Here is a 57,671-nt window from a genome sequence, read left to right as displayed (position 1 = left end):
GGCTTTGGAACAAAAAGAAGGCCGAACATTCGCTCAGCAAGGCAATGCTTCTTTTGATTGGTTGACCTTCCTTTCGGCGTCCTCGCTGATGTTTGCCAGTTTTATCGGGTTTGAAAGCATCGCCCAGGCTGGGGGCGAGGCGAAAAACCCGGATCGAAACCTACCGCTGGCCATTGCCCTGACCATTCTCATTGTTGGGCTTTATTACTTACTCTTCACGGGGGCTGTATATCATGCTATTCCCTGGTCCTTTGTAGCTGCCGAGGCGCAAACCAAAGACATTAGTGCCCCAGGGATGTTGAGTTACCTGCTGCCGTCCGGCTTATCGGTGGCGATTGTAGCCGGAGCAGCCGTCGCATTGACCAATGATTTGCCAGCAATGTTGCTTTCCGTGTCCCGTTTGCTCTTTGCCTGGTCAGAAGACGGCATTTTTCCCAAATCAATCACCACTTTGCACTCCCGGCATCAAACGCCCTACGTGGCCATCATCATCAGTGGAGCAGTAGCAACGATTGGTATTCTGGGCAGCCATTTTGCTGGCGATTTCTTTTTGGGCATCGACATTATGGTCACCTCCATGATGGTGAATTTTTTGCTGATTTGTATTGCTCTGATCAGCATTGACCGGGTAAATCCAACCCTGGCGGCCCAAATCAAAATGGTTAAAAATCCGATCCAGCGCAAAATCATCGGCTGGACCGGCACCCTGGTGATTGCCTTTTTTCTTGCGATTCATACCTATAAAGATTTGAACGCCAAGGTGGACGCCTGGTATTTTCATTCTACCCTAGTTTGGGGGATTGTCATGACGCTTGCCTCATTATTTTGGGCCTACATCACCTTTTTTTCCGGGCGAACCCCGGATAGCCTTATCAATGACCAACCATGATTCCTAAGATTCAACTCGCTCCTGACCTTAATATCTCCCGTGTACTTACCGGTCTATGGCAGATCGCAGACATGGAAAAAGAAGGTACTACCTTAGACCCGCTGACTACCTCTGAAGCCATGGCCCCTTATGTGGAAGCCGGATTGACCACCTTTGACATGGCTGATCATTACGGGTCCGCTGAAGTGATTGCCGGAACATTCCAGCTCCAACATCCCCTGGGAAAACAGGCACAGTTGTGTACCAAATGGGTGCCAAAACCCGGAAAATCAAGCAAAGCGGAAACCCGCGCAGCCATCCAACTTTCCCTGGATCGTTTGCAGGTAGCATCAATAGATCTGCTGCAGTACCACTGTTGGCACTACCCTGACCCGGTTTGGCTGGATCAGTTGTTCTGGCTGCAAGAATTGAAAGAAGAAGGTTTGATCAAACACCTGGGCTTGACCAATTTTGATGCCGCTCATGTACGCATGGCCTGTGCTACCGGGATTCCGATTGTCTCCAATCAGGTTTGTTTTTCCTTGCTGGATGGCCGTGCATCCCGTGAAATGACCGAGGTTTGCCGGGAATATGGCGTGAAAATCCTCGCCTTTGGGGTACTGGCAGGCGGGTTCTTCTCGGAAAAATGGCTCAATCAACCTGAGCCATCCCTGGAAACTGGCGCAACTTGGTCGCAAATGAAGTACAAACGTTTCATCGATACCACCGGGGGTTGGGCCAGGTTTCAACAATTGTTGGCCGTCGTACATCAGGTCGCCCAAAAGCATGGAGTATCCATTGCCACCGTTGCAGGTAAGTATATTCTTGAACAACCCGAGGTAGGTGGCATCATCATCGGTGCCCGCTTGGGGCAAAGTGCCCACCTGGAAGAAACGGCAAAATTGTTTTCATTTGATCTTGATGAAACCGACCAGCGCTTGATTCGCGAGGCGCAATCGAAGCTCGACCCGGTGCCGGGCGATTGTGGGGATGAATACCGTAAGCCACCTTTCCTGACCGCATCCGGTGATTTGAGCCACCACTTACAGGATCTCCCGAGCCCCTATACGCCGCAAGCTGGCGCCAATGGAAGTACGCAGGTATTCAGTGGCACGCCCTGGGAAAGCATCGCTGGGTATAGTCGGGCCATCCGCCGGGGAAACCGCATCTCGGTTTCGGGTACAACTTCGGCACACCGGGATAAACTGATTGGTGGAACCGACCCCGCCGCACAAACCCATTTTGTATTGGATAAAATCGAAGCGGCCATCAACGCCTTGGGCGGAACCATGGAGGATGTGATCCGCACGCGTATTTTTGTCCACAACCTCAGTGATTGGGAACCCGTTGCCCGCGCGCATGGACAACGTTTTGCCGGAATCCATCCGGCGAATACACTGGTTGAAGCGAAGTTGGTCGCGACAGGTTGTTTGGTGGAGATTGAGGCGGAGGTGGAAACCCTAGGGTAGGTTTTGGAAAAAAATGGTGCGTATTTTCCGCCAAAACAAGGTAAAAAAGTCGATTTTGGAAAGAAATGACACTCATTTTCTTCCAAAACTTACATTTTTTACTTAGTTTTGGAAGAAAATAAGCGCATGGACATCATTGGACGGCAACGTGAGAAGGCGCGTTTAACGGAAATTGTGGAATCGGATCAGCCTGCATTTGTTGCCATTTACGGGCGGAGAAGAGTGGGTAAAACCTTCTTAGTCAAGGAGTTTTTTAATCATCAGTTCACGTTTTACACCACTGGGCTGGCCAATAGCACAACCAAGACGCTGCTGCTTAATTTTACCCTTGCGCTTAACAATACCTTTGAGAAAGAATTCAAAACGCCAAAGAACTGGCTCAGTGCCTTTTCTCTGCTACAAACGGAGCTCTCCAAAGTAAAAGGACCACGGGTTATTTTTATTGATGAACTGCCCTGGTTCGATACCAAAAAATCTGATTTTTTAACGGGTCTGGAATACTTTTGGAACAGTTGGGCCAGCACCCAAGCAGGGCTGAAACTATTCGTATGCGGCTCGGCAGCGGCCTGGATGATCAATGAACTGATTAGAAACAAAGGTGGTTTGTACAACCGGGTTACCCATCGCATCAAAATTGAGCCATTTACGCTTCAAGAGACAGAACAGTTCTTTCAAGCCAGGGATATTCGCTTTGATCGCTACCAAATTGTGAATTTGTACATGGTCATGGGAGGTATTCCTTATTACCTTGAACAAGTAAAAAAGGGTTTGAGTGCGGTTCAAAACATCGAAAAAATCTGCTTCGAAGAGACTGGCTTGTTGAACTCCGAATTCAAATTTACTTTCGCTTCCCTCTTCAAAAACGCCACCCAGCACGAACAGATTTTGAGGAAAATTTATGAACTGGGGAGCCGGGCCACCCGGGAAAATCTGGTCAAAAAAGCCAATGTGGCTTCCAGCGGTGACTTGACGAGCAAACTTAACGAATTGGAGGAAAGTGGTTTCCTAAAATCATACATACCTTTTGGCGTCAATAAAAATAGGAAAGTTTATGTCATCTCGGACTATTACACTTTGTTCTATTTGCGCTTTATTGAAAACGCAGGAACCTACGAGGCTGGAAATTGGGTCAATCGGATCAACGACCCTGCGGTAAATGTATGGGCGGGACTGGCTTTTGAGCAAATCTGCTGGGATCATGTCCGCAACATCAAAAAAGCCCTTGGCATTGAGGGCATTTATAGTGAAACCAGTTCCTGGTACAAACCTGCAGACCCTGAATCAGGTGGCGCCCAAATTGACCTGATCATCGACCGCAAAGACCGGGTGATCAACCTTTTTGAAATCAAATTTTCAATCAATCCTTACGAGATCACCAAGGCTTATGACCTCGTTTTGCGAAATAAAATCGCAGCGTTTATTCAAAGTACCAAAACGAAAAAGGCAGTGTTTCTCGTGATGCTGACTACGTTTGGGCTGCTGAAAAATGAGTACGCGCGGTCGGTGGTGCAGAATGACTTGAAGATGGATGATTTGTTTGGGGGCTAGGCTATGGAAATAGCGGCGGTGGGGATAGTCAATAATTCTGCTGCCAATAAATTTTCTGACTCTTCCAGGTCGTAATCATTTTGTAGTTCGCTTCACATTGACCCAGTACTCCCTCTAATCAAATTTTTATCCTGATCATAAACAAATAATTCAGTAAATCCGAACAATCTATTATAGGCTACTTCAATACTGTCTAAATCTTTTGATTCAATATTTGTTTTTAAATCAGCCCTCAAATACCCTGGATAACAAGGTACTTGACTGAGTACCAATCGATCCTTATAAACTGTATTCACCGAATCAAAAAACACTTTTTGCCGCCCTTGCACCTGGCCGCAAAAGGTTTTAGTAAAAGCATCACAGCTGTTAAGTGAAACCACTAAGATCAGCCCGAGTAAAAAGAGGAAGCTTTTGAATGCCATCAAGTTCTCACCTTATTTTGTTTCTCCCTCAAGATAAGCCTAAAAAACACCCCCGCCAACACCAAAAACGGCAAATTCGACCCAATCATCCTTACATTCCCGGACAAGGCACCCGCCAAAAAAAAGATAAACACCACCACGGATAACAAGACCACGCCCAGCACATTCACCCATCGATTTGGCTTGTTCACCACCACCGAATACAAGAGTGCCAACATCCCGAGAATACAAGACAAAATGACCGGATGTAGGGCAGTATTCCAGGCGAGCCCCTGGACAAAGACCAATTCGTAAGCAGCCTGAGCGATGAAAATGGACTGACCGCCGCCCCATTCCAGATAGCAGAGGAAAAAACTTAAAAAGAGCCCCAAATTGATGAGCTTTTTCATGGCTGAACAATTTGGGGCAAAAAGTAACCTTGTTTTACCACTTGGTCACTGCAAAAAATGCCTTCTTCGGCTGATAATTCGCATCAAAAAGTAGCGGATAATCCTTACGGCCACGCACCGGGAAGTTGTCCAACCAGGTAGACTTGTCGGACAAATTCCAAAAAGTTACTCCAGTGATCGACTTGCGGTGTTTACGCAATACCTCGAAGAGCATTTTGTATTGGGCAACCTGTTTGGCTTCCATCTCCGCGGTATATTCTACTTTGCCGGTGAAAGCTTCCGTTCTGCGCTCGTGCTCTTTAGGGTGGACCGACACATCCAACTCCGTGACCTGTACCTTTAACTTCAGGCTGGCGAACTTGGTGATCGAAGTTTCCAATTCCTCTGCAGTTGGTTCTGTAAGTGCCCAGTGCCCTTGCAACCCTACCCCGTGAATGGGCACTCCTTTGTCTTTCAGGCCTTTCACCAATTGGTAAATGCGGTCGCGTTTGGAGGCATTTTCGGTATTGTAGTCGTTGTAAAACAGTACCGCCTTGGGGTCAGCCTCGTGAGCCCATTGAAAGGCTTTTTCGATGTATTCCGGGCCAATGATTTCGTAAAAAGGCGACTTGCGGTAAACGTCCGGTCCGGCATCTGGCACTGCTTCATTGACTACGTCCCAGGCATAAATTTTACCCTTGTAGCGGCCCACTACGTCGAAGATATGCTGCTTCAAACGCGCCAGTAACACTTCTTTGCTGACGGTGGCACCCGAGGCGTCTTTAAAAAACCAGTTTGGCGTCTGACTGTGCCAGCACAGGGTATGACCACGCAGTTTGATGCCGTTTTTTACCGCAAAATCGGCGATTTTATCAGCAGGTGCCCAATTGTAGCGATTTTCCTCGGGATGGATGGGGCCCATTTTCATGGCGTTTTCAGGCGTCATGCTGTTGAATTGCGCCAGAATAAGGCCAGATTCAGCGGCGTCGTCCATCATACGGGGGGCAACAGCTACTCCGATGGGAAAGTACTTTTTGTAATAATCTTTGAGGCCTTTGGTGGTTTGCGCAAAGGAGGTATGACCACTTAGGATCAAAAGGAGCATATAAAAAATTATGTTTTTCATTGTGATCTTGATTTAAAGAGATTAAGCCAAAACAAGAAACGTCTCGGGTTTTTCAAGAAGACCAAAGCGACATTTTTTTACCGCAGAGTTTCGCGGAGTGCACGCAGAGTTTCACAGAGGTTTCAAAAACAAAAGGAGTTCAAAAAAGTGAACGCCACCTGCGGCGGCTGAGGCAGGTAGTCATGGAGCAGCTTATACTTATACTCTAATGTTAAAGTGCTGTCGGCTCCAATAACGCTTTCCACCGTAGGTGGCCTTTACTCTGTGAAACTCTGCGTGTACTCCGCGAAACTCTGCGGTTAAAAAATGTCGCTTTAGCTAAATAGAATAACTCATTGAATGCTTCCATTCGTGGCAAAAAAATAATTTACTCATCCGTACGGAAAGGCGACGCCGGTAACCCCTCCCGATTGTACAAGTTCGCATCAGCGGGGTTATCCGCCCAAGCGTATCTGACATACATGGGCTGAGGCACCTGCGTATTGGACACCAGGATCGTTTGATCGGCCTGGATTTCTGCCTTGGCCCACACGAAACGTTTGTCCGCACCAGCGATGGCAAAACAAGCCAATGGCTCGCCATCTTTGCTGATCATACCTGTTCCGGTGTGTTTGAAATACAAGCGGATTTTATCCCCCTCGACCTGGAAACGTTCGTATTGTGGTCCGGAGTGGACAACATTTTGATCCCCATAGGCAAGGCGTTGCGCGGCCAGAGCCAGCCTTATGCCTACATCCTTTTTGTTCAGAGGGTGGATGTCGTTCCATTCGCCCAGGTCGATTGCCACCGCCAAGCCCGTATTGGGCAGCGTCAGTGACTTGAACTGTGCGTCGCGCAAAACCGCCCAATTGCTTTCTGAAGGCAGGTAATCGACCTCCATAAAATTGGCCAATTGCACCGTGATGAAGGGCAAATCCCCTTGTTTCCACTGCTTGCGCCAATCCTGGATCAGGGCGGGCAACAGTTGGTAGTACGGCTTCGGATTGCCTGCATTGGTTTCCCCTTGGTACCACAAAAAGCCCTTGGCAGCATGGTTGATCAACGGCGCCGTCATGGCATTGAACAAGGCGCTGGGTTGGTTTTGCAAGGTGATACCGCCTGGAGCAGCTCCGGCAAGGGGCGGAAACACGTCCCCCACCTTGTACGACCAATCCCCCTTGAGGTCAATGTTCTGGCCATTGGCACTGAGGAAGTAAGGTTTGTCGGGTACAAAGCCACCTTTACCTGCCTGATTGATCACGCGTACGACCAGCAGATTTTTGCCCGGTTTGAGCAGCCCAGCGGGTACGTTGTAGCGCCGCGGCGGGTACTGGTAGGTGATGTTGCCCACCGCTTGCCCATTGACGTAGGCAAAATCAGCGTCGACAATTCGGCCAAGAAACAACTTGGCGGGCACCCCACACATGGAGGCGGGCACGTCAATTTCCTTGCGGTACCAGACCACGCCATTCAGGTCTTTGATGCCCTGATCCTCCCAATAACCTGGCACATTGATGTTGCGCCAGTTTTTGGGAGTGTAGGCGGGATCAAACCATTTGACGGGTTCCAACATGCCTTTGTCCGCACTCGGGCGAGGGACGATCCCCTGCCGCGCCTTGCGGTTGAGGCCATTGACGTAGCTGGTATCCTTATTTTGCTGGATGGTCGCCAACAAATTGGGGAAGGCTTGCAAACCGGACTCGCTGATCCAGGCTTCGATGGGCGTTCCGCCCACACTCGCGTTGATCAGGCCGATGGGCACCTTGTACTTGTCGTAGATGGTTCTGGCAAAAAAGTAGGACGCTGCCCCAAAACTCATTACGTTTTGCGGGGTAGCCACTTCCCATTTTCCACTCGGCAAATCCGCTTGTGGCCCTTGTACGTTGGTCAAGGTCGGGATGAAAAAATTGCGGATGGCTGGATAATTGGCTTGTTCAATATCCGCCATGTAACGCTCTTTCACCCGCTCCATGGGCAACACCATATTGGATTGCCCGGCACAAATCCACACATCGCCAAAGTAAACATCCCGAACGATCAATTCATTGCTGCCCTTCAGACTGAGCTCAAAAGGCCCACCAGCTTCCTGTGGCGGCAGGGTGATGCTCCAGTTGCCTTGTTGATCGGCTTTGCTGCGGTAGTTTTTGTCTTTGAAGCGGAGGCTGATGTTCTCCTGGGGGGCGGCCCAACCCCAGATTTTTAGGTTTTGTTCCCTTTGCAACACCATGCCATCGCTGATGAGGCGAGGCAGGCGGATTTGGGCAAAACCAACCAAACTCCAACCTAGCAAAAACACCAGCAGCGTCCACCTACTTGTAGGCATCGATCGTCTGGATGGTTCCATCGGGATTGTATTTCAGCTCCGTTACCTTGACGTTGCGCAAGTGGGTTTTGCCCGAAATTTGTACGTCATGATAGAACAGGTACCATTTACCCTGGTGTTCAATGATTGAATGGTGGTTGGTCCAGCCTTGTACAGGTTTGAGCACAATACCCTGGTAAGTGAAGGGGCCGTAGGGGTTGTCGCCGATGGCGTAGCACAAATTGTGGGTATCTCCGGTGGAGTAGGAGAAGTAGTATTTACCATTGTACTTGTGCATCCAGGCCGCTTCGAAGAAACGTTTGTCGTTGTTGCTCTCCAGGAAAAGTTTGCCGTCTTTGTCCACAATTTTTACCTCTTTCACTTCTTCGGAAAAGCTCTTCAGGTCGGCGCTGAGTTTGGCTACCCGGGGCAGAATTGCCGTTTCGTTGCCTTTACGCAGGGCTCCTTTGGGGTCGTACTGGTTGTTGTTCCAGCGTTGCAGTTGGCCACCCCAAATGCCGCCAAAGTAGAGGTAATAGCTGCCGTCATCGTCCTTGAATACGGTTGGGTCGATGCTGTAAGCGCCTTTGATGGGCTCCGGTTCGGCTTTGAAGGGGCCTTCCGGTTTTTTGCTGGTGGCTACTCCAATGCGGAACACATCCTGTTTGTCCTTGACCGGAAAGTAGAGGTAATACATTCCATCCTTGAAGGTGGCATCAGGTGCCCAAAGTTGGCGGCCCGCCCAAGGAATGTCTTTGATGTCGAGTGCAACCCCGTGATCAGTCACTTTACCCCCCATTTTTTTCATGGATAAAATGTGGTAGTCGCGCATGGCAAAATGCCCACCGTCATCGTCTTCTTTTACTGCCGCATCAATGTCGTGCGAAGGGTAAATGAAAATGCGCCCTTTGAACACATGCGCAGATGGATCCGCCGTGAAAATGTGGGACACCAAGGGCTGAGAGATGGGTTGTTTGCCATTGCCAGATTGGCCATGAACGCTCACTGCGAAGCACATGGCCGCCAGGAGCGTGAATGTTCTTTGTTTGTTTGTCATTGTAACTAAAATTAAAAGCAAAAAAATACGGCTTGAAATTAAGGCCTTTTTTGGGTTCTTGGGCAAATAATCTGCGTTTGGAAAAAAACTATTCGTTATTTTTAGCCACAAAGACACCAAGGTGCTAAACTGTGAAATGCTAAAAATTAGGCCATGGTTCATACTGCTAGACATTTTGCTCGGAGGGCATGAATAATAGCCCCAGGCTTCAGCCTGGGGTCACAGGAACACCCTCATATTTGGGCTTTAGCCCTAGCTTCAAAATTAAGGCTAGGGCTAAAGCCCATTAAGAAAGGAAATCCCGATCCACGAGCTAATGAAATTTTTAAAATATAGCGTTCCTAAATGAGCCGGAAATTGAGAAAAGCTGGTAGCTACAAGAGATCGTTTATTTCCAAAAATTTCATAAGCACGTGGCAATTCCTGTCCTTCGATTCTAGAATACAAAAATGTCCAGTTGTATAACCTTGGTGTCTTTGAGCCTTGGTGGCTAAAAGAAAAAGTACGCTATGTTTTTAAACTTCTTTTATGCACTGCGCAAACACGGCATTCCGGTCAGCTTACACGAGTACCTGGCCCTGCTGGAGGCATTGCAAAAAGAAATTGGCACCTATTCCATTGAGGATTTTTACGCCCTAAGCAAAGCCATTTTGGTCAAACAGGAGGCCCACCTTGACCGTTTCGACCTGCTGTTTAGTCAGTTTTTTCGGGGCATCGACAACCTGGCCCAAGCCTTACTTGCTACTGAAATTCCAGCTGATTGGCTCGAAAAACAATGGCTGCGCAACCTGAGCGATGAAGAAAAAGCCGCCATCGAAAAATTGGGCGGCCTGGATGCCCTGATGGATCGCCTCAAAGAACTGCTCGAGCAACAAAAAGAACGCCATCAAAATGGCAATCGCTGGATTGGCACTGGAGGCACGTCTCCCTTTGGCAATCAAGGCTACAACCCTGAGGGTGTTCGCATCGGCAAAGAATCAGCTGGCAATCGCACGGCCATCAAGGTATGGGATGAACGGGCTTTTAAAAACCTCGACGATCGGGTAGAACTCAACACCCGCAACATCAAACTCATCCTCAAACGCCTGCGTATCCTCACCCGGGAGGGCATTCCGACCGAACTGGACCTGGATGGCACCATCCGCAAAACTTCTGAAAACGCAGGTTTGTTGGACATCGCCATGCATCCTTCCAAACAAAATCGGGTCAAGGTACTCCTCCTCATGGACGTAGGCGGCTCCATGGACGACCACATTGAATTGTGTGAGCAGTTGTTTTCAGCCGCCAAATGGGAGTTCAAACACCTGGAGTTTTATTATTTCCACAACTGTGTTTATGAATCGGTGTGGAAGGACAACAAGCGACGTTTTCGGGAAAAAATTCCTACGCTGGAATTGATCCACAAATTCAACAGCGATTACAAATTGGTGTTGGTCGGCGACGCGGCCATGTCGACTTACGAGATTTTTTACCGAGGTGGCAGTGTGGAACATTCCAACGACGAACCCGGCATCAACTGGCTCAAACGCCTGAGTGATCATTTCAAACACCTGGTCTGGATCAACCCGATCCCGGATTACGAGTGGGATTTTTACGAGTCAGTCAATGTGATTCGGGAATGGTCGGGCAAACGGATGTTTCCGATGACGGTGCAGGGCCTAACGCAGGCGATGAAGTGTTTGAAGAATCGGAAGTATGTGCATGAGAATAAGGCTTGGGAGGAGTGAAATTATGTCGCCGAAATCCCTCCGTCCCCAACATACCTCGGCTCCATCGCCTCCTCAAACGTATACAACTCCACCAACTGCTTTTTCCCCTTCAATTCAAACACTCCCACCCGTTTAGGATGGTATTGCAGCGGTGGCAAAACCAGTTTGTCCAGCAAATTTTTACTCAGCAGCATCCGCACCCGAAACTTGTTGCACACCGCCTGAATGCGCGCCGTAGTGTTCATCGTATCGCCCGAAAAAACAATGTCCTTTTTGATGACTCCAATTTCGCCCGTGGTGACCACGCCGCAGTGCAGCCCCGCTTTGAATTCCGGGGCTACCCCGTATTTATCCCGATAAAAACCGGAACGCCGCAGCATCAGCTCCTGCATGCGAAAAAAACAACGGATACATTGGGCGTTTTTCAGTCCGTCCTGCATGTTCCAGGAAACGACGATCTCATCCCCCACGTACTGGTATATTTCCCCAGCAGTATCCACAATAGGATTGGTGACGTCGCGAAAAAAGTCGTTCAAAAAATTAAAAAACTGCACGTGCCCCAACTGCTCGGCAATGGCCGTAGAGCCTTTGATGTCCACAAACATAAAAATCCGTTCCTCCTCCCGGGGGCGGTGGTAATGCCCCAGCAACATCTTAATGAGCACACCCTGTCCGTATTTTTCATTGACATGTAGTGCAATCGTGGTGATGAAGGCCACGATCGACCAAAAAATGAGGATTTTGAGGTAAAAAGGGCGGTCGAACAAACTAGTACTGCGCGCCAAAACCTCGGGATCGAGTCCATTTTGGCCATAACGAATGCTCAATAAAACCCCATGCGTCAATAAAAAGACGCCAAAATTGAGCACCGAAATCACAAAGCTGGAAATCAGGAGAGCAAAACCAAAGGACTTCATCGTAAAGCGATCGCGCAGGAAAAACACCAAAAAACCACCTGAAACAATGCTGGAAAAAAATGCAGAAAGGGTATTAAACAACACAAAGCGAACTTCACCCGCATCACGTACAGACCAGCCCGCCGAGAGTGAGTAGGCTCCCAGCGCGTCTAAGGCTCCCAACAGGGTCCACCAGATGATGATCCAGAATAACTGGTTAAGTTTAAGGCGAAACCTTCTGGTGTATTGCTCTCTCATAAGACTTTTGCGGCGTGGGTACAAAAATACATAATTTGCGATGCAAGAAATCTTTATTTTTACACCCGCGTATCTACCTACTTACTCTTTTGTACACCCAAACAGGTTGTTAAACATAGACCTATGCTTCAGCATCTACTTACGGTTGAAACGGCATTGATTACTCATCGTACTGTGGTTCGGCGTTTTCGTGAAAACGATGGGCAGAATTACTTCAAACTCTTTCAGGACAATATAGACCAACTCGAAAGTCGTTATCCGCCAGTGGTGGATCAAATCCCTAATCAGGACAACATTGAATTTTTTGTGCGCCAAAAATTGGCAGATTGGCTCAATCAAAGCGAATATTGCCTGGGGATTTGGGACAAAGACTCAGCCGTACCGATAGGATTGGTACGTATTGCGGACATTGATTGGACTTTATCCAAGGCGGAGTTGTACCTTTTTTTGGATAAATCACGCCACCAGAAAGGCATTATGACCGAAGTAATGCAAAAGGTGATCCATTTTGTATTTTATCAATTGCAACTTAATAAATTGACCTTGCGTACCGAAAGCGACAACTTTGCCATGCAACGCCTGGCCCGTAAAGTTGGTTTCCTGCGCGAAGGGGATTTGCGGGCAGAATACCGCCGCGTAAGTGGTGAATGGGTCGATCTAATGATTTTCGGCCTGCTTAAATAATTGAGATTTCTGGGTTTCAAAGTTTTGGGTTTTCTTCATCCGGTCACTGAGCGAAGTCGAAGTGCCGGGTGAAGAAAACCCAAAACTTTGAAACACTGGAACCCTACAAACTCCAAACCATGAATCTGCCATCCGAAGCCATCGTTTTTACCATAAATTCTGCCATTCGCCTGGGGCGAAACATCCAGAAGGCTTATGCCAATAGCATTCGTGCCAAAAGTCTGGTTTTACCCTTGCCCAAATTTGACGGGGCTCTGAATATCCTTTCTGCCGATCGATTTTTTCAGGCCGAAGGTGAGGACAACGGTGCCCAATTTTTAAAGCAACTGGATTACCTCAATCTCCTGCACCAAAAAAGCCTCTCGCAAGGCTTATTGGACACCGAAAAGGAAGAATACCTTGACTATTACAAGACCTTTTTCCGCATGGTGCGCAACGGCAACGATGAATCCAAAATCCTGGATGGAGGCATCAATACGGCCGATGTAGTGGCTTTGCTCAAAATCCGCCAATGGGAAAAAGGCAAGTCTCCACAGCCAAGTGCCTTACAATTGGTGGCAGGAAGTTTGGTTGAAATCGGCATTGATTACTTCAACAACGTTCCCGGTGCACTCAATCTGGAGTCGGCCTACGGGCGGGCATTGAAGCAATTTTTAGACGGTTTTGACGACATCAACTTCGCTGAAAGTGATGACCTGAAAAAAACTCTGGCCAAGGATATTCTGCCCAAACTCTTTATCGGTGCAGCCGAGAGCCTGAGCGAATTGAGCAGCACCGTAGCCAACGACGAACAATTTCAACTCTTCATCAAAGCCACGGCCAACGGTATGGCCAAAGACTTGATCGCCCGTACCGCGAACAGCGATGCCGCGGATTATCAGGCCACCGTTCGTTGGGGACAATTGTTGTTGAGCAGTTTGATCAAAAACGCCGGGCATTATGTGTTTTCGGCACCCTCCACGGTGTTGGGCACGCCTGAGGCCAGCTCCGCGCTGATTCAACAAACGGGCTTGACCTTGTTGAACATCATTTTGGACAAAGATTCCGACAACATCAATCTGCGCCGGGTACTGACGGTAGAGGCGCTGGACCAAATTGTGCGCGCCTCCCTCAGCGTACTGGCCGAATATCCCGAACTCTTGAGCCACCAACGTGGGGTGCAAGAGATTGTAAGTGGCGTAAGTTCTGCCGTAGCCCGTTCGGGCATTCAGCGCCCGGATCTCTTGCCCGAAATCCTGCGCCTCGTGCTGGAACACACTGCCGGGAACTTGTACCTGGTTTGGGAAATTGAAGAAGACGAAGCCCAACACTTGTTGGTCAACGCCGTTCAACATATCCTCGGCGTACTGGCTCAACCCTCGAACAATGGCGCCTGGCGGCCCCGTTTGTCCAAAACGCAGATGATCAATCTGGTAGCTGATTTGTTGGACGATGTGGTGCAACATCCTACCCTGGTCACCGAAAAAGTTCGGAAAAACTCCTTGCTTGCTGAAGTCTTGGCCATCACCTTCCAGGCCCTGGACAAAGTGCCAAAGGAACAACGCCTGCGTTGGGAGGTCGTCGAAATGTTGCTGCAACTCAACATCCGCGCAGTGCTGAAGAGCAAGTCGGTGATGGAAACCATCAATTGGGGCTCGGACGAACAGACGACTACCATTCTGAATAAAATCCTCGACCTCATTTTTGCCTCCGTCTTTGATGGCAAAACCACCCTGGGGGTTGAACGCGTCAAGTTGTTGCAAGAGATTTTTGAATACGTCATGGACGTGGTGGTGTCAGAATACCCCAATCGTCTGGGCCTGGTGGTGGTCAAAATTCTGGTTTCCCCCGAAACGGGCATTGATTTCAGCGAAGGTTTCAACCGACCATTGGCCGACGACATCGTTGAGGCAGCGCTGATTCTGTTTACCCAACATCCTGATTTGATCGTAGATGATGTGGCCCTTGAACGCATCATTGGTGGGGTAGCAGAGGCGGTGAGCAAGGCGGGCATTCACCAACCGGGGTTGCTCTCTGAAATTGTACGTTTGGTTTTGATCAAAACCGCTGACAACATCGAGCTTCTGGTGGAAACCAATCCCGACAATCTGGAATACCTCCTGGTGATCGCCCTGCGCGAAATCCTGCAATCTTTTGGCGCAGAACCTCCACACGGACGTTGGAAACCACGCTTTACCCCGGAACAACTGATCGACCTGACCGAATTCCTGTTGGATGAAGTCGTACAAAATCCTGCCTGGATTACCGATAAAGTACACCAAAACAGCCTTTTGCGCGAAGTGCTGGACCTCTCCATGCGCGCCATGCAAAAAGTGCCACCGGGGCAGCGCCTCAATGCACAAACTTTTGAGTATGTGCTCGATATTGTGCTGCGTGGGGTGTCGCGTAGCCGTAAGTTGCTGGAAAAAATCCGCATCAGTGATGACCAAACTGAAGGTGCCATTTTGGAAAAGGTACTCGACCTAGTGTTGAACTGCGTTTTCCCACCCTCCGAAGGCGCCGCGGTGGACAAACCTCAGTTGCTCATCGACCTGCTGGAATTTGTGTTTGATGTCATTTTGGCCGAAAATCCCGACGCGAAGGGGCTCGCGCTTCTTGAATTGATCTTGTCCAATGCCGCCGGGATTGATTTCACCAAAGGATTTGATCGGGACCAGGTGGAAGAACTCCTGGAAGCCGCTCAATATGCCATTGGCCAACACCCGGAATTGGTGACGGGCAAACCCAGTTTGGCCGATATCATCGCTGATTGCTCCGCTGCCATTCATTTGCTGAGCATGGATCACCCCAATATTGGTGCAAAGATCCTAAGTATGCTCCTGGAAAACAGTGCCGATAACCTGGAAGCGGTGCTCGATACCCGCAGCTCCAGCCCCAAACACTTACTGGTAGAGGGCTTGCAGCAAATAGTGCTGAGCATTTCTGCCGAACGCGGCAATGGGCGTTGGTCCAGATTGATTTCAGAGGAGCAAATGTTGGAGCTGATCGAGTTTGTGCAAGAACAGTCGATAGCCATTCCGGATTTTTTAAAGGACGATTTTGTGTTTCGGGTACTCGATTCCATCTTGGGGGCCATGGATCACAAATCGCCACAATGGCGTCCACCTTTTGCGGTTTTGCAAATTTTGATGGAAAACCTGCTCATCGTGGCCAATGAGCACCGTGAGTTATTGCGCAAAACCAATATACCGGAGCGCAGTGAACAGACCTTGGTGTTGACTTATCTGGTTGAAAAAATACTGGAATTGCTTTTCCGACAGGATAAAAACACCCACCGCATCATTACACAACTACCTACTTTGGATGTGGTGATCGACTTTTTCCTAACCACCCTCGAAGAATGGGACATCAACGAGCAAGCGGTGGATAAAGCAGCCAGCAAGTTGCAATTCCATCTCGATCGTTATACCGTTGGCGACATTTCACTGGAAGATTTATTGGACGAATTGAGTCCTGATGAAGACTTCTAATCAACTGCAGTATCAGGAGTTTTTGCCTTCACCAGCAATGGCTCAATATTTGGCGGGGCACTGGAAATTTGTGGTGCCCGCCAATTGGGATGGCCCTTTGGAACACATTGCTCCACCAGATGGCTGTGTGTCCTTGTTTATGTGTAAAAATGCCAGCCATCGGTTTCAGTTCATTGGTTTGTTAGGCCCACAGCTGAGCATGCTGGAAACCACTTTTATGCCTGACTCCGTGTTCTGGGGCATCCGATTTTTTCCAGGTGCTTTTCCCTGTTTTTTTGATCAAAATATTGAAATGCTGCCTAAGCAAGGCGAACTTCTGCCTCAAGATGAATGGTTTGGACCTTGTCTTGAAAACCTGGCTCCGGATTTTGAAGACGCTACCCTTTTTGAACGCACTTTATTAAAAGTCAAACGCAAAGAACCTGACCAGGAAGTATCAAAAGTGGTCCGTGAAATCATCAAAACGGAAGGTCAGTGCAAGGTGGCGGATTTGGTGCAGCAGGCCTTTGTCAGTGAACGGCAATTGCAAAAGCGTTTTCGGAAAGCGGTAGGACTCAGCATGAAAGAACTGGCGCGGGTATTTCGCCTGCGGGCTGCTTTGGTCCAACTGGTTTTACAAGAGCAGGGTGTTTTGGACATCAGCTTTGACAAAGGGTTTTATGATCAATCCCATTTTTTACACGAATTCCAAATTTTTGCCCGCCAAAAACCAGAACAGGTCAAAAGATATCTGCGCAGCATTCAGCACCACAACGTTCATTGGTGAACGCTGAAAATGACGGATTTTTACAAGCCTAACCTTTGAATTACTGCTAAAATTGCAAGAAAATTCAAACTTGTTTAAATCCAAATGACTATGCGTAAAGTATTTCTGATTTTGTTGGCCTGTATAGGGTTCATGCACACAGGTTATACCCAAATGCCGCCTAGCAAAACCCAAGAGGTTGCTGCAAAACTCGCTCTTTTGCCACTCAAGGAAGGCGAATGGACGGGTATAGGCGTTCAACAATTTGGGCCTAATCGTTTCGAAGTTGACCAGTATGAAAAAATCACCTCCATGTTAGATGGCTCCTTATTCTTGATTGAAGGAATAGGGAAACACCAAGGAATTGTTCGCCACCATGCTGTGGCTACTTTGAGTTACAATCCAATTACGCAAAAATACCTAATGCGGAGTTTTAAAGATGGGTATGTGGTAGATGCTGAAACAGAGCTAAAGGAAGATGGTAGTTTTGTCTGGTCGATGCAAAATGGGCCAGTTACTAGCCGTTTTACGGTTAGCATGAAGAATGGGAATTGGCTGGAGACCGGGGAATACTCCACTGATGGGGGCAAGAACTGGACGTCGATGTTGGAGATGAAATTGCAGAAGAAGCAGTGAATCACAGCTAGTATTTCAACTGATAAGTAAGGATTTGCAAACCCTGATCGTAAGAATTTTGCTCGATGAGTTTGGGTTGTACAGCTTTGCTTGAATTGCCAAAAAGCCGCACCCCTTGGCCCAAAATCAATGGATTCAATTTGATCTTTAAAATATCGATCAGCTCCTGATCCAACATCCAACCAGCAAATAAACCGCCTCCACAAAGGTAAATATCACCACCGGGGCCTTGTTTGAGCTTTTGGATAAAAGCTACCTCTAAAGGCTGGATGTGTACATTGGGTGCGGGGTCATGCAGTACGAGGCTATTGGAAAAAATATAGTGCTGCATGTGAGGGTAAGGCGCCTGACCCGGCTGCATACCGAATTTGTAGCCGAACTCATAGGTGTTTCGCCCCATGATGGCCACTTCAAAAGCCTGAAGATCCTGCAGGTATTGCTCAACTCCTGATCCATCCGCCACAAAACCATCAATGGATTCATTGGGCCCGCAAATGTAGCCATCAAGGGAGCTTGCAACGTAATAAACGATTTTTCGCATAGACTAGCTTAAGGTTTGTAGCCTTAACCACAGCAATGTGCAAAGAGTTCCGATGTCCAAACAAACCAGCTCCTTGGGTGTTACTCCCAACGCTGTATTTACTCCCCGAAAGTTCAAAACTTTCGGGGAGCTCCAGGCAAAGGCCACAAGGTATATTTACTTCAGCTATCTCTTCCAGTCTGCGGCTACCTGCTTCTGTACACCCAAGCCGTCAATGCCCAGCTCGACTACATCGCCCGCTTTGAGGTACCGCGGTGGCTTAAAGCCTAAACCTACCCCAAATGGCGTCCCGGTAGAAATCACATCGCCAGGCAACAAGGTCATGAACTGACTCAGGTAGTGAATCAAAAAGGGTATTTTGAAAACCAGATCGTCGGTATTCGAATCTTGTAACATCTCCCCATTCACCGATAGCCAGAGCCGCAAGTTATGGGGATCGCCCAATTCATCTGGAGTGACCAGATACGGCCCCAATGGTGCAAAAGTATCCGCGCTTTTTCCCTTGACCCATTGGCCTGAGCGCTCCAATTGGAATTCCCGCTCTGAGTAGTCATTGTGCAACACATACCCTGCTACATGATCCATCGCATCGGCCTCTTCTACATAGCTGGCTTTTTTGCCTATTACCACCGCCAATTCTACTTCCCAATCGGTTTTTTGGGAGTTTTTGGGGATGATCACATTGTCATACGGCCCACAAATGGCAGAGCTAGCTTTGAAAAACACCACTGGTTCAGTGGGCACAGCCATGCCGGATTCAGCGGCGTGTTTGGCGTAGTTCAAGCCAATGCAAATGAGTTTGGAGGGGCGGCCTACACAGGGCCCGAGGCGTTCGCTGTCTGGAACACTGGGACAATTGGCTGCATTTGCAGCTACCCAGGCAGCTAGTTCAGCGATTTTGCCGCTGGCAAAAAAGCGCTCGTCAAAGTCTGCGGTGAACGCGGATACGTCGATGCGACGACCATCAGGGAGTTGGACACCCGGTTTTTCGGATTCAGGGGCGCCGAAGCGGATTAACTTCATGTTTTTTTGTTCTATCCCACGGCTAAAGCCATGGGTTGGTGCAGTTTATCATAGCCTCCCACGAATGAATTCGTGGGGTGGCTTACCACGGCTAAAGCCATGGGTTGTAAAGTTTATCATAGCCTCCCACGAATGAATTCGTGGGGTGGCTGCTTTGGTTTGACGGTAAAAACTGGGGGCGACCCTTAGTTGTTCAGGCGGGTGAAACCACCATCGAGAGGGTAATCACAACCGGTGATGAAACCAGCCTCTTCCGAACATAGGTATAGCGCCAGATAGGCCACTTCGCTTGGCTTCGCCATGCGCCCGATGGGTTGGGTTTTGGCCAATTTATCGAACATTTCAGCTTCCTGACCGGGGTAATTTTTGCTCAAAAAACCATCCACAAAGGGCGTATGCACCCGGGCTGGAGAGATGCAGTTGCAGCGAATGTTTTGCTTGAGGTAATCTCTGGCAGTAGCCAGGGTCATGCTGAGTACGGCACCTTTGGCCGTGGAGTAGGCCAATCGGTCGGGGATGCCGATGGTGGCAGCAATGGACGCCATGTTGAGAATCACCCCGCCGCCTTTGGCTTTCATCAGGGGAATGGCCGCATGCAGGCAATTGTACACCCCTTTTACGTTGATGTTCATCACGCGGTCAAAATCGGCTTCACTGGTGTTTTCAGCGTTGCCAATGTGGGCAATTCCAGCGTTGTTGACCAGAATATCGAGGGTTCCAATTTCTTGAAAAACGGCTTTGACTTGCGGCTGATTGCTGACGTCGCAGGCATAAGCGCTGGCCTTTCCACCTTGATCAAGAATGCTTTGTACTGCTGCTTGTGCGCTTGCTTCATTCAAGTCCAAGATGTACACTTCTGCGCCCTGTTGGGCAAACACCTGGGCAATCGCTAGCCCGATCCCGCTGCCAGCTCCGGTGATGGCAGCCTTTTTGTTGTGTAGGGAAAAAAGCATTTTTGGTAGTTGAAGGGTTAAGGAAGGTTGAGGTGGTTGAGAAGGTTGAGGCTACCGCAAGCGACTTAGACAAGGACTTTGTCAAAATTGCTTGCGGTAGCCTCAACCTTCTCAACCATCTCAACTTTCTCAACTAATTTAAAATCCTTCCTCCTCCATCCTTCCCGTCAATTGTCGCACAATCTTGAACTGGTTTAAAAACTCCTTCGCGATCACCCGAATGATGGTGTAGGCGGGAATGGCCAGAACGATGCCCCAAATGCCACCCACCTGGGCGCCAATCAAGATCATGATGAAAATTTCCAGAGGGTGTGCCAGCACACTTTTGGAGAAGATATAGGGTTGAATAAAATTACTGTCGAGAATTTGTACGACCTGGAAGACTACGAATACTTTGATGAGCATTGGTCCAAGTACATGGTAAAAATCTACCCCCAAATTGGAAGAGATCGTGATGAAAATCCCAAACGCCGCACCAATGATGGGGCCAATGTAAGGGATGACGTTCATCAAAGCCCCAAACAAGGCAATGAGCAGGGCGTTTTTAATGCCGAACATAAACAATCCCAGCCACAGCAAAAACCAAAAAATAAGCAGCTGGATGATCAAACCACTAAAATAGCGGGTGAGCAGGGCAATGGTATCCTTGATGGTTTCGCGGGCGGGCGCTTCATGTTTTTCAGGCACCAGGGCCAGGATGAAATTGATGAACAATTTTCGCTCTTGTAAAAAGAAAAAGGTGATGAACACCACCGAGGCCACATTGACAATGATGCTGCCGATTGCTCCAATCACCGATGCGACGATGGTACCTAGTTTGCTAGGGTCAAACCAGCCGGCCAAACCTTTTTTTACGAGTTCTTCCAGGGTGTTTTCGGGCAATTGAATGCCGTACTCTCCCAGCCAAAGCCCCACATTGTGATAGGGTTCCTCCAGTGCGGTGGCAATCGACTTGTAATCTACGCTGGCCAGATTGCTGGCTTGTTTGAGAATGGAGGGGATAAAAATGGCTACTAAAGCCCCAAAGAACAGAAAGAAGGTGAGCAGGGTCAGTACCGACGCTGCACTTGGCCCGGGTCTTAATCGGCCAATCCTGCGGGTAATGAACCACTTGTAAATCGGTTGCCCCACCAATGAAAGCACCCAGGCCGAGACAACGTAAGAAATGATGGTGCTGAAATAATAAACAATCACCCCAACGACTATCGTGGTCAGAGCGATGATGATGTAACGACTCCAGGTTTGGGCGGTCATGTGCGCAAGGTTGAGTACAGGAAACAGGTGTTGGGGTAAATTTAGGAGATTTTTGGGAAATGGAGGGTGGGGAATTTTGGGGGAGAAAAAGCCTTAACTTTGTTCAGTTGCATCTTTTTTTAATTTTCCCTAATTTACCCCACGAAATCAATTACATGAGTACCGCCACTACCTTTCCAGTCACCCAACTAGAACTAGCTGCCATCAGCGGAGGGGAACTGCTGCGCTTCCCCATTTCATTTGCGGAATATTGGGATTTATTGGAAAAGGCCGAGTATCGGATTGATTATTACGAACACGAAGCGATTGCGATGAGCTATGAAAATGAGGCCCACAGTGAAATGGTCACTGAATTTTCCCACTTGTTGAAAGGCATTTTCCCTCGGACTGATTTGCAGTACAAAGTACACAATTCAAACCGACCCATCTACATTCAGGAGTGTGACCAGGTGGTATTCAGCCCTGATGGATCGGTGGTTACGCAGCCTCCAGTGTATTTCGAATACCGTCCAGGCATGACGGCAGAGACTACACCTTTCCTGGTGTTTGAGGTGCTTTCTAAATCTACTCGCAAGTACGACTTGGGCGAAAAACTCCCTTGCTACAAAAAAATTCCAGGTTTACAGTACATCCTCTACATCGACCTTGAACGCCCGTCTGTAACGGTGTACGAGCGCCAAGGTGCCCATAGTTGGATGGATGTAGAGTACACAAATTTAGAAGCTGCCTTTGACATTCAAGGGCATACCTTGCGGCTACAAGACATCTATTTGAATGTGTTTTGAGCCTTACTTCCGCAAAAGTCTTACCTCCCGCTTCAGCTCCTGAATTTCCTGCTCTTGCTCGCTCAGCCGCTCTCTCAGTTCCTCATTTTCCGCTCTGAGCTCTTCAATTTGTCTGCTCAGGTTGCTACTTCCTCCGAATAAGCCGCCACCGCCGCGCGTATCGTCATTGGTTCCTTCGGCGCTTTCAGTGGTTTCACCCCGCTTGAACAAACTTTTGATTTTTTCGATGCCATCCTCGCCATTGTAATAAGAGGCTCCGATATAGGCCAAAGGGGCCACAATGATCATTATCAGAAAAAACCTTGCAAATCCAGTTGTTTTCACTTTTCCAGCCATGATGATTCAATTTTCCACAAAAATAACGCTTCCCAAGTCCATTGCACATTCCAATCTACTGACGTAGGAAAATTCTGGATGAAAGCTGAATTGGTTGAGAAGTTGAGAGGTTGAGAAGTTGAGGCTGCCGCGAGCGATACTTAACTTCTCAACCCCTCAACTCCTCAACTTTTATTTAATATCTTTGCAAAAGCCAAACCACAAAGCACCAATGGAGCCATTATCCCACCGTACCCGCGCCCAGGAGTCCCGCGCCGCCGTTCAACGTTTGTACATAGCCATGCGCCACTTGTTTATTCGCGGTAGTTACAAGCCGCTCGGATTGTCAGGCGACGCCATGATCGAGGCCCTTAAAACCCTGGAACCGGAGATTTATGGTGCCATCAATGACAATGAACGGGTGGAACTCAATGGCTTGCTTTATGTATTCCAACGCCTGCCCCGGGGCATTGAAGAATGCCGTTATGTGCGCCTGATCACCCGCGAAGGTTACGAAGATTCCGGCTTCCCGCCCCTGATCCCGCCCCGCCGCAAGCGCAATTGTTACCGCATCGACGCCGAACAGATGTTTGTGGAAATGACCCGTGGACGCAGCGACATCTACGACATCATGACGCACCTGACCTTCATGTACATCGAAGCGGAAAAAATTCGGCGCAACAGCGAGGACCACAAAGACCGCAAACGCCGGGAATGGGCCATGCTCGAAGCGCTGGTGGAAAAAGAAATCAACGGCGAAGCCCTCGATGAGGAAGTGGCTTATACCTACCTGAGTGTGCTCCTGGGGCGCACCTACCAGGAAACCCATGAAGCAGCCCGCAAGTTTGCTGCCGACTCGAACGCCAACAGCCTTTTTCACATCACTTATTGGTTGGGGCGTCTGGCCACCGAAGAACACTGGAACAACCTCGATCGCGAGATCAGCTTCTCAGCAGCATTGCGGGAAAAAATTGGCCACCACGTACTCGGCGAAATCTGGGCAGCCAACATCAAGAATTTCCTTCATGACAACGACCTCGAAAACCGCCCTCTCCACATCATCAGCGCCAATACCCATAGCCTGATGAATTGCCTATACGCTCCTGCTGCGCTGAAAGGCATCAGCAATGCTACCAAGCTTGAAGACATGGCTCGGGAACTCAGCGTGGAAAGCAATTCCGATTTGCGGAAAAAAGTGCGCAAACTGGCTCTCCAAAATGGCATGTACGAACTGGACGACCACAGTGGAACCAATATTCCTGCGCAAATTTTTGACCTCTGCAAAATCGACCCCAGTACCCTTTCTCCGGAAATCACCTGGGACAATGACTACGTACAGCAGGAAAAACCCATCCTTTTTGTGATGGATTACGCCTTTGGGGAGCAAGCTTTTGAAACCTTTGATGAGTTGTTCAAACCCTACGAAAATGAACTGGGCCGACTCGTGTTGCCCGTAAAGTCCATTGGCATCATGGGCAAGGCGGGCATTCTGGAGGGTGGTAAAGGTGATTTGATGGTGCCTACCGCCCACGTATTTGAAGGAACTGCGGACAATTACCCCATCGAAAACGACTTGACCATCGAAGATTTTGCTGGCCAGGGCTTGCAAGTATTTGCCGGGCCGATGATCACTGTATTGGGTACCAGCCTGCAGAACAAAGACATCCTGCATTATTTCCTGGAATCGTCCTGGAAGGCCATTGGCCTGGAAATGGAAGGTGCCCATTACCAAAAAGCCATTCAGGCGCATGCCCGGATCCGCAACAACATTCCAACCGATGTGGTGCTGCGGTATGCCTATTACGCTTCGGACAATCCATTGGAGACGGGCAGTACACTGGCTTCGGGCAGCCTGGGCCTGGATGGCGTGAAACCTACTTATTTGATTTCAATAAAGTTATTGAATAAAATTGTGGGCAGAGTGTAGCCCTCCCTAGAAATTCTTTGTCATCTTTTGTCTCCGGTACTCGCTCGGCGTCAGGCCCTCCTGTTTTTTAAACTGCAAGCTAAAATGGGTCAGGTTGTTGAAGCCGGATTGGTAGGCGGCTGCGGATACACTCAGCAGTGGGTCTTGCAACAAGGCTTTGGCCTGCGCAATCCTTTCCTGCAAAATAAAATCCAGGGGTGAAACGCCCAATTCCTGCTTAAAACTGCGAAAAAAATGCGGCTTGCTCATACAGGCCACATTCGCCAATTGTTGCACGGTGATGGCCTCGTTGAGGTGCTGGCGAATGTAAACGAGCACTGCCGCAAAACGATGCCGATTCTGGAGTGTTTCACTTTGATCCAAAAGCCAGGTTCTGGCCTGGGTTTGCAGCAGACGCACCAGCAACTCCTGAAGCGTAATATCAGCCAGAACGTCCTTATACAAGTGGGTTTCAAAAGGTAAACGTAGAAGGCGCTGTACCGTATCCGCCAATTCCTGGGTATTTCTGATGTGGTAATGCGCCCAATCTTCCTGCCAGGGGCCAGTTTCTTCCAGGCGTGGGTACCGTTCATTGAGCAAGCAGAGGGTATCCTTGATTTTTTGTTTGTCGATCTCCAAAGCGATGCACTGGGTGGGGTTTTCCTGGCTTGCCTCTGGGAAGTCGATCAGCATGGGTGCACTTTCGGGCAATACAAAGGATTCACCCGGCAAGTATTCCACCATCCGGCTGGGTTGACTGTCGTGTACCATTTTTTTACCCCGCAACATGGCGGTAAAAACCACTCCCCGGAAATTGAGCAGCACCCGCTCGCTGCGCTGGTGGGTTTCAAAAATATTCAGCTCACAATTGTTGAAATTGAATGCCGTGCGGTTTTCCACCAATGTTTTGAGTTGCCGCTCAGGGGTGAGGGGCAGAGGTGAAATGGTCTTGCCAGGTTGAAGGACTTTGGTCATGTTCCGCATGCATTTAAGTACCCGATCGCAATTAATGATGTTTATTTGAAAGGTAAATTTCAACCCATACTTCGTTAAAAAGCCTCGCCGTAGCCCTGCTATGGCTACGTTTTTTGCCTCGTCTGGATTAAAATTTCCGCTTTCAAATAAACATCATTAATTGCGATCGGGTACTTTTTCAAAAATACAACAAAAATTTATAAATCAATGCTTTGTCCAGCGCTTAGGCACAGAATGCTACGATCCTGATAACAAATGCTACGATCCATAAAATGAAGCAAATATCCCGAATATAATTTTGCCATCAGAATACATCACCTAACATTTTTTTAAGAAAAATCAGATCGAAGATGGAAACGATGGAAGCACCACGGACAATTTTGAAACGTCCCACTTTTAAAGCCCGGTACGATAACTTTATCGGTGGGCAATGGATGGCACCTACCCAAGGCAAATATTTTGACAACCTGTCGCCGATCGATGGCAAAGCCTTTACCCAAGCGGCTCGCTCTACCGCCGAAGACGTTGAGCTGGCCCTTGATGCTGCCCATGCTGCCTTCAAAACCTGGTCCAAAACCTCGGTAACCCAGCGCAGCAACCTCTTGTTGAAGATTGCTGACGTCATGGAGCAAAACCTGGATTACCTGGCCCGGGTAGAAACCATCGACAATGGCAAACCCGTTCGCGAAACCCTGAACGCCGACATCCCACTCTGCATCGACCATTTCCGCTACTTTGCCGGAGTGATCCGCGCCGATGAAGGGGGCGTGGCCGAATTGGATGAAAACACCGTATCGATCAACTTACACGAACCACTCGGAGTAGTCGGGCAAATTATACCCTGGAACTTCCCCTTGCTGATGGCTTCCTGGAAACTGGCTCCTGCCCTGGCCGCAGGTTGTACCGTAGTGCTCAAACCCGCCGAACAAACGCCGACCAGCATCATGTGCCTGATGGAGTTGTTGCAAGAAGTTTTGCCTGCCGGGGTGATCAATGTGGTAACTGGCTTTGGGCTGGAAGCGGGCAAACCCCTGGCCTCTTCACCGAGAGTAGCCAAAGTTGCTTTCACGGGTGAAACGTCTACCGGAAAATTGATCCTGCAATACGCTGCCGAAAACATCATTCCGGTGACCATGGAGCTGGGCGGCAAGTCACCCAACATCTTTTTCCCCAGCGTGATGGACGCCGATGATGAGTTTTTGGACAAAGCCATTGAAGGGGCTGTGTTGTTTGCCTTCAACCAGGGCGAGGTTTGTACCTGCCCCTCGCGTATTCTGGTCCACGAATCCATTTTTGATGCTTTCATCGAGAGGGTTACCGAACGGGTCGACCAGATCAAAATTGGCCACCCACTTGACCCCGAAACCATGCTGGGTGCTCAGGCTTCCAACGATCAGTACGAAAAAATCCTCAGCTACATCAACATCGGCGTAGAAGAAGGTGCAGAAGTGTTGATTGGCGGCGAGGCGCATTGCCAAAACAGCGGCCTGGAAAATGGCTACTACATCAAACCAACTGTACTGAAAGGCAACAACAAAATGCGGGTTTTCCAGGAGGAGATTTTTGGCCCGGTGGTCTGTGTCACCACCTTCAAAACCACCGAAGAAGCCATCGCCATTGCCAATGATACGCTGTACGGCCTCGGAGCCGGAGTCTGGACGCGCGATGCGCACGAGTTGTACGCAGTGCCTCGCGCCATCGAAGCTGGCCGGGTGTGGGTCAATTGCTACCACGCTTATCCCGCGCATGCGCCATTTGGCGGCTACAAAAAATCTGGCTTTGGCCGCGAAACGCACAAGATGATGCTCGGCCATTACCGCCAGACTAAAAACATGCTGATTTCTTACAACAAGAATAAGCTGGGATTTTTCTAAGGAGAATTACCTTAAATCTAGCATTTCGTTGGCTGGCTCAGTACATGGAATTGTACTGAGCCAGTTTGTTTTTAAAGTACTTTTCGCCTATTTTTGTATAAATATTCCTTTGGATAAAGCAGTAGGGAAAGCTGCGAAAAAGAAAAAATGACCCAACCTGAAAATCAACCCAAACACATAGCCCTCATCGGTGCAGGCATCATGAGTGCCACCCTGGGTGTATTGCTGAAAGAACTCAATCCCCACTACAGCATCAGCATTTACGAACGTCTGGATCAAATTGCCGCCGAAAGCTCCGACGCCTGGAACAACGCAGGTACGGGCCACTCCGCTTTTTGTGAACTCAACTACACCCCGGAGACCGAATCCGGAGGCATTGACATCAAAAAGGCCGTTAAAATTGCCAGCTCTTTTGAAATTTCCAAAGCCTTTTGGGCCTATCTCGTCAAAGCCGGTTACTTTGCCAACCCCGAAGCCTTCATCAACAACATCCCCCACATCAGTTTTGTCTGGGGAGAAGAAAATGTGGCTTTTTTGAAAGCCCGCTTTGAGGCACTGGCTGCTCACCCGCTATTTAAAGGAATGGAGTTCAGCGAAGAACGAGCGACCTTGAATACCTGGATGCCCCTCGTCATGGATGGCCGTGAGCCGGAGGAAAAAGTGGCCGCCACCAAAGTGGACATCGGTACCGATATCAATTTTGGCAACCTCGCCCGGGTCTTGTTCCAACACCTATGCAGTTTGCCCAATGTCGAAATGCACCTGATGCACGAAGTGCGCAACTTGAAGAAACAAGAAGATGGCCAATGGAAACTGAAAGTCAAAAATTTACTTACCAGGGAAAAGATCAAAGTCACTGCCGATTTTGTATTCATCGGTGCTGGTGGTGGCGCTTTGCCCCTCCTGGAAAAATCGGACATTGAAGAAGGACGTGGTTACGGAGGTTTCCCCGTCAGCGGCCAATGGCTAGTTTGCAACAATGAGGAGGTGATTCAGCAGCACAACGTAAAAGTATACGGCAAAGCCTCGGTGGGTGCGCCCCCCATGTCCGTGCCCCACTTGGATACCCGTTTGATTGATGGGAAAAAAGCGCTCTTGTTTGGCCCTTTTGCGGGCTTTTCCACCAAATTCCTTAAAAACGGCTCTTATTTTGATTTGCCCTTGTCCATCGAGTTGGACAACATCATTCCGATGTTGAGCGCAGGTTGGAACAATTTATCGCTGACGCGTTACCTGATTCAACAAGCTACACTTTCGCACGAAGATAGGATAGATGCGCTACGGGAGTATTTCCCTGGAGTTCGTTCAGAAGATTGGGAACTAGCCATTGCGGGCCAACGGGTGCAAGTCATCAAAAAAGACGAAGAGGAAGGGGGCGTGCTGGAATTTGGCACCGAAATCATCCATGCTGCGGATGGCAGCATCGCGGCCTTGTTGGGCGCTTCACCCGGCGCTTCTACCTCGGTTGGCATCATGTTGGAGTTGTTGGAAAAATGCTTCCCCAACGAAATGCAATCGAAAGGCTGGCAGAAAAAGCTGAAGCAAATGATTCCACTCTACAACAAAGTTTTTAAAGGCAAGGAAAAAGAGTGGCTGGATTGGCGGCGGTACAACAATGGCGTACTGCACTTGAGCGATTAATTAACTCACATTACGCATTTTTTACCGCAGAGTTTCGCGGAGTTTTTAAGTTTTAAGGAGTTTGCCACCTGCGGTGGCTGGAGTTTGTGCTCCAGGAAAATCTTGCTTAAGATCAAGCCAATGAAAATGTGACTTGATAAAGGGTACGTACCCAAGCTTCAGCAGAGGCGACCTCTGTGACCTCTCCGCACCGCAGGTGCCCTAAAAAACTCCGCGAAACTCTGCGTGTACTCTGTGAAACTCCGCGGTAAAAAAAATTAGGGTCATATTGAAATCGCTGTATGCATCAGTGATGCTCACCTTAGATGGAGCCTAAGAATAAAACTGCATAATGTGTGTAATTAAGGCAGAATTTCCTGCTTTTTGACCTCCACCGCTGCTTTGGGATAAAACCACTGGCTCATTTTTTTACCCCAAAAAAACGTCAAGGCCCCTACCGCTAAATTGGCTACGCCCAACAAACTTTCAAGGGGTTTATCGATCAGCAAAAACACCAGCATCCAGATGCTGATGGCCAAAAAAATCAACTGCAACCAGGGAAAAACTGGACTGCGGTAGCCCTGCAAATGGGGGTATTTGTAGCGCAAAATAAACACCCCGGCAATGGTCAGCGTATTGAACAACTGGAGAATAAAGCCACTGTACAAGAGCAATTGCTCAAAAGTACCCGTCATGATCAAACCCAGGCTGATGATGGCCTGAAACCAGATGGCCCGTACCGGAATGCCATTTTTATTTTGAGCCCGAAAAAACTTCCAGTTGTCGTGATCCTGTGCCATTGAGCTGGTGATTCTTGGCCCCACCCACACCATGGCACTCAAGCTGGAAGCCAGGAGCAGCGCGATGATCACACTGAACCAATTGCCAATGCGCGGTCCAAACATCGACTCAGCTGCTAAGTGCCCAACCTCTACTTTTTGCATCAAAATCTCCAGTGGAACTTGCCGTAAAAACGACAGTTGCAACAACACATACAACACACTCACAACTGCTGCTCCGCCAATCAAAGCGCGCGGTAAATTTTTAACCGGGTTGCGGATTTCCTCCACAATATAGGCTGCGGCATTCCAGCCCGAATAAGAATAATTGACAAAAACCAGGGCTACGGCAAACGCGGTAGAGCTCCATTTCCAGGGCTCTGCCGATACCGATTGCCAGGAATCCTTTGCTGCAGGTGGCAAATACCAACCTGCCACAATCAATAAAATGATCAGGAGTACCTTTAGGATGGTCAAGCCATTTTGAATCAAACTGCTTTGCCGAATGTTGAAAGAATGCACCAGGGACAAAACCAAAATGGAAGCAAAAGCAATCATGGTGGGATTTTGATGGATAAATGGGGTCATGTAAAAGCCCATCGCCATTGCGGTAAGGGCAATGGAGGCTCCAAAACCAACCGTCACCGATATCCAACCGGAGAGATAACCTAAAAAGGGATGATAAAGGGTGCTGAGGTAATGGTATTCACCGCCGGAGCGCCGCAGATGGGTGCCCAATTCGGCGTAAGCAAAAGCGCCCAACAAGGCATTTAAACCACCCACTGCCCAAAGGGCCAGAATCGCGTAGCGATTTTGCAGGATCTCCACCTGAAAACCCAAACTAGTGAACACACCCGTTCCCACCATATTGGCTACAACTACGGCAGCCGCACTGCCCCAGCCAATTTTTTGCGGTTTCGTCATTGTATTGATGCTCACGTTCATGGGTTTTCCAATAGTATGCGTTACCCACCCCAAATGGGGATAGGTATAAAATAACAAAACTAGTGCTTTTGGTGAGGATCAAAAGAAGAATAACATTTTCTTAAGATATGGAGGTCGTGAAGCTTACTATCCCAGATTGGCAATTTTGATCAAAAACAGGATATAAATTAAAATAAACAAGATGCCTTCCCAGCGGGAGATACGTTTGTCTTGAGTGAGTAAATAAAAAAACAGGCCGCTGCCAAGCATTACGGGGAGTGAGAATGTCAAAAGACTAGCAGGAACATGAATCGGTCCTATCCAGGAAGCCACCGCAGGAATGATCAAGGTGTTAAAAATAGAGGAACCCAAGACATTGCCGATGGCCATTTCTGCATTGCCACGGCGGATCGCCGAGATATTGACCGCTAACTCGGGCAAAGTGGTCCCAATCGACAAAACAGTGAGTGCAATGACAGAGGGTGGAATTTGTAGCCCTTCGGCAATGGCACTGATGGAGGAGACGGTATAATTGGCACCAAAATAGATGCCGACCCCCGATCCAAGCAACATCAAAATGGCTTTGATGGGAAAAACAGCCTGGAGCTCAGCTTGACGAATTTCCTCACTTTCACCGTCCTTTTCCTCTGGTTTTACCAAATAAATGCTGTATGCAACAAAGGCAAAAAGCCCAATTAAAGCCTCTAACCATTTGACCTCGCCATCATAAGTCATCATCGTAAACAAAAAAAACGCCCCCAGCAAATAATGCAAATGCACAAAAATGTAACCATGGGAAAGTACAATATCCTTGCGGTTGAGGTAAGCAACGATGCCGGTAATGAGCAAAATATTGGAAATATTGGCCCCCATGATGTTGCCAGGCAGGATTTCTGATATCCCCTTCGCTACTGAAATAGAGCCAGAAACCAGCTCTGGCAAAGAAGTCCCAATACCCACAATAAAAACGCCAATGATAAACGCCGGCAATTTAAAATACAACCCAATCTCTTCAGCAGCAGTAGTGAAAAAACGAGCCGCAAGCAAAAGTCCGCTCAAAGCAGCCGCAAAAATCAAAAATTGCACCAGCATAATCAGTCAAATTTTGCCCAAGATAAGTAGCTATGTAGTGGGGCAAAATGATTACTTATTTTTTTATCACCCCTATTGCTGCTTCAAATCAAAAATCTTATCCATCCGCAGCCACTTTTGACCAGGCTTTGCCATAGGCAGCGCCTGTTGATACTTCCACATCAGGGTTTCCCACTCCTGGACTTTGAGTATAGCAGCATCTATTGCAGCTTTATGCGCAAAAGTGAAGGTGTCGATTGCCTCCAAAATCATGAATAAGCGATTGCCGATCCGATAAATTTCCATATCAGTGATTCCGGCATCCAGGATACTGGCCTTGATTTCAGGCCAGATCTTTTCGTGGTGTTTTTCGTATTCGGCGATGAGCGCTGGATCATCTACGAGATCCAGCGCCAGGCAAAATCTTTGCATAACAATTATTGATAAAAATGAATGATTGAGGGCAACGCACCGTAGAGACGCACGGCCGTGCGTCTTTTTGTATCCCACACCTGTAGGGAGACGCACGGCCGTGCGTCTCTACAACCTGGCATCATCCATCATTTTTTGGGTTGTCTCAGTTGTGTCATACATTCTAATGAACTATGCCGTTTGTACCTTATACCCTCTCGCCCCGTACCAAGCGACCACCAGCAGGCAGAGCAAAGGAACAATATAAGCCAATTTAATAGTCGATTGATCAGAAATCCAGCCCATGAGCAAAGGTGCAAAAGCCCCACCCACAATAGACATCACCACCAGCGAAGAACCCAATTCGGTATCTTCCTTCAAGTCTTGAATGGCCAATGAAAAAATGGTTGGAAACATGATCGATTCAAAAAAAGGCACCAGAATAATCGCCCAAACGGCAATCGTAGAACCCGTAACCATAGCCACACCCAACAAACCAGCAGCAGCCAGCGAATAAATAAACAGGAGGCGATTAGGCGCAATGTAACGCGTCAATAAAGTACCTACAAAGCGCCCCAGCATAAAACCCAGCATGGCCATACTCAACCAAAATGCGGCATCCTTCTCTGGAATATTGCTGGAAAACTTGGCAAAGCGGATGAAAAAACTGGTCACACAAACCTGGGCCCCTACGTAAAAAAACTGGGCGATTACCCCATTGCGCAAGTGAGCATGACGCAGGGCGTGGAGCAAGCTGCGCTTTTCCTGCGTTCCAGTTTCTTTTACCCCCGGCTCCGGAGTGCGGATGAAGATAAACAGGATCGCTACCAATAAAACGACCAAGCCGATGATCAAATAAGGGATACGCACCGTATTGGCCTCACTTTGCATGTAGGCATTGAGTTGCTCAACCGACATGGCGCTTTGTTCACTTTGGGAGAGCTCAATCCCGCTCAAAATGAACTGTCCACCCAGGATCGGAGCCACAAAAGCGCCCAAACCATTGAAGGATTGACTGAGGTTCAACCGGGTCGTTGCACCCTCGGGTTTACCAAGCAGGGTGACGTAAGGGTTGGCCACCGTTTCCAAAAAGGTACAACCCGAGGCAATGATGAACAAGGCACCCAAAAAGAAGATGTACATCCGGGAATTGGCCGCCGGGATGAATAAGAAGGCTCCAATCGCATACAGCACCAAGCCAATGATAATGCCACGGCGGAAACCATATTTTTTCATCACAATGCCGGCCGGAATGGCCATGATGAAATACCCCAAATAAACGGCAGAGTCAATCAATGCCGATTGCATATCGGTCAGCTGACAAGCTTTTTTCAGGTGGGGAATCAGGATGGGCTCCAGGTTGTGCACAAAGGCCCACAAAAAGAACAGGCTGGTTACCAGCACGAAGGATAGGGTGTAAGAGGCGATTTTGTTTGTCATAGCAGAAAAAAGAATGATGAGTGATGAATGATAAGTGATGAATGGGGAGCTATGACTTAGATTCATCATTCATAACTCATCATTCATCACCCATCAAAGGAGTGCCCGATCCAAATGCACATACCCTCCATCCACATGAATCAACTGTCCGGTGGTGTGGCTGGAACGGGAAGACAAAAGGAATGCGGCCATATCGGCAATTTCTTCCTGGGTGGTCATCCGTTTGCCCAGGGGAATTTTGTCCTTAATTTTTTCGAGGGTGGTTTCGGGATCATTGAGGGTTTGTAGCCAGGACTCGTACAAGGGCGTCATACATTCTGCCACCACAATCGCGTTGACCCGGATGCCGTATTGGAGCAATTCCACGGCCCATTCACGGGTGAGGGCGTTGCGACCACCGTTGGAGGCGGCGTAGGCGGATGTGTTGCCTTGCCCGGTTTCCGCAGTTTTGGAGGTGATGTTCAGGATGGAACCCTGGGAGGCTTTGAGTGCTGGCAGTGCGTAATGCGCCATCAGGTAATAATGCACCAGGTTTTTGTGCAAGGAGGCCATAAATGCTTCGTAATTGCCACTCTCTAGGCCAACCCCATCATTTACCCCGGCATTGTTGACCAGGCCGTCGATGCGACCGGTGAGGCGGAGGGTTTCGGTGACTGCCGCCTGGCAAGCAGCAGGGTTCGTCAAATCGAGGGCAATTTGGTAGCCTTTGCCACCAATGGCTTCGAGTGTAGCCAAATTGTGCTCAGCGCTGCGGCTCACAATAACGGGGATGGCACCCTCGCGCGCGAGGGCATGTACGATGCCCGCACCAATCCCGCGCCCACCGCCGGTGACGATGATGACTTTGTCTTGCAGATGTAAGTCCATTCAGAATCTTGCTTTACGGGTAAAAATAGAATTGATTCGGGGAAAGCTGAGTTAAATTTGAAAAAAATTTAAAAAATGAGCGATTCCGATCCTAAAAAATAGAATGCCTACATTGTTATTCTATTTTGAAGTGCATCATTAATTGACTTTCAGACTGCGTTTATGAAAAAGATATATTTCCTACTACTCGCCTTTACTGTTTTTTGGGGATTTGCAGGGTTTGCTCAAAAGCAAACAGCCATATATCCCAAAGAGGTTTGGCCCGACTCAGACGGAAACCACATCCAGGCGCATGGAGGTGGAATCATAAAAATTAAAAAAACTTACTATTGGTATGGCGAACAACGCCGCCAAGGACTGGATTCAAACTACCGCTACGTTAGCTGTTATGCTTCAAAGGATTTAATCAATTGGGAATTCAAAGGGGATGCCTTCAAGAGCACCAAACCCGATACGGCCATAAAAGGGCATAGATGGGTATTGGAAAGACCCAAAGTGTATTACAACAGCAAAACAAAAAAATACGTAATGTATATGCACCTCGATGGAGGGATCAGGGGCTCAAAAAATCCTTATGCGTATGACTTTGCCAGAGTAGGAGTAGCGATCAGTGACAAGCCCACCGGCCCATTCAATTATGTCAAATCCTTCAGGCCTCTGGGGAAAGAAAGCCGGGATATTGGGCAATTTATCGATGATGACGGAAGTGCTTATTTAATTTTTGAAAGCAGGCCTGATAAGGGTTTTTACATTGCCAGCTTATCTGAAGATTACCTCAATGTTGAAAAAGAAGTGGCCTTTATCAAATCACCATTAGAGGGCGGAGCTATTGTGCATTATGAAAACAAGTATTACGCGGTAGGCTCGGCACTAACTGGTTGGAATCCCAATCCCAATAAAGTGGCCACTGCCCCTTCTTTATCCGGGCCCTGGAGTGAATTTGTAGACATCGCTCCAGCAGAGACCAAAACTTATGGCTCGCAATCAACGATGTTTGTAAAAGTAGTTGGCAAAAAAGCGACAACAGTCATCTTTTTAGGAGACGTATGGAAACCAAGAACCCAATGGGATTCGCGCTACTTATGGATGCCAGTAGAAATAGGTGAGGGTAAACTTTGGCTGCCAGAACCAAAACCCTGGACGATAGATGTGAAAAGTGGGAGGTGGAATTACCTGAATAAGTGAAAGTACCAAATTACAAGAAATGATGCTTTGGCTGGTGTGGGGAGTGAGAAGCCGAGAGATGTAAATTATTTTCAACAAGCCTGAAAAACAGTTTTTCAGAATGAGCCCCCCTCACTCCGCCACCCACACATTCCACAATTCCTTTACACTCGGCCCCAAACACCGACTCCGCTCCATCGCCGGAATTTTTGACTGACAGGTCTTCACCATGTCAAATGCAAAAGGCTCCAGTCGGCAGCGGTAGTTGTCCAGGTAGATGATGTTTGCCTTGGTGTTTTCGGCGAGGCAGAGGTATTCGGCGAAAGCGTCGGTATTGTCGGAGGTGGTGCTGAGGAAGGTCAGTACATTGACGGCGATGCCTTTGGATGCCAACTCGCTGGCCCACTCACAGATGTCCATGCCACCCTCGCGGCAGGTATTGGCGCCATCACTGATCAGGAAAATACTTTTGCTGCGGGTGGGATCATTCGAGAACAACTCCGGGCAACGCAACAACATGGTCAGCAGGGGAGTAGTGCCATCGGGAATCAGGAAGCGCAATTTGCTGCGCAAATCCACCCGATTGATGCCCCCGGAAGCAAACCACAAATCGGGCGGACTATCACAAACGCCCCCAATCGTACCAATCCCCAGTTCAATACTCGTGTCTATTTCGGGCAAAATTTTCAGGCACAAATCCTTCATCGCCGTAAAACGATCCGCCCCATAACACACCACTTTTTCCATCACCATTGAGCCCGAGATGTCCAGCAAAAAAACCAGCTCGTCGTAATTGTTCAATTTCAGGTCGCTGATGATGGTTTTGTGCATGTTGAGGAAGGTAGGTTTGTATTCCCGGCGTTGAACCTGGTTGGTATCAGCTTCCGGCAAAATAGAACTGACTTTCAAGGTGTCCGCCAATTGCAGGTAATTGTGTAGCGCCACCACATTTTCGGGGTCCGCTTTTACTGCCGCCTCAAAGGCCACAAAAGCTTTTTCCATATCCCGCCGATGGACGTGGTAATGCAGCGGCTGGTAATTGCGCCGATGGGCATTGCGGCCCTGATTGAGCAAAATGGCCTTACCCAGTGCATTGTAATACACGCTCAAGAGCGATTTTTGCGGGATTTTTTGTTGCATCGCCACGGCATCGCGCAACAAGGGCAATGCTTCACTGTAACGATCGGCATAGCTGAAACTCATGCCCAGAAAAAAAGTCGCCATCGCCAGTTTTTGTTGGCGTTCCTGGTCATTGGGAGTAACGAGCTGGCGGGCTTTTTCCAGTACTTTTTTGGCTTCACTCGCATCCCCGAGGCGCCCCAGGCATAGCCCATGCGCTAGGGCAAAACTGAAATTTTCGGGAAAGAGGTGATAAGCGCGTTCAAAATTGCCACTGGCCTGGCGGTATTTGCCTTCGGCGTATTGGAGCGAGCCTTGGTAGTGCAGGCGGTAGGCTTGTTTGTCGGGGGGGAGAAATACTGGCGCTGGTACAAGTCTCTGACCTGTGTTTTTGTGAAATTTTCGCATTGCTTGTGCGTCAGAGACGCGGAGATATTGGGTACAAGTCAGAGACTTGTACCAGCGTTGGCTGCCTTCAGTATTGTGCTGTGGCCTCAGAACCCCCGACCCCTGGAAGGGGGGTACAGTTTCGGTAAGTGCGAAATTCTGCCTTTTTGTAGAAGAAATATTATTGGTTGCCAACCGAGAATGTACTCCCCTTCCAGGGGTCGGGGGTTCTGAGACCCAAGCACCATTTTGCACCAAATCCACCCCAAAACCGCCTAACAATAGCAATACCAGGGAGTAAAACGGTATAGTTCTCTTCATAAGTAAGTCGGTGTTGAAAAAAACAAAGTCCTAAATCTTAAAGCTCAAATACCCCGCCAGATAATACCTCGGCTCCTGAGTCAAACGCAAAACATTGCGCAAGCCCAATGCTGGTCCCCGGCGCACCAAACCCAGTTGGATGTCGGCAAATACACTGAAATCCCAGCGCGTCATGTCACCTCGGTCGAAGGTTTTTTGCTCGCGGCTAAAACTCAATTCCCGCAACACATCTCCTGGCTGGCAATTGCCTGCGGCATCAATTTTGCAAAAAGAGGTACGTCGTCCAATGGTGTAGGAACTGGCTGTAAACTTTTCGGTTTGTACCGAAGCCACTACGCCTACGCCTATCCCCATCCAGTCACTCAGGTTTTTGCGCAACTGCAAAGGCACGGCCGACAAGGTCTGAAATTCTTGATACCCCGGCCCATTGGCCCGCACCAATGAATCTACCACCACATCAATGACTCGCCCATTCAGCTGTGTGGTTGCCTGGCGGGTAGATTGGTGCAAAATAAATCCATCCGCCGGGAAATCCATCCGTCCGGTGGTGGCAGGAAAAATTTCCACCTGGAGGTAAGGTTTGTAAGGTTTGAAAGGGGAAAGGGTCAAGCCAGCGAAAGTGCTGTTCAGGCCTGGTTTATCCAAAAAAACATTTTGTCCCAACATAGCCCCCAAAGACCAGCCCGGTTTAAAGTGGGTGCGGGCATGATTGGTCACAATCGGCGGATTTTTGTCAAAAACAATACTCGCCTGACTATCAAAAGGGTATTTTTTCATTTTTCGCCCAGCTTCGATGCGGTATTTGACAAAACCCTTGGTAGAATCCCGATCACCTACTCCATCTTGTTTGGTGCCGGGCAAATAGATGTTGCGAAAAGTAAAAACCAGCTTGTCTTCTTTGATGGTGGTATCCAAACAACTCAGGGAAGCCACCGCTGCATCGGGACAAACCGGACATGAGGGGTACATGTCGAGCACCCGGAGCCCACTGGCTTCCATACCCTTGGGAATTCCGGTCGTGATTTGAATGGTACTGGCCGGGCCTTCGCCATTGTTTTGGAAATTCACTTTGTAGGTCAAACCCTTGCCTTTGATGCTGCGGAAGCTCATTTTTTTGCGCGATACCGCAATGTTGTTGGGGTCGTGCGAGGCCAGGATTTCCATTTCCAGTGTCACCTTGGAGCTGCTGCCGTTGTCGCCCAAATACAGGGCATCCACCGTAATGATGGCATTCGTATCGGCCAGCATTGCGGGGGTGGATTGTAGGGAAATAAACAGGTTGCGTTTCTCGCCACGCTTCAGGTTGCTAAAACGCCAGGTTTTTTGCTGGCTGTAAGTGTTCAAACTTTCCTGCACCAATTGGTTGGGCAGAGCCGGGAGCATCCAGTTGACCCAGGCCCGTTCGTCTACACTGGCCCACAGGTTTTGACTCTGGTAGCGGGCGGGCGAAAAACTGATGTCGGGGCCACTGCCGTCGGTTTCGCCGTAATGGGTCCGGCTCTGTAAAAAAGAAAAATGGGGTTGACGGTATTCTCTTTGATTGAAAAAAAGGTGCAACTCACCAGAGGTATTGGCCTCATCCAGGTTGGCGTAGGTTAGAATAAATACCAGCTCTTCATCGGGCCGGGGATTGCGGATGGCGCGCAGTTGCAGCGTCTTTTCTTTTGGTGCCACCGGAAATCCAGGCGCATTGCTAGCCAGGTAGCTGGCTTGATCGTTGACTTCGTTGCGTTTTGGGCGGGTTTTGGGGGATTTACCCTTGTCGTATTTCCCGGTTGCCCAAAGTTGTGCTTCAAAAGCACCATTGCGGGTATAAGTATGGCTGGGTGATTTATCGAAACTGTAAGCTCCGTCGCCAAATTCCCAATAGTAGTCGTAATAGGGCAGGGGAGCACCAGGAATGGCTTGTTGGCTGGGCAAAATGGGGGCAAAAAGGAAGGCGCCCCCTTGTTGCTGAATGCTGAAATCGGCACTGGGTTCAGGGGTGACGGGTTGTGCCCACAGGCAGATGGGGAGAATGAATAGTCCAAAAAATAGGCTGGTAGATGGTTTTCTCATGGAATAAGGTATTAGCTGTTCTTGAAACAAGCACTTGTACACATTTAGTATGTTTCCCAAAAATAAGCTTTTCCGAGCGAGCAGGAAATAGGTAATAAACAAACCTTTTCTAAGGTGAACCCCTAAGATGAACTTAGGTGCCTAAGGTGGTGAAAAGAAAAAGATACCTGCGGAGCAGGATAATAATTTCACCACCTTTGGAAGGGGACCTAAAACAAACTCACATAACCGAAATGCACCTTCGGCCCGGCAAAGTCAATCGCAGCCCCTGTGCGCGCCCCAAACGCCAAACTAAGCCCAAACAAACCCGCCCGCGTTTCAAACGTAATCCCCGCCCCAAAACCCAAGGCCCGATAATCCTCCTGTACCACCGTAGTCCGATTGGCCACCCAGGCGTAATCGCCAAAGGTGTACAAAAAAGAATTGCGGCTCAGCAGCAGGCGGTATTCCGCAGAACCTACTGCATAATGGGTTGCAAAAATGAATTCCTCATCAAAACCTCGCAGCAGGCGATTGCCGCCAATGCGGAATTGCTCATTTTGGTAAATGGCCTGATTGGCAATCGTCCAGCCCGTGCTGGCTTTGAGTTTTAGGGTAGTGTTTTTGCCGACAGGCAGATAAGTTTCGGTTTCGCTGAGCAAACGGTATTGAAAGCTGCGCAGTTGCAGTGTGTCGTATAGGAAACCCAGGCCAAGTTCGTTGATGCGGCTGTTCGGCAAGATTTTTTTGGTTCCAGCTCCACCGCGACCCAAAATCGCCCAACCACGCCGGGGATTGAAGCGGTAATCCAGGGCTTGTTGTTGAAATTCCAGGCCGAAGGAAGATTGGCTCACATCCAGGGTGGGGGGCAGCACTCGGGAATCAAGCAACTGCACTTCATTCAATTGCAATAAACGGGAACTACGCTGATTCCAAAACACCTTGAAATAATTCCCTCCTTCAAACAAGTACTGCACACCAAAGTCCAGATCCAGGTCCAAAAATGCCGTATCGCGGCGGTACAAATGCAATTTAAAATCGGTACCAATCGGCAGATTGGCCAAAAAGGGGTAATTGAACTGCAAATCCAACCGGGGGCTCGTTGGGCGCAATTGTTCAAAACGGGCGTAAATCCGCTCCCCTCGCCCCAATTGATTCTGCAATTCTCCTTCAAAACTCCCCGTGACCAACAATCGTTTGACCTGTTGGCTATTGGGTAAAACCCCGATGATGAAGTCAAAACGACTGGCTTTTTGCTTTGTCAAATCGAGTACCACCAGTGCACGCGAACCAATAAACTCAACTTCCGGATCGGATTTTAATTGTAAAAAAGGCAATTCCTGGATGCGTTCCCGAATGCGTTCCACCCGGGATTGATCGTAAAGCTGCTTGCGCTGAAATCCCAAATAGGATTGCAAGTAGGTAGGGGCAATATTGGCATCTCCTCTCAGGAGCAAGGTGTCAAAGTAGATCAAATCACCTTTGTCCAGCACCATTTGAGCATCGAAGCGCCCAGGGTTTATCTGTACACTATCGAGTCGGATTTGGGCAAAAGGATAACCTTGATTGGTGGCTTGCCGCAAAACAGTTTTTTGAGCCCGTTCCAGTTTGGTCAGGTCAAATCCGCCCTTTTTTTTCTGCAAATCATTGGTGGCATTCCGCCACCAATCCATTGGAATTCCCCTAGGGCTAAGTTGCCCCCAACGGTAAGCCGGCCCCAAATGCAGCCAGGCCACTGCACTGGAGTCTCGATATGTGACACTATCCACCGAAGCTTCTAGGTAGGCGCGTTGCTGTAAATCGAGCACGAGGCGTTGAAGGCTGCTTTGCAGGGAAAGACTATCGCTGTAAGTGTAGGTACTCAGATTGAAGTCAGCGGGCAAGGGGGCGTCACTTTGCAAGCCCAGTTTTTTTTGCGCCCATAGCATTTGGCTCACGTCGCCGAGGCAACATAAAAGCAAAATCAAACGCAATGAACCCAAAACTTTAAACATTCTTTAAGACCTTGATTTAGCGTTAATAGTTAATTTTGCATCAAATTTAAGCGATGAAGTCTTTTCAGTACATCTTTTTGATGCTCAGCTTGCTGGGGGCAAGTTTTGGAGCACAGGCTCAGGAGAAAGTGAAAATCCGTTGTGAACTCAGCGGTTGTCAGGGCTCCCTGGCTTTGTTTACCTTCGACGGGGTTACTTTCCAGGAAGCCCAACGGGTGATGGCTACCCCTAGTAACGGCAATGTTTACGAGTTCAGTCTAAATAAATCGGAACCTAAGTTTTATTATGTCGGCCCTTTTGCCAATAACGCAAGGCCGATTTTGCTGGGTAGTGAAACAGGCGTGGTCATCAAGGGCGATTGTGGGAACATCCGCCAGGCTTCCATTGTTGGTTCGGCCATCAACATGGATTACGAAAAGGTAAAGGTTCGCATCACCAACCACAACAATCAACATGGTATGGGCCTTCGCGATTGGGCCATGGCAAAAGACGAAGCAGCCAAAAAAACAAGTATCGAAGCTTTAAAAGCGGTAGACGATAAAAAAGTTGCCCTTTTGGATTCTTTGAAAAAAGCCAATCAGTTATTGGCTCGGGTAGTGGCCATCAATACATACGTGTCGTATCCGAACAACTCGACGGGTTACAACGATGAGCTGGCTTATTTTGCCAATGAGTTTTTTCACTTTGTAGACTTCAAAGATGCAGGGTACAACGGCATGCCCTGGGTGTATGAAAATTTCAGCGCCTATGCCCAAACTTTGGCAGGCGTGGGTATTCCTCCCACCGAAATCAAAAAATACCTGGACCAAACCCTGGCTAAATTCCCGGAAGGCAGTTCAGCCCAACAAATGGCCATGGCTGGTGTAATGGCTGGCCTACAAAAAAGAAAAAGCGCAGGTTATATGGAATATGCCCAGCGCTTCATAAAAACATTTGGTGAAAAATCACCTAAAGCGGCGGAAGCTGTACAAGAGGAGTTGAATCGGGCCATGCGTTTGATGACGGGTGCGGTAGCCCCCGACTTTGCTCAAACCACCCCTGAAGGCAAAGACTTAAAATTGAGTGATTTGCGTGGAAAATACATCCTGATCGACTTTTGGGCAAGCTGGTGTGGCCCTTGCCGCCAGGAAAACCCCAATGTGGTGCGGATGTACGAGCAATACAAAGACAAAGGTTTTGACATTCTCAGCGTCAGCCTCGACAGTGCCCGCGACCGCTGGTTGCAGGCCATCGAGCAAGATAAGTTGGCCTGGAAACACGTCAGTGATCTAAAAGGCTGGTCGAATGCCGTGGCCCAAATGTACGAGGTGTCGGGCATCCCCAAAACATTCCTGATTGACCCACAAGGGAAGATCATTGCAACGGATTTGCGTGGCCCGAGCTTGGAGGCGAAATTGAAAGAGTTGTTTGATCGGTAGGGCTGATCAAAGCGAGGATAAATAATTGAGTTAAGAGTTAAGAGTACATGAGATTAGAGTTTAGAAGTGGGCTGCCGCAGCGATTTTGACACAGCCCTGTTCTAAGTCGCTGCGGTAGCTCACTTCTAAATTCTAAAATCATGTACTCTTCCCTCTTAACTCAAAAGAATCTTTTTTAATGGATTTATTTTTTAATCTACAGATAATCAATTTTTTATAAGTCAAATTGAAAGGCTGAGACCTCATATCCAATCTTGCCTCACTCCCCACTCACCCTGCTAATTCCGGCCTTAGCTGCCTGATGTAAACTCGTTTTATAATCACTGGGCTTCATCCCCAAACACAAATCGAAGAATTGCTTGGCCTGTGCGTAATTTTTTCTTGCTTCACAAATCAAACCCGCCTGTAGCGCCGCATTACAAGCATAATAATAGGTAGATTCCCGTCCATTCGAGATGGTTTGGCGATACAGCACCAGGGCTTCATCCCAACGTTCCATTCCGTGCAACACCCTGCCCAGGCGATAAGTATATTCCAATTGGGTAGCTTGAGTAGGCCAACGGTAATTTTCTTTTTCCTGCAATAGTTCAAGCGCTTTTTGATAATAAGCCCCATCAAAAAGTAGGCGTGCTTTGACCAGGGTCGGCTCAGGAGTGGTATTGTTCTGCGCTTCTTCCTGAGCGTTTTTATCCGAACCAAAATCAGCTACGCCTCTTTGGGTACATAGTTGCAGGTAACGCTTGTAGCCAGCAGTATTGCCTTTGATCAATTCTGACCAGGCCAGTTTTTGATACGCTTCTTTGATGTTGTTGCGTCCCCGGAAACGGTTGAGAAAATTCAAAAAATGCGGGGCAGCATCGCTGTCCAAACGGCGCAACTTGGCCAATCCCAGTTGGAATTCCAGTGCCGGAAAATCCAGGGCACCCGCCGTTTTGTGGTATTGACTCAACATCTCAATCGCCTCATTGGTATGGCCGCTGCGCAGTGCTACGCTGGATTTGAGAAAACAATGCAATGGGTTTTTGGCCACGTCCAGGTTTTGATTTTGCAATATTTTCCAGGCTTCTTCAGCATCGTTTTCCAGGTGTAAAACCATAAAGGCGTAGTACACTACGGTTTCATCGGCGAACATGAACTCATTTTGCTTGGCGTAACGCATTACTTTTTCCAATTCAGCCTTGCCCTGAGCGATCGAACCCTGCATCCCTCCCAACAACTTTACCCCCCATTGGTAATTGTCGGGAATGGTGCCAACCAGCGCGTGCAAGAGCCCCAGGTCTTTGTAGTTGGGCATAAACTGAGGAAATTTTTCCTGGTTCTTTTTCAACAAACGAAAGGCTTTACCTGCATTGGAAAAAGCTCCCATGAAGTCGCCAAATTTGAGTTTGACCAAAGACCACTGCAAAAAAATATCTCCTTGGACATAGAGGTAATAAGGTGATTGGGGATCACCTGCTTTGATTTTATTCAGGCGAATATCGAGGTGTTTTTTGAGGCGGTTGTATTCATCCACATCTTCATTGATGTAGAGGCGGAAAAAATCGAGGTAATTTTCGATGTGGTAAACGGCGAGGTTTTGGGGGGCTTGAGCCTTGAGTTTGGTCAAAAGTGCCGCAGCTTCGTCTAGCCGAAGCGCTACCGCTTTTTGGTAGGCTTGTTTGATGGAAGTGTTGTAGCTGAAATACTCCTCGGCTTTGGCAGAGACTCCTCCCCAAAGGAACAGCAATAGGGCTAGCAATGTAGTTTTCTGGCGTAAAGTATTGTTCATGTGGATTATAATTAGGACAAAGATACATTAAAAAGGAGAAAAAAGCTTGTTCAAGTCGGTCACAGTAATGTCCTTTTCAATTACTTTCGCCCCATGAAAAAGCCAATCAGTATCGAAGTTGCGCAAAACGACAATAGCTCGCGGGCAAAACGCTACAAGGAGTTCAACACCTTGCTCAACAAGATCAACCAACTCAAACTACAATTGGAAACCCTGCAGGCTCAGGTGAGTTCGGGTTTGGCTTTTTACCACCAAGAAATCCTACCCCTCTATCTCAAGCAGCAAAACTTGCTGATTGAGGAAGTGCAGGCCTTACATCGGGCGTATTCCCATCCAGTTTTTGGGCGAAACGACCGAAAAAAAATTGCGGCTTTAATCCTCTCCCATTGTCATAGTCTTTTCCAGGACACGGACAGAGATTTCTCCGCCCTGACAGACATCTACAATTTTTATGCCGACCAAACCCGCGAGGAACTGGAAGCAGAAAAAAAGCTGCTCGATCAGGAGCGGGCCGAAGCGATGCTGCGCTCTTTTGGTCTGGAGATAGAGGTAGACGACGAAGATGACCTGGAAGCAATCTTGAGCAAAGCTCGGGAAGCCGCTGAACGGAAACAAGACGAAGCCCACGAACATGCTGAAAATGAGGCCCGACAAGCCAGAAGTGAAAAACAAAAATTGAAAGCAGAACGGGAGCGCCAAAAAGAAAAAGACATCCAAAAAGTGTGCAAAAACATCTACGGTGACCTGGTTCGACTCTTGCACCCCGATCGCGAAATTGATGAAAGCAAAAAGGCGGCCAAAACCGAAGCCATCCAACGGGTCAATGAAGCCTACGAGCGCAACGACCTTTTTGAATTGCTCCGTTTACAAGCCGAGCACCTCCAAAAAGAGGGCGACGCTTTGACCCAATTGCCGGAAAAGGAATTCAAATACTACCTGCAAGTACTCAAAGCACAAGAACAGGATTTGCAAGACGAGCTCGATGCAAGCGCCAAAGCCCCCGGCCTGGAAGGTTACGTAAGCAGAAACCTTTGTCACGCTAACCCAATTACTACCCAAATCCTGCGCCAGCGGGCCTTAAAGGAGGGCAAAGAAGCCTTGAAATCCCATCAGCACAATTTGAAACTGGCGAAAGATCCACTCGTTTTAAAAGAAGCGCTGAGGTATTATGAAGTAGAAGCAGATGAAGCCGCTGATCACGATTTTGAACAATTGTCTGAAGAAATGGGGGATTTGTTTGAGAAAAAAGGAAAAGGAAAAAAGAAGAAAAAGCGCTAACCGCAATCATTTCTTAAAAAAATTGAGATGTTTTTCCACTAGTCGTATGCATTTTTTTCACCCTTTGCATCCTTCTTCTGTGCGATAAAAAAACATCACCATGAAACAACACATTTTTATCATCCTATTTCTCTTGAGTGGCCTGCAAACCTGGGCCGAAACCCGCATCCCTTCGCGCATCACGGAAGCAACGGTGTACCGCAGCGGGGCCAAATTGACCAATGTTGCCTCAGTGCGGTTGACGGCTGGTAGCAACCAGATCGTGTTTGAAAAACTACCCGTCGACCTGAATCCCAACAGCATTCAGGTGCGGATTGAGGGCAAAGCGGACCTGTTGTCGGCCTTTTTCCGGCGGGCAACCATCGAGTTGAACCAGCCTAATGGCTCGGCCATCAAAGCCTTGCAGGATTCCATCGAGACGGTCAACGACCGCATCCTGCGCCTCATGGCGGAAAATGACATCCTGAACAAAGAAGAAAGCAGCCTGCAAGACAACCAAAAGCGCGTAGGCGCTGGGGAAAACAGCACTCTGAGTGTCAACGACTGGAAAGAAATGACCCAGTACTACCGCACGCGCCTCACCGAAATCAAAAACCGGCAATTGGAAATCACTTTCCAGCGTCGCAAGGAAGATCGCCTGATGGCCGGTATGAACGAGCGCCTGCGCAAACTCAATCACCGTGAAACCCAAACCTTGGGCGAAATTGTGCTACAAATCGAATCAGCCACGGCCCAAACCCTGAACATCAGTTGTGTGTATTTCATTACCCAGGCGTATTGGACCCCCGCATACGACCTGCGCGCCGAAGCCGTCGACAAACCCTTGCGCATGGTGTACAAAGCCGTAGTAAGCCAACAATCCGGCTTTGATTGGCAAGCAGTCAAACTCAAATTGTCTTCTGCCCGGCCCCTAAGTAACAACAACCGCCCCATTTTGACCCCGCAGTATATTGATTACTACGTTGCCCGCCCCATCCGTGATCTGGACGATGGCCTGGCTGCTGGTAGGGGAAATGTGTACAATCTCTCGCAGGTCCGTACCGAAGACCGCCGCGACATGGCCAAACCTTCCAACGGCCCTGGTGATATAGGCGAAGTAGTTGTTACGGATGAAGAAGTTGTACTTGAGGAGAATGCCAGTGGCGAAGAATTCGAAATCACTGCACCCCAAAGTATCGTATCCGGTGCCGAGCCGCAAACCGTGCGCTACAAGGAAGAACAAATGGACGCCATTTACCAGTACCATGCCGTACCTAAAATGGATCCTGGCGTATTTTTGTTGGCTAAAATCCCGAACTATGGTCGTTATGGCCTCCTGTCGGGAACGGCGCAGATTTTCTTCAAAGATACTTATGTAGGCCAGTCCGAAATTGATACTAAAACCGTGTCTGATACGCTGCTGCTTTCGCTTGGGCGCGACGAAGACATCAGCATCAAGCGGGTAAAACCCACCGATTTGGCCTACACGCCCAAGTTCCTGAACAATTTTAAACGGGAGTTGGTGGCCTATGACATCGTGGTTAAAAACAACAAAAAAATCCCAATCAACATTGAGATTTTGGATCAGATTCCAGTGTCCAAACAAGATGACATCACGGTGGAATTGGAGGAAAAAAGTGGGGCGCAGTACTCAGCCGATTTTGGCAAGTTGCTCTGGCACCTGGAAGTTCCAGCCTACGGCAGCAAAACTTTGCGCTTTAAATATTGGCTGAAGTATCCGAAGGATCGGACGGTAGCAAAACCGTAGTAAAGTTGAGGAGTTGAGAGGTTGAGAAGTTGAGGGCTACCGCAGCGGTTTGGACAATGTCCTTGTCTAAGTCGCTGCGGTAGCCCTCAACTTCTCAACCTCTCAACTCCTCAACTTTACTTTCTACTGCTCCCGCTCCACATCTAACAAATTAAACAAGGTATCTACCCCCGCATCCACGTCTGGAATATCGTAATCGTATTTTTCCTCTTTGGGTGCGTCGATGAACCATTGGTTTTTGCGCCGCAGCAGCACAAATTCAATGTTATAGGTTTCGTATTGATCTTTGCAGCGGCATTGACAAAAGGCAGAATCCCCTTTGGTCCGGCATTTTAAGGAAAGAAAAGAGGTGGTGAGTTGGGTAGAATCAGCAGATTGTTCCTGCATCATTTTCGCCAGATTGTCCAGTCGGCTTTGTTCCGCCAGGGTGCTCAGCGCTTTGGCCTCGTCAAAACGATTTTGATCGTAATAAGCCTGGTAGGCTTTGACAACTTCTTCAGGTGTTTTGGGAAGTTCGGCTTGTTGTTTACAAGCTGCCAGCAAGGCGATGACCATGCCCAGCAGAATGATGGAGTGTTTCATTTACGGTTTATTGGGTACTCAACATTTTATAGTGGGGCAAAACGGCGTGGAGAAATTTTTCATTCAAAAAATCTCTCCACTTATCTTTAGCATCAATTGCTCAGCATCACGGGCATTACCAGCATCAAAATATCCTCTCCTGGCACTTCTTCCACCGGCAACAAAATCCCTGCACGGGTAGAAGTGGACAATTCCATACGCACTTCGTCAGATTCCAGCACCGTCAGCATCTCCAGCAAAAACTTGGCATTGAACCCAATCATCAATGGGTCACCCTCGTAGGTGCAAGTCAACTTTTCGGTGGCTTCATTGGAAAAATCAAGGTCTTGCGCCGAAACGATCAAGGTGCCTTGCGACACGTTCAGAATCACCTGATTGGTGGTCTTGTTGGCGTAAATGGCGATGCGACGCAGCGAACTGGCAAAATCTGCGCGGGCAATCGTCAACAGGTTGGGATTATCCACCGGAATCACCGCGTGGTAATCTGGATACCGCGAGTCAATCAGGCGGCAGGAAATTTGCGTATCGTTGAAACTGAAAAACGCGTTGGCTTTATTGAAAGACATTTTTACCTCGGTGCCTGCGGGCAATACGTTTTTGATGAGGTTCAATGCTTTTTTTGGCAAAATGAAGGAAGTACTCACCTCGCTGCTCAAATCGGTGAAGGTGTAGCGCACCAATTTGTGGGCATCGGTAGCCACCATGGTAATTTTGCTGAAATCCACCTGAAAATAAACTCCCATCATCGCCAGGCGCAACTCGTCGTTGCTGGTGGCAAACAAGGTTTTGTTTACCCCCTGAATCAGGGCATTGGAAGGCAGGGTGATGGTGTCATCGCCCGACTCCGGTTCGGGGATCGCTGGAAAATCCTGGCCATTTTCACCCGACAAACGGTACTTGCCATAGGCCGAAGTGATCTCAATCCCGAAGGTGTTTTCGTCAATGGTAAAGGTGATGGGTTGTTGGGGCAGCGCTTTTAGCGTATCCAATAAGATTTTGGCAGGCACTGCAACCGTTCCATCGGTATCAGCCATCACGTCCATGTGGGTGGTAATGGCAGTGTCCAGATCGGTAGCAGAAATGGTCAACTTATTGTCGGCAATGCTGAATAAAAAGTCCTCCAGGATGGGCAAAACAGGGTTTGAGCCAATCGAGCCGGCTGCAACTTGCAATTGCTTCAGTAACTCTGATGATGATACGCTAAACTTCATGACGTGTAGTCCTTTTTCCGGGTAAGTTACTTAGGTTAAACCACAAAAGTAATGTTTATGGTTTATTTTTTCCCGGCAAATAATTAACAACTTGTGGAAAACTGATTGGAGACTGGCAATGTTTATGCCTTTCGACGCTTGTTCTAAAAAATCTTATCTTTGTACCCTATGTTGATCCAAAGATTCAAATCCAAAATTCACCGGGTGAAGGTCACGGAGGCCAACCTGAACTACATCGGCAGCATCACCATCGACGAAGACTTGCTGGACGCAGCCAACCTCATCGAAGGGGAATGCGTTCAAATCGTCAACAACAACAATGGTGAGCGCCTGGAAACCTACATCATCAAAGGTGAAAGGGGCTCAGGTATGATTTGCCTCAACGGAGCCGCCGCTCGCCGCGTACAAGTGGGCGACATCCTGATCATCATTGGGTACGCCTGGATGGATTTTGAAGAAGCCAAGACCTTTAAACCCTGGATTGTTTTCCCAGATGAGAACAACCGCATTGTAAAATAGTTATGAGTGATGAATGATAAGTTATAAATGGCTACCGCAGCGACTTGATCGACACTAATGGTCAAAATCGCTGCGGTAGCCATTCATCATTTATCATTCATCACTCATCATTTATAACATTTATCGTGTTTCCCAAAAAAATCCTCATCACCGGCGCCTCTGGCTTTGTAGGCGGACGTTTGCTGAAAAGCCTGCGCCAAACTTACCCCCAAGCAGAGGTATTGGGCACCGGACGTCGGAACGAGCGCAAGGCCGAATTTGAAGCCCTGGGTTGCCATTACGACTCTGCTGATTTAACCAATTTAGCCGATTGTGAACGATTGGCTGAGGGGGCCGATGTGGTCATTCACTGCGCCGGTTTGTCCTCACCCTGGGGAACCTATCAGGAGTTTTACGACGCCAATGTAAAATCCACTTTGAATTTATTGCAGGTTGCACAAGATCAAGGCAACCAACGTTTTATCCTCATTTCAACTCCAAGTGTATATTTCAATTACAAAGATCGTTTCAACATCAAAGAATCGGACCCACTGCCCAATCCGATGGTCAATCACTACGCAACGACCAAGTACCAGGCTGAGCAGGAAGTTTTACGTTTGAATCGCCTGGATTTTGAAACCATTGCTCTGCGCCCCCGGGCCATCATTGGGGCTGAAGACGCAGTGATTTTTCCCCGGGTTTTGCGGGCCTACCACGAAGGTCGGCTCAAAATCATGGGTGAAGGCAAAAACATTGTCGACCTGACTTCTGTGGTGAATGTTATACATGCTGTGGAATGCTGCCTGAAAGCCGAACACAGTGCCTTTGGAGAGGTGTACAACATTACCAATGGTGAACCCAAGCGGCTATGGGAAGTCTTTAGCCTTTTTCTGGAAGCATTGGATTTACCGCCTGTTACAAAAAAAGTACCCACCAGTATTGCCTTGGCTGCAGCCAGTCTCAATGAGTTTATTCATCGGTATTTTATGGGGGGACGGGAACCCGCCCTGACCCGTTACAGCGTAGGCATTTTGAGTACTTCCATGACGATGGACATCCATAAGGCGTGGGAAAAATTAGGCTATACGCCCCTTCAAAACACCCTGGACGGTGTCAAAGAATTTGTAACATGGTACCAGGCTCAAGCAAAGTAAAAGTCCACATTTTTCATTCTGGTTATTGTGTCGCTCACGGCAAAGTGATTGACCCGGTAAATGGCCAAAAACACTGCCGGGTTTATGCGACCTGGGCGCTGATTGAGCACCCCGAGCAGGGCCTGATCTTGTTTGATACCGGGTATGCGCCTCGTTTTCGCAGCGCTACAGCTCATTGGCCTTATCGCCTGTATGCCCTGCTGACGCCGATGTTTTTGGAAACGCATGAACCCGCAGTGGAGCGACTAAAAGCCTTGGGTTACGTACCCGATCAAATCAAAAGCATCATCATTTCTCATTTTCACGGTGACCATATTGCGGGCTTGCAGGATTTTCCAAACGCCCAAGTTTTTTGTAGTGTTTCGGCCTGGGCACAAGCCAACAAGGTAAAGGGCTGGGCTGCCGTGAGCAAAGGGGTCTTGCCGGAGCTGATTCCGGCTGATTTAGAGCAGCGTATTTATTGTATTGCCGATTCAGAACTTGGGCAACTGAGCAACGCTGATAGTGCCTATGACCTGTTTGGAGATGGAAGTATGCTGCTGTACGCCTTACCCGGGCATGGACGAGGGCAGTTAGGTGCTTTGTTACACACCCCCGAAGGCCCGGTCTTTTTAGCAGCTGATGCCGCCTGGCAATTGGAGCCCTGGCGGGCGGGTATTTTGCCCAAATCGATTGTACGTTTGTTTTTTGATGACTGGGAGGCGTATAAAAGGACCTTTGGGGAGTTGCGGGATTTTGCACAGTTGCATCCAGATGTTAGGATTGTTTTTACGCATAGTCCGGAGCTGATTGAATTTTAGTTTTTCATTCTGCCCAAAATTTATTGATTTATTCTCTTTCAAAATCCCAATCTGCTGGGTTGATTTCAAAATCCCAGATATCCTTAAACTGTAAACCAAAAGTTTTTACAAAAAAGCCCTGTTAGAACAAACCCCTGCCCTATTTTCGGTTCTTTTTCCGCAAGGGTGGAGTTGATTCGGGGGGAAACCTGTGGTGGGTAGCCTGTTCATAGGCGTAACTCAACTTAATGAGTATTGGCTCGCTGAAAGGGCGACCAAAGAACTGCAACCCAGCCGGTAAGTTATTGTAGGTAAAACCCATAGGCACCGTAAACGCTGGAAAGCCCGTGGGTGGCGACAGCGCGTTGTTGTTTGTACCCGACGGTGTGTTCAAGTCGCCAATGAGCCGGGGCGGGTAACTAAACGACGGGTAAACCAGCGCATCAACCTGCGCCGAATCCATGGCCCGGAGCACGAGTTGACGCAATCGCTCGCGGAGGGCCAAGTTCTTTTGCCAACCTTTGTGCAATTCGGGGGCTAGCGTATCTGCATTGCTATCGAGCAGAAATTTTTCAAGAAAGGGATGATACTGCTTTGATTTAATGATTGACTCGAGCGTTTTGTGCGGGGCATTGGGGCCTAAATTGGCCAGGTACACATTGAAATCGCGTCGTAGCTGAGGAATCACATCAAATGATTTGTTGATTGTATCGAGTTCAATGACCCGCACCGAGTCGATAATGGTGGCTCCAGCAAGCCGCAACTCATCAAGTGCATTATTGAACAAAGCCACCACTTGCGAATCAGCTTTGGCGGGGTTGCAAAGCTGCCGAAAAACCCCAATTCTGGCTCCTTTTAGTCCATTTTTGTCTAAAAAAGCCCGATAACTTGCTGGAATTTTACCTTTACTTAGCAGGGTTACGGAATCGGCTTTGTCGTAGCCTGCAATCACTTCGAGTACCCGCACTGCATCTTCCACCGTTCGGCAAATGGGGCCACCCATGTCGTTGGTGAGGGCGAGAGGGGCAATACCGTCGCGGCTAATTAACCCAAGCGTACAGCGAAACCCAACCAAACTCTGGTGAGCGGCCGGTCCCCGAATCGAACTCCCAGTGTCGGTTCCCAAGCCAATGGTGCCAAAGTCGGCGGCCACAGCAGCGGCTGTTCCCCCACTCGACCCTGCCGTGGTGCGTCGGGTATCGTAGGGGTTCCGCGAATAGCCTGGCAAGATCGAACTCACCGAAAAATTGCCAGATTGGGCAAACTCGGCGAGGTTTGACTTGGCAATGATAATGGCACCAGCCTGCCTGATTTTTTGAATCACAAACGCATCGTCGGGTGGAATAGACTCTTTCATGGCCAGCGTTCCGTTGGTCGTTGGCATGTCGAAGGTATCATAATTGTCTTTCACGATGACAGGAATCCCGTGGAGCGGCCCCACAAATTTCCCCGTTGCTTTATAGAGCGAGTCGAGCCGACGGGCTTCAGCTAACGCTTTGGGATTCAACATAATAAGGGCGTTGATAAACGGCCCTTGTTTGTCGTAGGCTTCAATTCGGTCGAGGTAAAGTTGCACAAGCTCAACGGCGGTAAGTTTGCCATTTTGCATGGCCGTGTGCAGACTGGAAATAGTGGCTTCGTGTAATTTTTTGGGCGTAAACTGCTGGCCGACAGCCGATGTTACAACCCAAAAAGAAGCAATGAAAACGAAGTATAGGTTTTTAACCATAATCTAAATCTTTAGGCGCTAGCGGGTAATCCATCTCCTAGAGTCGTCCTCAACCTCCTTTCACCTCCGGATGAATAATCACCTGATCAATCCGCACCCCATCCTTATCTACGATTTCAACCCGTCGGCCATTGTATTCAAAGTGCTCCCCGACATTGGGAATGTGCTCGGTATGGTGAATGACAAAGCCGGCAACAGAAGTAAAAAACACACTTTTATCATGAATGAAATCCGTTTTCATAAAATGATTGAGCGCATTAACAGACACAGTACCACTGACCAACAAAGAGCCATCTTCCCGTGCAATAATGCCCTGTTCTTCTTCCCCCTGATCTGGCAAATCACCCACCAGGGCCTCTGCCAGGTCGTGCAAAGTGATGATTCCCTCAAAAGCTCCAAACTCATCGATGATGATGCCAAAATAACAGCGTTGTTTTTTAAACTGCTGTAAAATGTCAATCGCAAATTGGCTCTCCGGAATAAAAATTGGCTCCCGAATGATGCTGCGCACCTGAAATCCAGGCTCATTTTTTTTGGAAAAAAAGTCTTTGACGTGTAGGTAGCCCAGGATGTTGTCGTGTTTGTCGTCACAAACCGGAAATTGGAAGTGATTGCTTTGCAATAAAGTCGCCTCAATTTTTTCAAAAGGGTCACTGACATCAACCCATTCCACCTCTAGCCGGTGGGTCATCAAGGTCTTGGCCCGCAAATCTGCAAAAGAAATGGCATTGTTGTGGATGTCACTTTCCTCTTTTTCATAAAGCCCTTGTCTGCCCGCGGTTTTGATCACGTAGCGCAATTCTTCTTCAGTAATTTTTTCCTCCTCAGCTGGTTTAACCCCAAAAACCATAAAAACCAGTCTGGTGGTAGTGGTCAGCAACCAGACAAAAGGGCGCGCAATTTTGGAAAAAACCGTAATGAATCCAGCGATGCTCAAGGCCACGGGCTCCGCAAATTTCATCGCCAGCGTTTTTGGGATCAATTCACCAATGACGATGGACAAATAAGTGATCAGGGCCACCACCAGAACGTAGGCAATTTGCCCAGCATAGGGGCGCAAGACCTCAAACTGCTCAACCACGGGGCGGAAATTATCGGTCAAAGTAGCGCCCCCATAAACCCCGGAAACGATACCAATCAGCGTGATGCCAATTTGTACCGCTGAAAGGAATTCTTCTGGCTTTTTGAGCAACTGCAACACTTTCCGTGCCCGAGCACTACCCTTTTCTGCCAATTGAATCATGCGCTGTTTTTTGACCGAAACCAGCGCAATTTCAGAAAGTGCAAATATGCCGTTGATGAAGTTGAAAACAATGATGACGAGTAGTTCCACTACAAAATATTGAATGAAGAGATGTACAAATGTAACAATTTAGGTGGTACTACTTCGGAAACCGCCACGACAAACCCGCGGTCAAAAAGTAGTAACTCCGCTCTGCACCATAAAAAATCCACTCTTCATCGTATTCCGAAACCCGAATACCCCCGGATAAATCCACCTGGATATTGGGCTTGGGATAAAACATCAGGCCCGCTTCAGCAAAAGTTTGTTGAGTAGTTGAAACCTTACCTCCTCCCAGACTGGTTCGTTGAAACGATCCGTGTCCTTGCAGGTAGCCTCCAATTTTGTCAGAAAAAGAGAACTCGGTAGAAAGGGCGTAATAATTCTCCGGGTTGGGGTTGTCTCCATCCCAACTTGCTCCGAGGTTGTAACAAATGGTCAGCCAGTCGTTGACAGGATTGGCAAAGGACAATTGTAAATCGGGACTTAAATAAGAAGGTTGGAAAGCATCCGTTGCAACCCGTGGAAAGCCCAACATGCCAATGAAGGTCACCGTAGGAATCCAGGATTTATTTTCAACCAACAAGGCTTTCATTCCCAGGCGAAGGGGAAAAAATCCGGTTTCGACCACCTCAGGAACAGCCGGCACTTGACTGGATTTGATCCGGTTTTGCCAAAGGTTGTAATCAAAACGCAGTTCCACTTTGTCACCCAATCCATAGCGCAACAGCGTGGAATTTAAGCCAATACCACGAACAGTAAGTGGAGTTGCTTTATCCGCTTCGTACCAAAAACCAGTTTCCACTTGCAGATTTTTGAGCGGTACAATTGAAACTGCGTCTCCAAAGCCCGGGCGATCTGGGGCGATGGTTTCGGTGCTGTCCTGTGCCTTGAGCCTGGCGGTGCAGCTGATCAACAGCAATCCAAGGAAGTAGATTTTTTTCATAAGTTGTGAGAATGGATATTTTAATTGCGCACAAGTAACGCAGAAAATTAAACAAAAATAACCTGAAGGCACTAACCTAAAATGTAGCGCCTTCAGGATACACATTATTTAGCGTGGAAATCTCCACGACAAGCCCACTGTCGCAAAGTAATAATTGCGTTCTGCGTTGTAAAAAATCCATTTAGTGTCATATTCAGAGACTCTGACCCCACCGGAAATATCGATCTGGATATTGGGTTTGGGGTTGAACATCAAACCCGCTTCCCCAAAAGTACTTTGGGCAATAGTACTTTCTCCAGCCGGCAGGCTCGTTCTTTGAAATGTTCCATGTCCTTGCAGGTAAGCACCAACTTTTGAGGAGAAGTTAAACTTCGTGGCCAGTGCATAGTAGTTGCTTGGATTGGGATTGTCTCCGTCCCAACGCGCGCCGAGGTTGTAACTAATCGTTAACCAGTTGTTTACTCGGTTCGCAAAAGACAGTTGTAAATCCGGGCTCAGGTACGCAGGTTGAAAAACATCGGTAGCGATCTGGGGCAAACCCAACATACCCACAAAAGTTACCGCAGGAATCCAGGATTTGTTTTCAATCAGATTGGCTTTCATCCCAAAACGAATGGGTAAAAAACCGGTTTGAACCACCTCAGCGCTGACGGGATCTTCACTGTGGCGAACCCGATTTTGCCAAAGGGTGTAATCAAAACGCAGTTCCACTTTTTCACCAATGCCATAGCGCAAAAGAGTGGAATTTAAGCCCAGTCCCCGGGTCGAGGCAACGCGAGTGTTTTCTTCGCTGTACCAAAAACCGGTTTCAACTTGCAGACTTTTGTGTGGAACAATGGATACCGCCTCACCAAACATCGGTCGGTCGGAGGCGATGATCGAGGTCGTGTCCTGGGCTTTAAGCCAGGCCACGCTGCTCAGCAGCATGAGTCCAAGGAGATAGTACTTTTTCATTAGTTAGAGTATTTGGATTGCATATACGATAAGTGCCTTTAAAAGGTTATACCTATAGTGTTAAAACAGATGCTTTTCAATGAAAAAAATATCCACATATAAGACTTCAGACAATGTATATCAAAGGATCAGTATTTATTTTACCCCCTTATTTTCCGTCAATGTGAGTACAAAATCTATTTTTTTGCCTTTTTTGCTATGAGCCTGTTGTATTTTAGGAGTTTTATTGGACTCCCAGGCATTTTTAAAGCGACTTTAGAACCATACAATTGAATTCAGATGAAGAAATGTATACTTTTCTTCTTGGCCGTGCTTGTGCTGAGCATTGGGGTGACTAATTCTATTCACGCCCAAAAACTACCCGAGGGCCTCAGTGTAAGTCAGGATGGGAAAAGACTGGTTTTTGGAGAAAAACGGGTCAACGGCCTATATGATACAGCCGACATTAAAGAGGTTCGCATCTATTTTACCCAATCCGATTATTGGCAGCAGTTGACCAACAACTATCGTACCAGCAGCGATTTGTTGGCCAAAATGGTGTACGATGGTAAAACCTACGATAGTGTGGGAGTAGCCTTTAAGGGGCAAACTTCCTACAACCGCCTGACCAGTACCCAACTCAAAAAATCCTTTACGGTCAATATGGAATTTACCAAAGAGGACTTCAGCGTGGGAGGTTATGAGGCGCTCAATTTCAACAACGCCTTTGAAGATCCTACCTATATGCGGGAGGTGTTGTATGGGCAACTCGCCCGCCGCCACACGCCTGCTGTACGCACCAACTTCATCCACCTGTACATCAACGATCAAGACTGGGGCGTTTACCCCAACGTGCAACAAATCAATGGCGAATTCATCAAAGAATGGTGGTTCAGCAACGATGGCATCCGCTGGCGGGCCGATCCACCTGCGGGCACAACTGGTGGTGGCCCCGGCCCTGGCGGCGGCGGTGGATTTGGCAATGGTAAATCGGCGATCAATTACCTGGGGGCGGATACTTCCCTGTACAAATCCTATTACACCCTCAA

Annotated in this window: 47 protein-coding genes (2 of these 47 only partly in view); 20 read left to right on the top strand and 27 right to left on the bottom strand. The window is 48.4% G+C overall.

All coding sequences use genetic code 11. The features are described from left to right. The 3 genes from ACO08K_RS11635 to ACO08K_RS11625 all read left to right on the top strand — a co-directional run. Positions 1 to 889: the 3' portion of an APC family permease gene (locus ACO08K_RS11635; RefSeq protein ID WP_421798310.1), read on the top strand. 122 nt of this gene lie to the left of the window's left edge; the window shows 889 of its 1,011 coding nt (coding positions 123–1,011); the start codon falls outside the window, past its left edge; it ends in the stop codon at positions 887 to 889. Next, positions 886 to 2,337, top strand: coding sequence for an aldo/keto reductase (locus tag ACO08K_RS11630; protein ID WP_421796564.1), 1,452 nt, complete (start codon positions 886 to 888; stop codon positions 2,335 to 2,337). The genes ACO08K_RS11635 and ACO08K_RS11630 overlap by 4 nt, the downstream gene beginning before the upstream one ends. A 126-nt stretch (positions 2,338 to 2,463) precedes the next feature. Further along, a complete protein-coding gene (locus ACO08K_RS11625) occupies positions 2,464 to 3,885 on the top strand; it encodes an AAA family ATPase (RefSeq protein WP_421796563.1) in 1,422 nt (473 codons plus the stop codon). Between the two features lie 92 nt (positions 3,886 to 3,977). On the opposite strand, the gene ACO08K_RS11620 is transcribed toward ACO08K_RS11625, so the two are convergent. From ACO08K_RS11620 to ACO08K_RS11600, 5 genes are all read right to left on the bottom strand, one after another. Continuing rightward, the gene (locus ACO08K_RS11620; RefSeq protein WP_421796562.1) at positions 3,978 to 4,310 is read right to left on the bottom strand and encodes a hypothetical protein; all 333 of its coding nucleotides are present in this window, start codon (positions 4,308 to 4,310) and stop codon (positions 3,978 to 3,980) included. Continuing rightward, the gene (locus ACO08K_RS11615) at positions 4,307 to 4,696 is read right to left on the bottom strand and encodes a hypothetical protein (RefSeq protein ID WP_421796561.1); all 390 of its coding nucleotides are present in this window, start codon (positions 4,694 to 4,696) and stop codon (positions 4,307 to 4,309) included. The genes ACO08K_RS11620 and ACO08K_RS11615 overlap by 4 nt, the downstream gene beginning before the upstream one ends. 34 nt (positions 4,697 to 4,730) lie before the next feature. Then, complete coding sequence (locus ACO08K_RS11610) at positions 4,731 to 5,780, bottom strand: endo-1,4-beta-xylanase (protein ID WP_421798309.1); 1,050 nt, start codon at positions 5,778 to 5,780, stop codon at positions 4,731 to 4,733. Between the two features lie 388 nt (positions 5,781 to 6,168). Continuing rightward, entirely contained in the window at positions 6,169 to 8,124 is a 1,956-nt protein-coding gene (locus ACO08K_RS11605; RefSeq protein ID WP_421796560.1) for a sialate O-acetylesterase, read from the bottom strand. Further along, positions 8,090 to 9,100 (bottom strand): glycoside hydrolase family 43 protein, encoded by a 1,011-nt coding sequence (locus ACO08K_RS11600; protein ID WP_421798308.1) that lies wholly within the window; start codon positions 9,098 to 9,100, stop codon positions 8,090 to 8,092. The genes ACO08K_RS11605 and ACO08K_RS11600 overlap by 35 nt, the downstream gene beginning before the upstream one ends. Positions 9,101 to 9,648: 548 nt before the next feature. On the opposite strand from ACO08K_RS11600, the gene ACO08K_RS11595 reads away from it, so the two are divergent. Further along, entirely contained in the window at positions 9,649 to 10,866 is a 1,218-nt protein-coding gene (locus tag ACO08K_RS11595) for a vWA domain-containing protein (RefSeq protein WP_421796559.1), read from the top strand. Positions 10,867 to 10,868: 2 nt separating this feature from the next. Here the strand turns inward: ACO08K_RS11595 and ACO08K_RS11590 are convergent, their stop codons facing one another. Then, positions 10,869 to 12,002, bottom strand: coding sequence for an adenylate/guanylate cyclase domain-containing protein (locus ACO08K_RS11590; RefSeq protein WP_421796558.1), 1,134 nt, complete (start codon positions 12,000 to 12,002; stop codon positions 10,869 to 10,871). Positions 12,003 to 12,125: 123 nt separating this feature from the next. Between ACO08K_RS11590 and ACO08K_RS11585 the strand changes: the two genes are divergently transcribed. The 4 genes from ACO08K_RS11585 (at position 12,126) to ACO08K_RS11570 (ending at position 17,537) form a co-directional block, all read left to right on the top strand. Beyond that, entirely contained in the window at positions 12,126 to 12,686 is a 561-nt protein-coding gene (locus ACO08K_RS11585; protein WP_421796557.1) for a GNAT family N-acetyltransferase, read from the top strand. 119 nt (positions 12,687 to 12,805) lie between these two features. Beyond that, positions 12,806 to 16,156 carry a hypothetical protein gene (locus ACO08K_RS11580; RefSeq protein WP_421796556.1) on the top strand — a complete coding sequence of 1,117 codons (3,351 nt, stop codon included), beginning with the start codon at positions 12,806 to 12,808 and terminating at the stop codon, positions 16,154 to 16,156. Next, positions 16,143 to 16,922 carry a helix-turn-helix domain-containing protein gene (locus ACO08K_RS11575; protein WP_421796555.1) on the top strand — a complete coding sequence of 260 codons (780 nt, stop codon included), beginning with the start codon at positions 16,143 to 16,145 and terminating at the stop codon, positions 16,920 to 16,922. Before ACO08K_RS11580 ends, ACO08K_RS11575 begins: the two co-directional genes overlap by 14 nt. A gap of 90 nt (positions 16,923 to 17,012) precedes the next feature. Next, entirely contained in the window at positions 17,013 to 17,537 is a 525-nt protein-coding gene (locus tag ACO08K_RS11570; protein WP_421796554.1) for a hypothetical protein, read from the top strand. Between the two features lie 7 nt (positions 17,538 to 17,544). On the opposite strand, the gene ACO08K_RS11565 is transcribed toward ACO08K_RS11570, so the two are convergent. The 4 genes from ACO08K_RS11565 to ACO08K_RS11550 all read right to left on the bottom strand — a co-directional run bounded on the left by ACO08K_RS11565 (position 17,545) and on the right by ACO08K_RS11550 (position 21,308). Then, positions 17,545 to 18,078 carry a dihydrofolate reductase family protein gene (locus tag ACO08K_RS11565; protein WP_421796553.1) on the bottom strand — a complete coding sequence of 178 codons (534 nt, stop codon included), beginning with the start codon at positions 18,076 to 18,078 and terminating at the stop codon, positions 17,545 to 17,547. A 165-nt stretch (positions 18,079 to 18,243) separates the two neighbouring features. After that, a complete protein-coding gene (locus tag ACO08K_RS11560; protein ID WP_421796552.1) occupies positions 18,244 to 19,101 on the bottom strand; it encodes a fumarylacetoacetate hydrolase family protein in 858 nt (285 codons plus the stop codon). Positions 19,102 to 19,286: 185 nt separating this feature from the next. Beyond that, positions 19,287 to 20,054 carry an SDR family NAD(P)-dependent oxidoreductase gene (locus ACO08K_RS11555; RefSeq protein WP_421796551.1) on the bottom strand — a complete coding sequence of 256 codons (768 nt, stop codon included), beginning with the start codon at positions 20,052 to 20,054 and terminating at the stop codon, positions 19,287 to 19,289. A gap of 138 nt (positions 20,055 to 20,192) precedes the next feature. After that, the gene (locus tag ACO08K_RS11550; RefSeq protein WP_421796550.1) at positions 20,193 to 21,308 is read right to left on the bottom strand and encodes an AI-2E family transporter; all 1,116 of its coding nucleotides are present in this window, start codon (positions 21,306 to 21,308) and stop codon (positions 20,193 to 20,195) included. 155 nt (positions 21,309 to 21,463) lie between these two features. On the opposite strand from ACO08K_RS11550, the gene ACO08K_RS11545 reads away from it, so the two are divergent. Continuing rightward, on the top strand, positions 21,464 to 22,093 hold the full coding sequence (locus tag ACO08K_RS11545) for a Uma2 family endonuclease (RefSeq protein ID WP_421796549.1): 630 nt from the start codon (positions 21,464 to 21,466) through the stop codon (positions 22,091 to 22,093). A gap of 3 nt (positions 22,094 to 22,096) precedes the next feature. On the opposite strand, the gene ACO08K_RS11540 is transcribed toward ACO08K_RS11545, so the two are convergent. Then, positions 22,097 to 22,429, bottom strand: coding sequence for a hypothetical protein (locus tag ACO08K_RS11540; RefSeq protein ID WP_421796548.1), 333 nt, complete (start codon positions 22,427 to 22,429; stop codon positions 22,097 to 22,099). A 211-nt stretch (positions 22,430 to 22,640) separates the two neighbouring features. On the opposite strand from ACO08K_RS11540, the gene ACO08K_RS11535 reads away from it, so the two are divergent. Further along, positions 22,641 to 24,335: a DUF6909 family protein gene (locus ACO08K_RS11535; RefSeq protein ID WP_421796547.1), complete on the top strand. Its 1,695-nt coding sequence runs from the start codon at positions 22,641 to 22,643 to the stop codon at positions 24,333 to 24,335. Between the two features lie 6 nt (positions 24,336 to 24,341). On the opposite strand, the gene ACO08K_RS11530 is transcribed toward ACO08K_RS11535, so the two are convergent. After that, positions 24,342 to 25,289: an AraC family transcriptional regulator N-terminal domain-containing protein gene (locus tag ACO08K_RS11530; RefSeq protein WP_421796546.1), complete on the bottom strand. Its 948-nt coding sequence runs from the start codon at positions 25,287 to 25,289 to the stop codon at positions 24,342 to 24,344. Positions 25,290 to 25,639: 350 nt separating this feature from the next. Between ACO08K_RS11530 and ACO08K_RS11525 the strand changes: the two genes are divergently transcribed. Together ACO08K_RS11525 and mqo are read left to right on the top strand one after the other, a co-directional pair. Continuing rightward, positions 25,640 to 27,163, top strand: coding sequence for an aldehyde dehydrogenase family protein (locus ACO08K_RS11525; RefSeq protein WP_421796545.1), 1,524 nt, complete (start codon positions 25,640 to 25,642; stop codon positions 27,161 to 27,163). A gap of 147 nt (positions 27,164 to 27,310) precedes the next feature. After that, positions 27,311 to 28,804: a malate dehydrogenase (quinone) gene (gene mqo, locus ACO08K_RS11520; RefSeq protein ID WP_421796544.1), complete on the top strand. Its 1,494-nt coding sequence runs from the start codon at positions 27,311 to 27,313 to the stop codon at positions 28,802 to 28,804. A gap of 341 nt (positions 28,805 to 29,145) precedes the next feature. Here the strand turns inward: mqo and ACO08K_RS11515 are convergent, their stop codons facing one another. The 5 genes from ACO08K_RS11515 to ACO08K_RS11495 form a co-directional block, all read right to left on the bottom strand. Beyond that, positions 29,146 to 30,507 (bottom strand): APC family permease, encoded by a 1,362-nt coding sequence (locus ACO08K_RS11515; RefSeq protein WP_421796543.1) that lies wholly within the window; start codon positions 30,505 to 30,507, stop codon positions 29,146 to 29,148. A gap of 126 nt (positions 30,508 to 30,633) precedes the next feature. Beyond that, a complete protein-coding gene (locus ACO08K_RS11510; protein ID WP_421796542.1) occupies positions 30,634 to 31,578 on the bottom strand; it encodes a sodium:calcium antiporter in 945 nt (314 codons plus the stop codon). Between the two features lie 72 nt (positions 31,579 to 31,650). After that, positions 31,651 to 31,989: an L-rhamnose mutarotase gene (locus ACO08K_RS11505; protein ID WP_421796541.1), complete on the bottom strand. Its 339-nt coding sequence runs from the start codon at positions 31,987 to 31,989 to the stop codon at positions 31,651 to 31,653. A 171-nt stretch (positions 31,990 to 32,160) separates the two neighbouring features. Continuing rightward, positions 32,161 to 33,408, bottom strand: a complete 1,248-nt coding sequence (fucP, locus tag ACO08K_RS11500; protein ID WP_421796540.1) for an L-fucose:H+ symporter permease — start codon at positions 33,406 to 33,408, stop codon at positions 32,161 to 32,163. A 93-nt stretch (positions 33,409 to 33,501) separates the two neighbouring features. Continuing rightward, entirely contained in the window at positions 33,502 to 34,275 is a 774-nt protein-coding gene (locus ACO08K_RS11495) for an SDR family oxidoreductase (RefSeq protein WP_421796539.1), read from the bottom strand. A 162-nt stretch (positions 34,276 to 34,437) separates the two neighbouring features. On the opposite strand from ACO08K_RS11495, the gene ACO08K_RS11490 reads away from it, so the two are divergent. Continuing rightward, positions 34,438 to 35,460: a family 43 glycosylhydrolase gene (locus ACO08K_RS11490; protein WP_421796538.1), complete on the top strand. Its 1,023-nt coding sequence runs from the start codon at positions 34,438 to 34,440 to the stop codon at positions 35,458 to 35,460. Positions 35,461 to 35,571: 111 nt separating this feature from the next. On the opposite strand, the gene ACO08K_RS11485 is transcribed toward ACO08K_RS11490, so the two are convergent. The 3 genes from ACO08K_RS11485 to ACO08K_RS11475 form a co-directional block, all read right to left on the bottom strand. Next, positions 35,572 to 36,966 (bottom strand): hypothetical protein, encoded by a 1,395-nt coding sequence (locus tag ACO08K_RS11485; protein ID WP_421796537.1) that lies wholly within the window; start codon positions 36,964 to 36,966, stop codon positions 35,572 to 35,574. 330 nt (positions 36,967 to 37,296) lie between these two features. Next, positions 37,297 to 39,324 (bottom strand): DUF7619 domain-containing protein, encoded by a 2,028-nt coding sequence (locus ACO08K_RS11480; protein ID WP_421796536.1) that lies wholly within the window; start codon positions 39,322 to 39,324, stop codon positions 37,297 to 37,299. 209 nt (positions 39,325 to 39,533) lie between these two features. Continuing rightward, complete coding sequence (locus tag ACO08K_RS11475) at positions 39,534 to 41,297, bottom strand: hypothetical protein (RefSeq protein ID WP_421796535.1); 1,764 nt, start codon at positions 41,295 to 41,297, stop codon at positions 39,534 to 39,536. 53 nt (positions 41,298 to 41,350) lie between these two features. Between ACO08K_RS11475 and ACO08K_RS11470 the strand changes: the two genes are divergently transcribed. Then, positions 41,351 to 42,715, top strand: coding sequence for a peroxiredoxin family protein (locus ACO08K_RS11470; protein WP_421796534.1), 1,365 nt, complete (start codon positions 41,351 to 41,353; stop codon positions 42,713 to 42,715). Positions 42,716 to 42,974: 259 nt separating this feature from the next. Here ACO08K_RS11470 and ACO08K_RS11465 read toward each other — a convergent pair whose 3' ends face one another. Beyond that, on the bottom strand, positions 42,975 to 44,483 hold the full coding sequence (locus ACO08K_RS11465) for a hypothetical protein (RefSeq protein ID WP_421796533.1): 1,509 nt from the start codon (positions 44,481 to 44,483) through the stop codon (positions 42,975 to 42,977). Positions 44,484 to 44,576: 93 nt separating this feature from the next. On the opposite strand from ACO08K_RS11465, the gene ACO08K_RS11460 reads away from it, so the two are divergent. Next, positions 44,577 to 45,761, top strand: a complete 1,185-nt coding sequence (locus ACO08K_RS11460) for a hypothetical protein (RefSeq protein WP_421796532.1) — start codon at positions 44,577 to 44,579, stop codon at positions 45,759 to 45,761. A 100-nt stretch (positions 45,762 to 45,861) separates the two neighbouring features. Further along, positions 45,862 to 47,508 carry a DUF4139 domain-containing protein gene (locus tag ACO08K_RS11455; RefSeq protein ID WP_421796531.1) on the top strand — a complete coding sequence of 549 codons (1,647 nt, stop codon included), beginning with the start codon at positions 45,862 to 45,864 and terminating at the stop codon, positions 47,506 to 47,508. A gap of 123 nt (positions 47,509 to 47,631) precedes the next feature. On the opposite strand, the gene ACO08K_RS11450 is transcribed toward ACO08K_RS11455, so the two are convergent. Together ACO08K_RS11450 and dnaN are read right to left on the bottom strand one after the other, a co-directional pair. After that, complete coding sequence (locus tag ACO08K_RS11450; RefSeq protein WP_421796530.1) at positions 47,632 to 48,090, bottom strand: hypothetical protein; 459 nt, start codon at positions 48,088 to 48,090, stop codon at positions 47,632 to 47,634. 92 nt (positions 48,091 to 48,182) lie between these two features. Continuing rightward, positions 48,183 to 49,301, bottom strand: a complete 1,119-nt coding sequence (gene dnaN, locus ACO08K_RS11445) for a DNA polymerase III subunit beta (protein WP_421796529.1) — start codon at positions 49,299 to 49,301, stop codon at positions 48,183 to 48,185. Between the two features lie 168 nt (positions 49,302 to 49,469). Here dnaN and panD point away from each other — a divergent pair, with 168 nt between their 5' ends. From panD to ACO08K_RS11430, 3 genes are all read left to right on the top strand, one after another. Then, on the top strand, positions 49,470 to 49,820 hold the full coding sequence (panD, locus tag ACO08K_RS11440) for an aspartate 1-decarboxylase (RefSeq protein ID WP_421796528.1): 351 nt from the start codon (positions 49,470 to 49,472) through the stop codon (positions 49,818 to 49,820). Positions 49,821 to 49,945: 125 nt separating this feature from the next. Then, the gene (locus ACO08K_RS11435; RefSeq protein WP_421796527.1) at positions 49,946 to 50,953 is read left to right on the top strand and encodes an NAD-dependent epimerase/dehydratase family protein; all 1,008 of its coding nucleotides are present in this window, start codon (positions 49,946 to 49,948) and stop codon (positions 50,951 to 50,953) included. Continuing rightward, positions 50,929 to 51,753: an MBL fold metallo-hydrolase gene (locus ACO08K_RS11430; protein ID WP_421796526.1), complete on the top strand. Its 825-nt coding sequence runs from the start codon at positions 50,929 to 50,931 to the stop codon at positions 51,751 to 51,753. The genes ACO08K_RS11435 and ACO08K_RS11430 overlap by 25 nt, the downstream gene beginning before the upstream one ends. 139 nt (positions 51,754 to 51,892) lie before the next feature. On the opposite strand, the gene ACO08K_RS11425 is transcribed toward ACO08K_RS11430, so the two are convergent. The 4 genes from ACO08K_RS11425 to ACO08K_RS11410 form a co-directional block, all read right to left on the bottom strand. Then, complete coding sequence (locus ACO08K_RS11425; RefSeq protein ID WP_421796525.1) at positions 51,893 to 53,461, bottom strand: amidase family protein; 1,569 nt, start codon at positions 53,459 to 53,461, stop codon at positions 51,893 to 51,895. 49 nt (positions 53,462 to 53,510) lie between these two features. Further along, on the bottom strand, positions 53,511 to 54,794 hold the full coding sequence (locus tag ACO08K_RS11420) for a hemolysin family protein (protein WP_421796524.1): 1,284 nt from the start codon (positions 54,792 to 54,794) through the stop codon (positions 53,511 to 53,513). A 49-nt stretch (positions 54,795 to 54,843) separates the two neighbouring features. After that, entirely contained in the window at positions 54,844 to 55,689 is an 846-nt protein-coding gene (locus ACO08K_RS11415; RefSeq protein ID WP_421796523.1) for a transporter, read from the bottom strand. Positions 55,690 to 55,797: 108 nt separating this feature from the next. Next, a complete protein-coding gene (locus ACO08K_RS11410; RefSeq protein ID WP_421796522.1) occupies positions 55,798 to 56,643 on the bottom strand; it encodes a transporter in 846 nt (281 codons plus the stop codon). Between the two features lie 279 nt (positions 56,644 to 56,922). Between ACO08K_RS11410 and ACO08K_RS11405 the strand changes: the two genes are divergently transcribed. Then, positions 56,923 to 57,671: the start of a CotH kinase family protein gene (locus ACO08K_RS11405; RefSeq protein WP_421796521.1), read on the top strand. Its footprint extends 1,618 nt past the window's final position; 749 of the gene's 2,367 nt are visible here — the first part of the coding sequence; its start codon is at positions 56,923 to 56,925; the stop codon falls past the right edge of the window.

Source organism: Haliscomenobacter sp. (assembly GCF_965225875.1).
Classification (GTDB): Bacteria; Bacteroidota; Bacteroidia; order Chitinophagales; family Saprospiraceae; genus Haliscomenobacter.
Note: the sequence above shows the minus strand (reverse complement) of the source record. Positions and strands in the feature narration are given on the sequence as shown.

What these genes read in the sequence shown, in the direction of transcription:
- ACO08K_RS11510 (WP_421796542.1), bottom strand. Translation starts at nt 31,578, where the DNA reads ATGCTGGTGCAATTTTTGATTTTTGCGGCTGCTTTGAGCGGACTTTTG.
- ACO08K_RS11470 (WP_421796534.1), top strand. Translation starts at nt 41,351, where the DNA reads ATGAAGTCTTTTCAGTACATCTTTTTGATGCTCAGCTTGCTGGGGGCA.
- ACO08K_RS11425 (WP_421796525.1), bottom strand. Translation starts at nt 53,461, where the DNA reads ATGGTTAAAAACCTATACTTCGTTTTCATTGCTTCTTTTTGGGTTGTA.
- ACO08K_RS11595 (WP_421796559.1), top strand. Translation starts at nt 9,649, where the DNA reads ATGTTTTTAAACTTCTTTTATGCACTGCGCAAACACGGCATTCCGGTC.
- ACO08K_RS11535 (WP_421796547.1), top strand. Translation starts at nt 22,641, where the DNA reads ATGGAGCCATTATCCCACCGTACCCGCGCCCAGGAGTCCCGCGCCGCC.
- ACO08K_RS11525 (WP_421796545.1), top strand. Translation starts at nt 25,640, where the DNA reads ATGGAAACGATGGAAGCACCACGGACAATTTTGAAACGTCCCACTTTT.
- ACO08K_RS11550 (WP_421796550.1), bottom strand. Translation starts at nt 21,308, where the DNA reads ATGACCGCCCAAACCTGGAGTCGTTACATCATCATCGCTCTGACCACG.
- ACO08K_RS11410 (WP_421796522.1), bottom strand. Translation starts at nt 56,643, where the DNA reads ATGAAAAAGTACTATCTCCTTGGACTCATGCTGCTGAGCAGCGTGGCC.
- ACO08K_RS11605 (WP_421796560.1), bottom strand. Translation starts at nt 8,124, where the DNA reads ATGGAACCATCCAGACGATCGATGCCTACAAGTAGGTGGACGCTGCTG.
- ACO08K_RS11515 (WP_421796543.1), bottom strand. Translation starts at nt 30,507, where the DNA reads ATGAACGTGAGCATCAATACAATGACGAAACCGCAAAAAATTGGCTGG.
- ACO08K_RS11455 (WP_421796531.1), top strand. Translation starts at nt 45,862, where the DNA reads ATGAAACAACACATTTTTATCATCCTATTTCTCTTGAGTGGCCTGCAA.
- ACO08K_RS11625 (WP_421796563.1), top strand. Translation starts at nt 2,464, where the DNA reads ATGGACATCATTGGACGGCAACGTGAGAAGGCGCGTTTAACGGAAATT.
- ACO08K_RS11575 (WP_421796555.1), top strand. Translation starts at nt 16,143, where the DNA reads ATGAAGACTTCTAATCAACTGCAGTATCAGGAGTTTTTGCCTTCACCA.
- fucP (WP_421796540.1), bottom strand. Translation starts at nt 33,408, where the DNA reads ATGACAAACAAAATCGCCTCTTACACCCTATCCTTCGTGCTGGTAACC.
- ACO08K_RS11465 (WP_421796533.1), bottom strand. Translation starts at nt 44,483, where the DNA reads ATGAACAATACTTTACGCCAGAAAACTACATTGCTAGCCCTATTGCTG.
- ACO08K_RS11490 (WP_421796538.1), top strand. Translation starts at nt 34,438, where the DNA reads ATGAAAAAGATATATTTCCTACTACTCGCCTTTACTGTTTTTTGGGGA.
- ACO08K_RS11590 (WP_421796558.1), bottom strand. Translation starts at nt 12,002, where the DNA reads ATGAGAGAGCAATACACCAGAAGGTTTCGCCTTAAACTTAACCAGTTA.
- ACO08K_RS11585 (WP_421796557.1), top strand. Translation starts at nt 12,126, where the DNA reads ATGCTTCAGCATCTACTTACGGTTGAAACGGCATTGATTACTCATCGT.
- ACO08K_RS11565 (WP_421796553.1), bottom strand. Translation starts at nt 18,078, where the DNA reads ATGCGAAAAATCGTTTATTACGTTGCAAGCTCCCTTGATGGCTACATT.
- ACO08K_RS11560 (WP_421796552.1), bottom strand. Translation starts at nt 19,101, where the DNA reads ATGAAGTTAATCCGCTTCGGCGCCCCTGAATCCGAAAAACCGGGTGTC.
- ACO08K_RS11505 (WP_421796541.1), bottom strand. Translation starts at nt 31,989, where the DNA reads ATGCAAAGATTTTGCCTGGCGCTGGATCTCGTAGATGATCCAGCGCTC.
- ACO08K_RS11415 (WP_421796523.1), bottom strand. Translation starts at nt 55,689, where the DNA reads ATGAAAAAAATCTACTTCCTTGGATTGCTGTTGATCAGCTGCACCGCC.
- ACO08K_RS11485 (WP_421796537.1), bottom strand. Translation starts at nt 36,966, where the DNA reads ATGCGAAAATTTCACAAAAACACAGGTCAGAGACTTGTACCAGCGCCA.
- ACO08K_RS11450 (WP_421796530.1), bottom strand. Translation starts at nt 48,090, where the DNA reads ATGAAACACTCCATCATTCTGCTGGGCATGGTCATCGCCTTGCTGGCA.
- ACO08K_RS11610 (WP_421798309.1), bottom strand. Translation starts at nt 5,780, where the DNA reads ATGCTCCTTTTGATCCTAAGTGGTCATACCTCCTTTGCGCAAACCACC.
- ACO08K_RS11630 (WP_421796564.1), top strand. Translation starts at nt 886, where the DNA reads ATGATTCCTAAGATTCAACTCGCTCCTGACCTTAATATCTCCCGTGTA.
- ACO08K_RS11545 (WP_421796549.1), top strand. Translation starts at nt 21,464, where the DNA reads ATGAGTACCGCCACTACCTTTCCAGTCACCCAACTAGAACTAGCTGCC.
- ACO08K_RS11540 (WP_421796548.1), bottom strand. Translation starts at nt 22,429, where the DNA reads ATGGCTGGAAAAGTGAAAACAACTGGATTTGCAAGGTTTTTTCTGATA.
- panD (WP_421796528.1), top strand. Translation starts at nt 49,470, where the DNA reads ATGTTGATCCAAAGATTCAAATCCAAAATTCACCGGGTGAAGGTCACG.
- mqo (WP_421796544.1), top strand. Translation starts at nt 27,311, where the DNA reads ATGACCCAACCTGAAAATCAACCCAAACACATAGCCCTCATCGGTGCA.
- dnaN (WP_421796529.1), bottom strand. Translation starts at nt 49,301, where the DNA reads ATGAAGTTTAGCGTATCATCATCAGAGTTACTGAAGCAATTGCAAGTT.
- ACO08K_RS11555 (WP_421796551.1), bottom strand. Translation starts at nt 20,054, where the DNA reads ATGCTTTTTTCCCTACACAACAAAAAGGCTGCCATCACCGGAGCTGGC.
- ACO08K_RS11460 (WP_421796532.1), top strand. Translation starts at nt 44,577, where the DNA reads ATGAAAAAGCCAATCAGTATCGAAGTTGCGCAAAACGACAATAGCTCG.
- ACO08K_RS11615 (WP_421796561.1), bottom strand. Translation starts at nt 4,696, where the DNA reads ATGAAAAAGCTCATCAATTTGGGGCTCTTTTTAAGTTTTTTCCTCTGC.
- ACO08K_RS11580 (WP_421796556.1), top strand. Translation starts at nt 12,806, where the DNA reads ATGAATCTGCCATCCGAAGCCATCGTTTTTACCATAAATTCTGCCATT.
- ACO08K_RS11530 (WP_421796546.1), bottom strand. Translation starts at nt 25,289, where the DNA reads ATGACCAAAGTCCTTCAACCTGGCAAGACCATTTCACCTCTGCCCCTC.
- ACO08K_RS11430 (WP_421796526.1), top strand. Translation starts at nt 50,929, where the DNA reads ATGGTACCAGGCTCAAGCAAAGTAAAAGTCCACATTTTTCATTCTGGT.
- ACO08K_RS11600 (WP_421798308.1), bottom strand. Translation starts at nt 9,100, where the DNA reads ATGTGCTTCGCAGTGAGCGTTCATGGCCAATCTGGCAATGGCAAACAA.
- ACO08K_RS11495 (WP_421796539.1), bottom strand. Translation starts at nt 34,275, where the DNA reads ATGGACTTACATCTGCAAGACAAAGTCATCATCGTCACCGGCGGTGGG.
- ACO08K_RS11475 (WP_421796535.1), bottom strand. Translation starts at nt 41,297, where the DNA reads ATGTTTAAAGTTTTGGGTTCATTGCGTTTGATTTTGCTTTTATGTTGC.
- ACO08K_RS11480 (WP_421796536.1), bottom strand. Translation starts at nt 39,324, where the DNA reads ATGAGAAAACCATCTACCAGCCTATTTTTTGGACTATTCATTCTCCCC.
- ACO08K_RS11570 (WP_421796554.1), top strand. Translation starts at nt 17,013, where the DNA reads ATGCGTAAAGTATTTCTGATTTTGTTGGCCTGTATAGGGTTCATGCAC.